The organism is Streptomyces sp. NPDC029138 (genome assembly GCF_055564375.1).
Map to the genome: position 1 here is coordinate 223,395 of NZ_JBVHWM010000001.1, position 57,671 is coordinate 281,065.

Consider the following 57,671-nt stretch of genomic DNA (forward strand, 5'->3'; position numbering starts at 1 on the left):
TCCGCGAGGCCCTCAAGGAGCGCGGCCTGCTGCTGGAGCGCCTCGCCCCGCACCTGGTCAAGCCGGTCCCGTTCCTCTACCCGCTCCAGCACAAGGGCTGGGAGCGGCTGTACGCGGGCTCGGGCGTCGCGCTGTACGACGCGATGTCCATGGCCCGCGGCCACGGCCGGGGCCTGCCCATACACCGCCACCTCACCCGCCGTCACGCCCTGCGCGTCGCCCCCTGCCTGAAGAAGGAGGCCCTGGTCGGCGCCCTCCAGTACTACGACGCCCAGATGGACGACGCCCGCTTCGTCGCCACCCTGGTGCGCACGGCCGCGTCCTACGGCGCGAAGGTGGCCAACCGCGCGCGCGTGACCGGGTTCCTGCGCGAGGGCGAGCGGGTCGTCGGCGCCCGGGTGCAGGACGTGGAGGCCGGCGGGGAGTACGACATCCGCGCCAAGCAGGTCGTCAACGCCACCGGCGTGTGGACCGACGACACGCAGGCCATGGTCGGCGAGCGCGGCCGGTTCCACGTCCGCGCCTCCAAGGGCATCCACCTGGTCGTGCCCAAGGACCGCGTCCACTCCACCACCGGTCTGATCCTGCGCACCGAGAAGTCCGTCCTCTTCGTCATCCCCTGGGGCCGGCACTGGATCATCGGCACCACCGACACCGACTGGGACCTCGACAAGGCCCACCCGGCCGCGTCCAGCGCCGACATCGACTACCTGCTGGAACACGTCAACTCGGTACTGGCCGTGCCGCTCAGCCGCGACGACGTGCAGGGGGTGTACGCCGGGCTGCGCCCGCTGCTGGCCGGCGAGTCCGACGCCACCAGCAAGCTGTCCCGCGAGCACACGGTCGCCCACCCGGTACCGGGTCTGGTGGTCGTGGCGGGCGGCAAGTACACGACGTACCGGGTGATGGCCAAGGACGCCGTCGACGAGGCCATACACGGGCTCGACATGCGCGTGGCCGACTGTGTCACGGAGGAGACCCCGCTGCTCGGCGCGGAGGGGTACCAAGCCCTGTGGAACGCGCGAGCGCGGATCGCCGCGCGCACCGGACTGCACGTGGTCCGCGTGGAACACCTGCTGAACCGGTACGGCTCCCTGGCCGAGGAGGTCCTGGACCTCGTCGCCGCCGACCCCGCGCTCGGCGAGCCGCTGCACGCCGCCGACGACTACCTGCGCGCCGAGGTGGTGTACGCCGCCTCGCACGAGGGCGCCCGGCACCTGGACGACGTCCTCACCCGCCGCACCCGCATCTCCATCGAGACCTTCGACCGGGGCACCCGCAGCGCCCGCGAGGCGGCCGGGCTGATGGCACCCGTCCTCGGCTGGGACGAGGACCAGATCGCCCGCGAGGTCGAGCACTACGAGAAGCGGGTGGAGGCCGAGCGGGAGTCCCAGCTCCAGCCGGACGACCAGACGGCGGACGCGGCGAGGCTCGGGGCACCGGACATCGTGCCGCTCTAGCGGCAGCTGACGTTCACTCGAACGAGTGGCCGCTTTCGGGATCTCCGCTCGAACCCCGGCCGTTCTACCAGGTGCGAGGGCAGAACTCGGCGGCGAGCAACGCGGGTTCGAGGTGCGGGTCTGCGATCGCGTCGGTGTTCACCCGGAAGGTGAGGACCCGGCGGCCGTCGGCGGTGGCTGCGCTGCGCACGTAGCTCCCGGATATCCGGCCGTTGTGCCCCCACACCGTGGTGCCGCACGCCAGCTTCACCGGAAACAGCCCCATGCCGTACGAGCCGTGTGCGGCACGGGTGTCGAGCATCTCGCGCAGCCAGTGCGAGGGCAGCAGCCGGCCGCCGAGCAGGGCCGCGTAGAAGCGGTCCAGGTCGGCCAGTGTGGTCACCAGCTCACCCGCCGCGCCGGCCACGCGTGGGTCGAGCGCGGTGACGTCGGAGCCGTCGGCGGCGTAGGCCCGGCCGTGCGGTGAGGGCAGTGACCTGTCGGACCCGGGAAAGGAGGTACCCGTCAGACCCAGCGGAGCGATGACGCGGCGCTCGGCCTCGGCGGCGTAGGAGTGACCGGTGACCTGGCGGACGACCAGGCCGAGCACGACGTAGTTGGTGCTGGAGTAGGCGTAGCGGCCCGGGCGGGCCGGGGGGAGGGAGAGAGCGATGCGTACGGCCTGATGCGGAGTCAGCGCCACGGCCCCTCGGGTGGCTTCGGTGAAGTCGGCCAGCCCGCTGGTGTGGGTGAGCAGCGCCCGCAGGGTGACGCGCCGGCCGTCGGTGCCGCGCCCGCGGAGCAGTCCCGGCAGGTGCCGCTCCACGGTGTCGGACAGGGAGAGCCGGTGCTCCGCGGCCAGCTGGAGCACGACCGTCGCGATGAGGGTCTTGGTGATGCTCCCGGCCCGGAAATGGTCGGCGCGGGCGATGCCCCGGCCGGCGGCCGAGTAGCGGAAGCGGGTCCCGTCCGCGTCGGTGTCCAGGGCCAGCAGGGCCGCGGCGGGTGCCCTGCCGTCGCTGACGAGCAGCGGCAGGACCGCCTCCGTGGCCGCCGCCGGGGAGACGTCCCGGGAGGTGTCCTGGACGGCGGCCGGGGCGAGCAGCAGCGCGAGGGACACCGGTATGGACAGGACTGTCCGAAGCGTCGGCATACCGGTTCCTCCCTTCTTACGACCCATCATCCCGGTAAGCGGAACGCCTGCTTCAGGGGGGCTTCCGGGGCGGCGGGGGCGGGCTTTGGCCAGGGGCACCCTGGGCGTCGGCCACTTGTCGGGTGAGAGACAATGGAGGCTCTGTCAGGGCGGGTTGTATGAGGGGACGCATGTCGGAGGCGGAGCGGGCGGGTACATCTCGTCAGGAGACTCGTCAGGACAAGAACGAGCGGCGTCTCCTCGCGGGGCGGTACCGGCTGGGAGACGTGCTGGGCCGTGGCGGTATGGGCACGGTCTGGCGCGCCGAGGACGAGACCCTGGGCCGGACGGTCGCCGTCAAGGAGTTGCGGTTCCCGTCGAACATCGACGAGGAGGAGAAGCGGCGCCTGATCACGCGCACCCTGCGCGAGGCCAAGGCGATCGCCCGGATCCGCAACAACAGCGCGGTGACGGTCTTCGACGTGGTCGACGAGGACGACCGGCCCTGGATCGTGATGGAGTTGGTCGAGGGCAAGTCCCTCGCCGAGGTCATCCGCGAGGACGGCGTGCTGGAGCCGAGGCGCGCCGCCGAGGTGGGCCTCGCCATCCTCGACGTGCTGCGCTCCGCGCACCGGGAGGGCATCCTGCACCGGGACGTGAAGCCGTCCAACGTGCTCATCGCCGAGGACGGCCGGGTCGTGCTCACGGACTTCGGTATCGCGCAGGTCGAGGGCGACCCGTCCATCACCTCCACCGGCATGCTCGTCGGCGCCCCCTCCTACATCTCCCCGGAGCGGGCCCGTGGCCACAAGCCGGGACCGGCGGCCGACCTCTGGTCGCTCGGCGGCCTGCTGTACGCGGCGGTCGAAGGCACCCCGCCCTACGACAAGGGTTCGGCGATCGCCACGCTCACCGCGGTGATGACCGAGCCGCTGGAGGAGCCGAAGAACGCGGGACCGCTGCGGGACGTCATCTACGGCCTGCTGACCAAGGATCCGGCCCAGCGGCTGGACGACGCCGGAGCCCGGGCCATGCTCAACGCGGTGATCCGCGCGCCGGAGCCGAAGCCGCTGGACGCCACGCAGGTGGTTCCGCTGCCGGTGCAGTCCGGTGGGCCGGAGGGCAAGAGGGGCGAGGAGGCCGGGGAGAAGCTGCGCGGCGCGCTGCGGTCCGTCCGCAAGGCGGCGGGAGCGGCCACGGCGGCGACCGCGCGCACGAAGAGCGGGAGCGAGCCGACCGCGCCGGGTACGGGCGGCGCGGTGGGCGCCGGCGGTGTCGGGGGCGCGGTTTCCGGTGGGGCGCGGCCCGGCACGTCCGGCGGGGTGCGTCCCGGGTCCTCCGGTGGGCCGGGGGCGGGAGCCGGCGCGCGGCCGGGCGGTCCGGCGCCGGGTGCCACTGGTGTGCCGAACTCCAGCGCGAACAAGCAGAGTTCCGGCTGGCCCGTGGTGCCGCCGCCGGACCTGGACCTGCCGACGCGGCCGGTGCCGAGGGCGCCGCTGACCGATGTGGTGCCCAGGCGCACGCTGGTGGTCATCGCCGTGGTGGTCGTGCTCGCGGTGCTCGGGACCGTGCTGGCCTTCGCCCTGAGCGGCGACGACGGCAAGGACGACAAGAGCGGCGGGGCCAAGGCCGTTGCCGGCGCCAGTGCGTCCGCCAAGCGGGACAAGGGCACGGGCGGCGGTACGGACACCGGGAACCGGACGGACGGCACCAGTTCGGCCTCCGCGACCACCGGGGCGACACCGGACGCGGAGGCGAGCCGGTCCGCCGGCACCGACTCCGACTCCGCCGAGGGCTCGGGCTCCTCCGGCTCGAAGGACGGCGGGAGCGCTCCGGTGGTCTCCACCCGCAAGGGCGGCCAGGGGTACTCGATCGGGCTGCCCAAGGGGTGGAAGTACCAGTCCAGCGGGGCCGCCGGTGACCGCTACACCGGGCCCGACGGGCAGAAGCTGCTCATCGCCTGGACCGGCACGCCCAAGGACGACCCGGTCGCGGACTGGAAGAACCAGGAGCGCTACATGGTGCGCTCCCAGTACCACAGGATCCGCATCGAGAAGGTGGGCTACCGCGGCTGGAACACCGCCGACTGGGAGTTCACCTACGTCGAGGGCGGCACCGAGTACCGCACGATCGACCGGGGTTTCGTGGTGAACGACCACCTCGGTTACGCGCTGATGTACACCGCGCGGGACGCCGACTGGCACGGCGACCTGCGCGAGGACACCTGGAAGACGTTGACGAAGTCCTTCGAACCCAAGTCGTAGGCGTCGCGCGCCGGTTTGGTGCGGTGAGAATCCGTCATCCTCTCAATGCGGGTTGCCTCCGGCACGTATCGTGAAGGGTCGCGGACCGTACGCAGCCGCATGCGTGTGCGAAACGGGTCGTGAGGCGATCGGATGTGACCAACCGGGCGGCCGGGGGAGGCAAAGTGGACGACTACGCGGGTCGGGTGCTCGCCGACCGCTACCGCCTGCCACTGCCGCCGTCCGACGAGTACGAACTCACCGAGGCCCGCGCCTTCGACACCTACAGCGGTCAGGAAGTCCTCGTCCGGCAGGTGCCGTTGCCGGAGGTGGTCGAGGCCGAGGTGCTCGACGCGGAGGGGCTGCCCGACGGGTTCACCGCACGGGAGCGCGCGTCCCGCCGGGCGCCGGAGGCCAGGACCGCCACTCGGCAGCCCGCCGATCCGGCCGTGCGGCGCGCCGTCGAGGCCGCGCAGGCGGCGGCCGGCATCCCCGACCATCCCCGGCTGGACCAGGTCTTCGACGTGTTCGCCGAGGGCGGTTCCCTGTGGATCGTCAGCGAGCTGGTGAACGCCCGTCCGCTGGCCGCCCTGCTCACCGAGAGGCCGCTGACGCCGTACCGGGCGGCCGAGGTCGCCTCCGACGTGCTCATGGCGCTCCGGGTGCTGCACGCCCATGGCTGGGTGCACCGGAACATCACCGTCCGCACGGTCCTGGTCTGCGACGACGGCCGCGTGATGCTGACCGGCCTCGCGGCCGGCGCGGCGGAGGAGGCGCTCTGCGGGTACGACCCGGTGCCGGCTCCCGAGGGCCAGGACGAGGACCCGGGGGAGGTGCTCGGCACCGAGCCGGGTTCCGTCGGCGGCGGAACCGCGGGCTTCGGTCCCGGCGCGGGAGTCACCGACGTCTCCGCGGGTTCCGGGGGCCGTACGGGCGGGACGGCCGGCGGGCCGGCCGCGGACGTCGATCCCGAGGCCGCGCGGCGGGCCGCCATCCAGGCGCGGGCGGCCGGAGGGCTGCCGGCGCCGGGCGCGAACGGCGTCTCCGGTGCGGCGGGTCAGCCGGCGCTGGAGAGCGGCGCCGACGTCCGGGCCGCCCGGGCCGGGGCCATCGCCGCGTACCGGGCGGGCGCCCGAGCCGCCGCCCGGGTGCACGAGGCCCAGCAGGGCGGACGCCCCGCCCTGCCCGGCGCCCGGACCCCCGCCGACGGCGACACCGACACCGGCGCGGCACCGGCGTACTCCTCCGACGAGGGCACCGGCACCACGGCGCCGCCCGGCCGGACAGCCGACCCCTACGGGGTGCGCGGCGCCCCATGGCACGGCGCCGCACCCCGCCCCGGGTCGAGCGGCACGCCCCCGACCTCGGACAGCGATGCCCAGCGACCGGGGCTGCCGCCGGCGGAGTCGCGTACGGGGCAGGCGTCCGTGCCGGGTCAGGGGTACGGGCCGGGGCGGCAGGCGTCGGGGTCGGGGTCGGGCGAGGGGTACGGTCCGGAGCAGGGGACGGCGGAATCGCGTACCGGGCAGGGGTACGGGCCGGGGCACGCGTCTGTGCCGGGTCAGGGGTACGGTCCTGGCCCGGGGTACGGCCCAACGCACGCGTCCGCGCCAGGTGGTGAGCGGAGTCGGCCGGCGTGGTCCGGGCCCGGGGCCGGCCGCACCGGCGGCACCACGGCGCACTCCGAACTCACGCCCGCCCCCGCATCCGGCACCGGCCCCGGACCTGCCCCCGGATCTGTCTCCGCCGGGCTTTCCGTGCCGTCGCCGTCCGGTGGGGGTTGGGATCAGCCCGGGGGTGTGCGGCGAGGGCCCGGGACGGCGCTTGCCGCCGAGCGGGCGCGGCAGGTGCGGATGACCGTGGTGGGGCCGGTGACCGAGCGCTGGGCGCCGGAGCAGGCCGGGCCCGTGCACGAGAACTGGCAACTGGCGGCGCCGATCGGCCCGGCCACCGACCTGTGGGCGCTGGGCGCGCTGCTGTTCCGGGCCGTGCAGGGGCACGCGCCGTACCCGGAGGAGTCCACGGCCGAGCTGGTGCAGCTGGTGTGCGCCGAGCCGCCCGCCTTCGCGGAGGAGTGCGGGCCGCTGCGACCGGTCGTGGAGTCGTTGCTGCGCCAGGACCCCACCGAGCGGCCGGACGTGGAGGAGCTGAGCGGCTGGCTGCGGTCGCTGGTGCGGTCCGCGCCCGAGCCGGACGCCGGCACCCATGTCGTCCCCACGCCGCCCGCCGACCCGAGCCGGCTGCCGATCGTCCGGCGCCGTGGCGAGCTGGTGCGCCGGCGGCGCGCCGGACTGCCCGCGGCCCATCCGCACGGCCGGCACAAGCGGGCCCGGGAAGGCGCGCGTTCGCCGCGCAGCCTCGGCCGGACCCTGCTCCTGCTGATACTGCTCCTGCTGGCCGGCGCGATCGCGTACGCGATGTTCTTCATGCCGAAACAGGGCGAGAGCGGCGCGGCGGGCGGCGACCGTACCGGCAGCGCCGGGCAGACCGGCCCCGCCCCGTCACACACCCGGCAGCCCTCCACCGGGCAGAGCGCTCCGGGCGGTGGCGCCTCCGCGCCCGCGACCGAGACACAGACGGGCGGGGACCCGGCCGTCCCCGACGGGTTCACCCTGCGCAAGGACCCGGACGGCTTCCGGGTCGCCGTCGCCGAGGGCTGGGGGCGCACCCCGAAGAACGGCAGCGGCCAAGTGGTGTACGCGCACGGGAACTACGAGCTGATCGTCGTACCGGGGCGGGACGGCACGTCCGCGTACGGCAGCGATCCGATGGTCTATCAGCGGGACAAGGAGCGCGAACTCCAGCCGTACCGCGACTCCAGCTGGGCCACGGCGACCGGGCTGCGGACCATCGAGGTGGGCGGACGGACCATGGCCGAGGGGCAGTTCACCTGGACCGACGGACAGGGGAGGGACCTGTTCGTGCGGAACATGGCGCTGTTGCTGAACGGCCGCTATCACGTCGTCCAGGTGCGCGGTCCGGAGGCGGAGCGGGACGAGGTGACGCGGTTGTACGAGCAGGCTACCGCGACGTATCGCTACACCGGTTGAGCAGCGTGTGTCCGGCACCGGGCACTGCCGGTGCGGTTCCCTCTCTCGCGCGGAAATGACCATCGTCACAGTGCGGTTTCCTTGGCACCCCGCTGGTTCCCTGGGGGCAGGCCGGTCCTTAGTCTGACCCTGTCAAGAGCATTGCGGGGCAACGTGAATCAGATGCAGGGCCTGCTCATAGCGGGCCGCTACCGGCTCGCCGACTCCATCGGCAGCGGCGGCATGGGCCGGGTGTGGCGCGCCCACGACGAGGTGCTGCACCGGAAGGTCGCCGTCAAGGAGTTGACCGCCGCGCTCTACGTCTCCGACAGCGACCGGGCCGTGCTGCTCGCCCGTACCCGGGCCGAGGCCCGGGCCGCCGCGCGCATCAACCACTCCGCCGTCGTGACCGTGCACGACGTCCTGGAACACGACGGCCGCCCGTGGATCGTGATGGAGCTGGTCGAGGGCGCCTCGCTGGCCGACACGGTCAAGGAGCGGGGCCGCGTGGAACCGGCGGAAACAGCGCGGATCGGGCTGTGGGTGCTGCGGGCGCTGCGCGCCGCGCACTCCGCCGGGGTACTGCACCGGGACGTCAAGCCCGGCAACGTCCTCCTCGGCGCGGACGGCCGGGTCCTGCTCACCGACTTCGGCATCGCCCAGATCGAGGGCGACACCACCATCACCCGCACCGGAGAGGTCGTCGGCTCGGTCGACTATCTGGCCCCCGAGCGGGTGCGCGGCCACGACCCCGGCCCGGCCTCCGACCTGTGGGCGCTCGGCGCCACGCTGTACACGGCGGTCGAGGGGCGCTCGCCGTTCCGGCGGACCTCGCCGCTGAGCACCATGCAGGCGGTCGTCGAGGAGGAGGCGGACGAGCCGCGCCACGCCGGTCCGCTCACCCCGGTCATCGCCGCGCTCCTGCGCAAGGATCCGGCCCGGCGGCCGGGCGCGGAGGAGGCCGAGCAGATGCTCGCGGAAGCGGCGGAGGGCCGCCGACCGCGCACGGCCCAGGCCTTCGTCCCGACCCAGGGCTCGGGCATCCCCACGACCACCGACCGCCACCAGGCCCCGGGCCCGGGCACGCCCCCGCCCGGCCACGGCCACGGCGGCGGCACGGCGGGCGGCGGCTACGGTTCCGGGACGTCGGCCACGGGTTATGGCTCGGGCGCGTCCGGCGATGGCTACGGCTCCGGGACGTCGGCCACCGGCTACGGTTCGGGCGCGGCGGCCGATGGTTACGGCCCGAACTCCTCCGGCCAGAGGTACGGCCCCGGCGGCTCGACGGCCGCGCACGGTTCCGGATCTCCTGCCTCCGGCTACGAATCCGGAGCCTCCGCCCCCGCGTACGACCTGGGCTCCGTCGGCGCGTTCACGGTCCGTGGGCCGGCGCCCGCCCGGCCCCGTCGGCGGCTGCGCACCCTCGCGCTGGTCGTCGCCGTGGCCGCGGTGCTCGGCGGTGCCGGGGCGGTGGCGATCCAGCAGTGGGGCGGGCAGGACCCCGGGGCCGGCGGCGATGTGAGCCCGGCGCCCGCCGGCAGTGACACGGCCGGGGCCGACGGCGCGATCCCCGCCGGCTGGAGGACGTACCACGACCCGCTCGGCTTCAGCCTCTCCCTGCCCAAGGGCTGGAAGCGCAAGGTGTACGGCATCCAGGGCGACCTCAAGCAGATCGACTACACGCCCGACAACGGCAAGCACTTCGTCCGCGTCGCCATCGACGGCTCGCCGGACTTCGCCGACCCCCTCTCCCACCAGCGGGACCTGGAGCAGCAGCTCCAGCGGCTGGTCGACTACCGGCGCGTCACGATGAAGGAGAACATCTACCGCGACCGCGAGGGCGCCCGGTGGGAGTACACCTGGACCGCGCTGAAGAAGGACCCGCCGTACGTCCCCGGGCCGCGCCACGCGGTCGAGGAGACGTACTTCTCGCGCCAGGGCACCGAGTACGCCCTCTACATGTCCTCACCGGCCGAGGACTGGGCGACGACCAGCAAGCAGTTCACCTGGGTGCTGCGCGGCTGGCAGCAACCGGACGAGGGCTGAACCGGCCTCAGCGGTACCCGAGTCGGCCGAAAATGGCAGGCTGACCGGTGCGTCTTGGCCGGTCGGTGTCCCGGGGGGCACGGGCCCCGTGCGGCATGATGGGCGCATGGGGACCGAGGGAGCCGGCTTTCGGCTGATCGCGGGCCGTTACCGCCTGGAGGAACGCATCGGGCGCGGCGGCATGGGCGTCGTGTGGCGGGCGAGCGACCAGGTGCTGGGCCGTCAGGTGGCGGTCAAGGAGCTTCTGCCCGACGACGCGCTCCCGGACGACGACGCGCGCCGCCGCCGTGACCGCACGTTCCGTGAGGCGCGCGCGGTCTGCCAGTTACGGCACCCGCACATCATCGTCGTGCACGACGTGGTGGAGCAGGACGAACGGCCTTACCTCGTCATGGAGTTGATCGACGGCGGCTCGCTCGCCGACCGTATCGACCGGGACGGACCGGTCGACGCGGTCGAGGCCGCGCGGATCGGCATCGCCCTGCTGAGCGCGGTGCGCACCGCGCACGAGGCGGGGGTGCTGCACCGGGACATCAAGCCCGCGAACGTGCTGATCGAGTCCGGCACGGACCGGGTCGTCCTCACCGACTTCGGTATCGCGCAGGTCGAGGGCGCCACCACGCTCACCGAGACCGGTGCCTTCGTCGGCTCGCCCGAGTACACCGCGCCGGAGCGGATGTCCGGGCTGCGCACCGGGCCGGAGTCCGATCTGTGGTCGCTGGGCGCGCTGCTGTGCACGGTGCTCAGCGGCGAGTCGCCGTTCCGGCGCGACTCGCTCGGCGGCATCCTGCACGCCGTCGTCTCCGACGACATCCGCCCGCCGGCCGAGGCCGAGCCGCTGCTGCCCGTCGTCCTGGGCCTGCTGGAGCGCGACCCGGACCGGCGGCTGGGCGCGGCGGACGCCGAGCGGATGCTGTGGACGTATCTGGAGACGGGCCGGACGCCGGCCGCGCCGGGCGACCCGGGCCCCGCGGGAGCGCACGGCGGCGGCCTCATCCACCGGATCGGCGAGAGCCTCACGCAGAAGTCCCCGGCGCCGTACACGCCGACGCAGCGGGACCTGCCCCACGGCGGACCGCTGCCGGCCACCTCGGTCCGCCCGCCGCTCGAACCGCCCCCGGCGCGCTCGTCCCCACGCGGCCTCCTGGTCGCGGCGCTGCTCGTCGCCGCGCTGGCCGGGGCCGGCGTGTCGGCCGCGGCGCTGCTGCTGCACGGGAGCGGGGACGGGGACGGCGGCACCCCGGGCGGTACGGCGACGAGCCCGGCGACCGGGACCGGCACGGGAGGCACGGCGGTGTCCCCGTCACCGACCGGGACCGGCACGGGGGGTACGGCCGTCCCCCCGTCGCCGACCGGGACCGGGCCGGCACCGACCCTCACCCCCTCGCCCACCCGCGGCGCCGACTCGCGCACCGCGCCCTCCGGTTACCGCACGGCCCGGGACCCGGCCGGCTTCTCCCTCGCCGTACCGGAGGACTTCACCCGCAGCCCGCAGGGCAGGCGCGTCTTCTACCTGTCGCCGGGCGAGACCTTCCGCCTGGGCATCCGGGTCGGCGCGTCCCAGCCGGGCGGCCCCGAGGGGGCGATGAACCGCGCCGCCGCCGACGGCCCCTCCACCAACCCCGGCTACCACGACGGCCGGGTCGTCCGGACCACGCACCACGGACACCCGGCCGCGCTCTGGGAGTTCACCTGGGACGGCTTCAGCGCGGCGGAGGGCCCGCGCCACACCTACGACCTGTGCTGGGAGGAGAACGGCCGGCTGTACGACGTGTGGGTGTCGGCGCCGGTCGGGAAGGTGCGGGAGGCGCGGGAGTACTTCGACGTGGCGGTCGACACGTTCTCGGTCACGGGTGTGTGACCGGTTCGCCCTCCCGGTGGCTGCGGGCGGTGGGGGCGCGGTAGGGATGACGGCATGAGCAGTGACGGGGGAACCGGCCGCGCGGCCGACGACACGACGAGCTTTGTTCAACGAGAAGTTCAAGACCCAGGGCGACTACAGCCTGGGCATGAACGAGGCCACGAAGACGGTCCCGGACGCGGAGGCCACCTACCGCGGCCGGCAGGCCGCCCGGAACACCGTCACCTATCCGGGCGTCGACCAGTACAGACGCCCCCGCGAACTGCGGATCTTCTACTACCGCAGCACGTACGGGGACATGTACGAACTGGCCGTCGGCTATCCGGCCAAGGGCGACTTCACCGCCCGGGGCCGGGAGGTGGCGAAGGCGGCGATCGCCAACCTGGAGATCAGGAAGCCCTGAGCCCCCGGTACCTGCCCGGTGTGATCCCGAACTCCCGGCTGAACGCGTGCGAGAGGGCGTACGGGCTGCCGTACCCCGTCTCCCGTGCCACCGTCGCGAGCGGCGCGTCCGTCTCGCGCAGCCGGGTCGCCGCCAGGGTCAGCCGCCACCAGGTGAGGTACGCCATCGGCGGCCGGCCGACCAGCGCGGTGAAGCGGCGCGCCAGGGTGGCCCGGGAGACGCCCGCCTCGGCGGCCAGCCGGTCGGCAGTCCAGGGGGCCGCCGGATCGGAGTGCAGGGCGCGCAGGGCGGCCGTCGTGACCGGATCGTTCAGCACCGCAGGCCACGCGCCCGTCTCCGCCCCGGCCATCCACGCCCGGACCAGGTAGACCAGGAGCAGGTCCAGCAGGCTGGGCAGGGCCAGGCAGCCGCCCGGGCGGCGTTCCGCCAGCTCGCGCGCCAACAGGTCGACGGCCGCGCGCAGTTCCGGGTGCCCGCCCATCCGGTGGGGCAGATGCGCCACCTGCGGCAGCTCCGCCATCAGCGGGTGGGTACGGCTGCGGTCGAGACGGTACTTGCCGCACAGCAGCTCCACCTCGGGGCCGGGCCCGGTACGCCGTACGTCCGTGTCGCGCAGCTCCTCGAAGGGCACCGCCCGCCGTACCTCCGCCGGCTCGGCCGCCGCGTGTGCCAGCACGTGCCCGGCGCCGTGCGGCAGCAGCACCACGTCCCCCGGGCCCAGGGCGACCGGCGCGCCGCCCCCGTCCGGCAGGAGCAGGCAGGAGCCGCTCAGGACGACGTGGAAGCCCGCGCCCTCGTACGGCGCCAGCCGGACGCACCAGGCGCCGGCCACCCGCAGCCGGCTGGAGGAGGGGCTGCCCACCCGTACCGTCGCGATCGCATCGCTGACCACATCCATGAGACGACAGCGTATCCGTATGCGTCGATCACGCATTGGAATGCTCATCGCGGGCTCCTAGGGTCCTCGGTATGACCGATGACCGCGTACAGGGTTTCCTGATCGGAGACGTCGAGGTGCTCCGCATCGTCGAGTGGCAGGGGCCGTACGTGCCCGCCGCCGACCTGGTGCCGGGGTGCGGGCCGGAGGTGTGGCGGGACCATGCGGCGCAGCTCGTCCCCGATCACCGGGAGGCGGGCGGGGACCGGGCCGTGGTGACGCTCCAGACCTGGGTGCTGCGTACCGGCGGACGGACCGTGCTGGTCGACACCGGGGTCGGCAACGGCCGGGAACGCCCCGGCAATCCGCTCTTCCACCGGCGGCAGGGTGACTTCCCGGGCCGGCTGGAGCGGGCGGGCGTCCGGCCGGGCGACGTCGACGTCGTGATCAACACGCATCTGCACGCCGACCACGTCGGCTGGAACACCGTGGACGCGGGCGGCGAGTGGGTGCCGTCCTTTCCGGGCGCCCGTTATCTCCTCCCGGCCGCCGACGACCGCCACTTCGGCCCGGCGGGCGGCTACGCGGGCGGCGCGCGGCCCGTGGACCGGCTGGTCTACGAGGACAGTGTCGCGCCCGTGCACCGGGCCGGGCAGGCGGTGGTGTGGGAGGACACGTACCGGATCGACGAGCACCTGGTGCTGGAGGCCGCCCCCGGGCACACGCCGGGTTCCTCCGTTCTGCGGGTCGAGTCGCGCGGCGAACGGGCGGTGTTCGTCGGCGACCTGCTGCACAGCCCGGTGCAGATCCTGCGGCCCGAGTGCAGCAGCTGCTTCTGCCTCGACCCGGGGCAGGCGGCGCGGACCCGGCGGCGGGTACTGGAACGGGCGGCGGCCGAGAGGGCGTTGGTGGTGCCGGCGCACTTCGGCGGGGCCGGGGCGGTGGAAGTGAGGGAGACCGGACGGGGCTTCAGCCTGCACCGCTGGGCCGCGTGACCGGCCGCGCCCCCGTTTCCCGCCTCCCGCTTCGACAACGGCGTGGTGCGCACGGTACTCATGTGACATGACCGAAGACGGCGAACACCCGCCCGACGCACGTCTGATCGGCGGTCGCTACCGGCTGGCCGGACGCCTCGGCTCCGGGCCGTCCGGGACCGTGTGGCGCGCCCGGGACGAACAGGGGGAGGCGCTGGTCGCCGTCAAGGAGCCCCTGCTGCCCGGCGATCCGGAGACCGACGAGGACAGCCGGCGCATCGCGCACCGGCTCCACCACGAGGCCCGGGCCGCCACCCGGGTGCGGCACCCCTCGGCCGTGACCGTGTACGACGTCGTCACCGAGGACGGCATCCCCTGGATCGTCATGGAGCTGGTGGCCGGCGAGTCCCTGCGCGAGGTGCTGCGCCGTGGCCCGCTCCCCGCCGAAGAGGCCGCGCGCATCGGGCTCGCCGTGCTCGGCGCGCTGCGCGCCGCCCACGCCGTCGGGATCGTGCACCGGGACATCAAACCGGCCAACGTGCTGCTGGAGTCCGGCACCGGGCGGGTCGTCCTCACCGACTTCGGCATCGGCGACGGGCACGCGGAGGACGCGCCCGAGGGCTTCGTCGCTCCCGAGCGGGCGGCGGGGCCCGGCGCCGGCCCGGCCTCCGACCTGTGGTCCCTGGGCGCGCTGCTGCGCGCCACCCTGGGCGACGCGGAGCCCGGCCCGCTGGACCCGCTGCTGGACCGGCTGCATGCCGACGAGCCGGCGGCGCGGCCGGACGCGGCGGAGGTCGAGGCCGCACTCCGCGCCCACCTGGGGCTCACCGCCGTACCGGAACCGGCGCGGGAACCCCGCCCGCCGGCCGCCGGCCCGGCACCCGAGCCGGCACCGGCCCCCGCGCCCGCCTCCTCACCCGAGCCCGCGCCGGCGCCCCGCCGCACCCCCCTCACCGCCCTCGGTCTCCTCCTCGCCAGAAAAACCGAGGTCGACTGATCGTCCGGTGCTCCGCCCCAACGCCCTGATCAGCGCATTCACTGCCAGTGATCACTGGCAGTGTGTGAGCACTCCGTGAATCCCCGTTACCGACGGGTACACAAAGCCTCCGCCGCGGCATACCCTGCGCGTCATGACGGACACGCAGGCCCCGGACAACGCCGGTACCAACCCGCTCGCGCCCGCCCCCGAAGGCGCCCGCACCGCCGCCGACGTGGTCACCCCGGAGTTGGTGGCCCAGCTCACCAAGGGTGTCGTCGGCTCCGGCCGCACCGCGAACCACACCCCGTTCACCGGCGAGAAACTGGCCGACCTGCCCGAGTCCGCCCCGGAGGACGTCGCCAAGGCCTTCGAGGCGGCCCGCGCCGCCCAGGCCGTGTGGGCGAAGACCCCGGTACGGCAGCGCGCCGCCGTCCTGCTCCGCTTCCACGACCTGGTGCTGGAGCGGCAGGCCGAAGTCCTCGACCTGATCCAGCTGGAGACCGGCAAGGCCCGCCTGCACGCGCACGAGGAGGTGCAGGCCGTCGCCGTCGCGGCCCGCCACTACGGCCGCCGGGCCGCCGCGTATCTGAAGCCCAAGCGGCACGCGGGCGCCATGCCGACGCTGACGAAGGTCACCGAACTGCGCCACCCGCGCGGAGTGGTGGGCCAGATCGCCCCCTGGAACTACCCGCTGGAGCTGTCCGTCGGCGACGCCCTGCCCGCCTTCGCCGCCGGCAACGCCGTCGTGATGAAGCCGGACACGGAGACCTGCCTCACCGCGCTGTGGGCCCGTGACCTGCTCATCGAGGCCGGGCTGCCCGAGGGCGTCTTCCAGGTCGTCCTCGGCGAGGGCCCGGTCGTCGGCCCGGAGCTGGTCAAGCACGCCGACTACGTCTCCTTCACCGGCTCCACCCGCACCGGCCGCGAGGTCGCCGTCGGCGCCGCCTCCCGGCTGGTCGGCGTCTCCCTCGAACTCGGCGGCAAGAACGCCATGCTGGTGCTGGAGGACGCCGACATCGAGAAGGCCGCCGCCGGAGCCGTACGCGCCTGCTTCTCCTCCGCCGGTCAGCTGTGCATCTCCATCGAGCGGCTGTACGTCCACGAGTCGGTCGCCGACGCCTTCCTGGAGCGGTTCGCCGCCCGCACCAAGGCCATGAGGCTCGGCAACTCCCTCGCCTACGGCGCCGACATGGGCTCGCTGGTCGGCGAACGCCAGCTGAAGACCGTGCGGCGGCATGTGGAGGAGGCCGTCGCCAAGGGCGCCAAGGTGATCGCGGGCGGGGTGGCCCGCCCCGACATCGGCCCCTACTTCTTCGAGCCGACCATCCTCGACGGCGTCGAGACCTCCATGTCCGTGTGCGAGGAGGAGACCTTCGGCCCGGTCGTGTCGATCTACCGCTTCAAGAGCGACGACGAGGCCGTCGAACGCGCCAACGCCACGCCGTACGGGCTGAACTCCTCCGTGTGGACGGCGAACGCCCGCCGTGGCCGGGACGTCGCCGCCCGCCTGCGCACCGGCACGGTCAACGTCAACGAGGGCTACGCCCCGGCCTACGGCAGCGTCCAGTCCCCGATGGGCGGCATGAAGGACTCCGGCCTGGGCCGCCGCCACGGCTCCGAGGGCATCCTCAAGTACACGGAGGCCCAGACGGTGGCGCAGCAGCGGCTGCTGCCGATGGCGCCTTCGCTGGGGATGGACGACGAGTCCTACGCCCGCTTCATGAGCACGAGCCTGAAGCTGATGAAGGCCTTCCGGTTCCGCTGACCGACCCAGGGGCGCGGGGAACCGCGCGACCAGCCACGGACGACCCGCAGCCGAAACTCAACGAGGAGTACACGTGCCGCAAGACGCCTACGACTACGACGTCCTGATCGTCGGCTCCGGCTTCGGCGGCTCGGTGTCCGCCCTTCGGCTCACCGAGAAGGGATACAGGGTCGGGGTGCTGGAGGCCGGACGCCGCTTCACCCGCGCCACCCTCCCGAAGAACTCCTGGGACCTGAAGAACTACCTCTGGGCCCCGAGACTCGGCATGTTCGGCATCCAGCGCATCCACCTGCTGGGCAACGTGATGGTGCTGGCCGGGGCGGGTGTGGGCGGCGGCTCCCTCAACTACGCCAACACCCTCTACGTACCGCCGAAGCCCTTCTTCGAGGACCCCCAGTGGCGGCACATCACCGACTGGCAGGAGGAGCTGAAGCCGTACTACGACCAGGCCCGGCGCATGCTCGGCGTGCGGCTCAACCCCACCATGACCCCCTCCGACGTCCACCTGAAGGCGGCGGCCGAGCGGATGGGCGTCGGCGACACCTTCCATCTCGCCCCGGTCGGCGTGTTCTTCGGTGACGGCGAGGACGCCGACGGCAGGACGAAGGCCCGGCCCGGCGAGCAGGTGAACGACCCGTACTTCGGTGGGGCCGGCCCCGACCGGAAGGCCTGCACCGAGTGCGGCGAGTGCATGACCGGCTGCCGGCACGGCGCCAAGAACACCCTCAACGAGAACTACCTGTACCTCGCCGAGAAGGCCGGCGCGGTCGTCCACCCCCTGACCACGGTCGTGTCCGTCACCGACGACTCGCGGGGCGGCTACGCGGTGGCGACCCTGCCGACGGACCGGAAGAAGAAGGGCGAGGGCCGGATCTTCACCGCCCGCAAGGTGGTCCTCGCGGCCGGCACCTACGGCACGCAGACCCTGCTGCACCGCATGAAGGCCGGCGGCCAGCTGCCGTATCTGTCCGCCCGGCTCGGCGACCTGACCCGCACCAACTCCGAGGCCCTGGTCGGCGCGCAGACCGACAACCGCCGCTACCGCAGGGCGACCGGCGCGCCGCGGGCCGACTTCACACAGGGTGTCGCCATCACGTCCTCGATCCACCCCGACGAGAACACCCACATCGAGCCGGTCCGCTACGGCAAGGGCTCCAACTCGATGGGCGGCCTGTCGATCCTCCAGGTGCCGTACGCGGAGGGCTCCTCGCGGGTGCTCGCCTGGCTGGCGAACGCGGCCCGGCACCCGCTGCTGGTCGCCCGTTCGCTGTCCAACCGGCGCTGGTCGGAGCGGACCATCATCGGCCTGGTCATGCAGTCCCTGGACAACTCGCTGACCACGTATCTGAAGCCCGGCGGCGTCGGCAAGGGCCTGCTCACCGCCCGGCAGGGGCACGGCGCGCCGAACCCCAAGCAGATCAGGGCGGCGACCGAGGCCGCCTCCGCGCTCGCCGCCGAGATCAACGGCTTCGCCGGCAGCAACGTCGGCGAGCTGATGGGCACCCCGCTCACCGCGCACTTCCTCGGCGGCTGCCCCATCGGCGACTCCCCGGAAACGGGCGTGATCGACCCGTACCACCGGCTCTACGGCCACCCCGGCATCTCGGTCGTGGACGGAGCGGCGGTCTCGGCGAACCTGGGCGTGAACCCGTCGCTGACGATCACCGCGCAGGCCGAGCGGGCGATGTCGTTCTGGCCGAACAAGGGGGAGGAGGACCCGCGGCCGGCGCCCGGAGCGGCGTACGAGCGGCTGAAGCCGGTGGAGCCGCAGGCCCCGGCGGTCCCGGCGGACGCGTTCGGCGCGCTGCGGCTGCCGTTCCTGGGGATGCCGGCGGTACCGCCGAAGAAGTGAGAAGGGGTGACCGGGACGGCGCCCATCGGGTCGGCCATGGCAAAGAGGGACCTGCATCCCCCTCCGAAGGCAGGTCCCTCTCACCGTTTTCTTGATCCGCTGGTTTGATCAGCGAAAAGCGTGAAGGGTTGCTCCGGAGACGCGGGATTCCTGTGTGAGCTGAGTCACATAGTGGGGCGGGCGTGACGAAGAGCCCCGCGGGACGGAGAGGCCGCGGGGCCCTTCTTCCGGTCAGCACCGGCGTCAGGGCGGCGTCGGTGCCGGGGCACGGCGCCGGGGGGGGGTGCGCCGCTTGTTCCTGTGCCCTGTGACCTGTCTGTAGTTGTCGGTTTTCCGCCGGCCGGCCCCGGGCGTCCCCGGAGCCGGCCGTTCTCTTGGGTGACCGGGCTGCTGTCCCCTGCCGTCCGGTCACTTTCTGGAGCGAGGTCCCACGGAGTACGGCACGACCCGTACGCCTCATCGCTCCAGCGAGCCACGCGTGGTTCTTTCGGGCCCGCCCCTGGCTGGCACGGACACCCCCTCAACGAAGTGGTGCGCGGGCCGGTCACGCGCCGTACGGGTGAGACCGGGACCGAACTCAGATACGACCCCGGCTCAGCTCCAGCAGGGTCATGGCGAGGGCGGTCCCGGGCCTGCCGAGGGCGTCCCGGTAACGGGCGAGGATCTCCATCTCGCGGGACAGGTGCACCCGCCGCCCGCCGGAGGCGATACGGGTCTGCTGGACGACGGCGGAGACGGCCATCCGCTCCTGCACGAGACCGATGATCCGGTCGTCGAGCGCGTCGATGCGCTCACGGGCGTCGGCGATGATCGCGTCCGGTGTGGCGTCCGCCGCGGTGTCCGGTGCGGTGGTGGTCATGTCGGGCTCCTCGGTGGGATGAGTGCCCCGCAACGACACGGCCCGGAAAACGACAGGCGCCCCGGGCCTTGTCGGCCCGGGGCGCCTGGGAAGTCGCTTGGCGTCAGCTCAAGCAGCACGACCATGGCAGCCGGCGGGCCGGATGCCATAGGTAAAGACGAAGGTCGAGTGCTTGCGCATGCTGTCAGTATGCCACGGTGGCTTCCCTCGGAGGTCCTCCGGCCACCCCGTTAGAATCGGAAGCACAGACCCCCGCCCGACCACCAGAAGGCACCCCGTGTCATCAGCGACCCAGTCTGCCGCCACCCCCGACACCGTCCTGGTCGTCGACTTCGGCGCGCAGTACGCCCAGCTCATCGCCCGACGCGTCCGCGAGGCGCGGGTCTACAGCGAGATCGTGCCCAGCACCACGCCGGTCGCCGAGATGCTCGCCAGGAACCCCGCGGCGATCATCCTCTCCGGCGGCCCCTCGTCCGTGTACGAGGAGGGCGCCCCCACCCTCGAGCGCGAGATCTTCGAGGCCGGCGTCCCCGTCTTCGGCATGTGCTACGGCTTCCAGCTGATGGCGCAGGCCCTCGGCGGCACGGTCGACAACACCGGCGCCCGCGAGTACGGCCGTACCGACCTGCACGTCGCCAAGAACTCCTCCACCCTCTTCGAGGGCACCCCGGCCGAGCAGCACGTGTGGATGTCGCACGGCGACGCCTGCTCCGCCGCCCCCGAGGGCTTCACGGTCACCGCGTCCACGGACGTCGTCCCGGTCGCCGCGTTCGAGAACGACGAGAAGAAGCTCTACGGCGTCCAGTACCACCCCGAGGTCATGCACTCCACGCACGGCCAGCAGGTGCTGGAGCACTTCCTGTACCGCGGTGCCGGCCTGGAGCCGAACTGGACCACCGGCAACGTGATCGAGGAGCAGGTCGCGGCCATCCGCGAGCTGGTCGGTGACAAGCGCGCGATCTGCGGCCTGTCCGGCGGCGTGGACTCCGCCGTCGCCGCCGCCCTCGTCCAGAAGGCCATCGGCTCCCAGCTGACCTGCGTGTACGTCGACCACGGCCTGATGCGCAAGGGCGAGACCGAGCAGGTCGAGAAGGACTTCGTCGCGGCCACCGGCGTCCAGCTGAAGGTCGTCGACGCCGAGGAGCGCTTCCTCACGGCGCTCAAGGGGGTCAGCGACCCCGAGGAGAAGCGGAAGATCATCGGCCGCGAGTTCATCCGCGTCTTCGAGCAGGCGCAGGCCGAGATCATCGCCGACGAGGGCCCGGCCGTGGAGTTCCTGGTCCAGGGCACCCTCTACCCGGACGTGGTCGAGTCCGGCGGCGGCACCGGCACCGCGAACATCAAGTCGCACCACAACGTCGGCGGCCTGCCCGAGGACCTCGAGTTCAAGCTGATCGAGCCGCTGCGCAAGCTGTTCAAGGACGAGGTCCGCATGGTCGGCCAGGAGCTGGGCCTGCCGGACGAGATCGTCCAGCGCCAGCCCTTCCCCGGCCCCGGTCTGGGCATCCGGATCGTCGGCGAGGTCACCAAGGAGCGCCTGGACCTGCTGCGCGAGGCCGACGCCATCGCCCGCGAGGAGCTGACCGCGGCCGGCCTGGACCGCGACATCTGGCAGTGCCCGGTGGTCCTGCTCGCCGACGTCCGCAGCGTGGGCGTCCAGGGCGACGGCCGCACCTACGGCCACCCGATCGTGCTGCGCCCGGTCTCCTCCGAGGACGCCATGACCGCCGACTGGTCCCGGCTGCCGTACGACGTCCTCGCCCGCATCTCCACGCGGATCACCAACGAGGTCCGGGACGTCAACCGGGTCGTGCTCGACGTGACCTCCAAGCCGCCGGGGACGATCGAGTGGGAGTAGGCCCTAGGCGCGCTTGAGCGTGCGCAGGGGCTCACCGGGCTTCCAGACCTGGGTGACCAGATACGTGTCGTCCTCGACGTAGGTCCGTACGACCTCCGTCAGCTCGGTGCGGAAGAGGTGGAACGGCTGCGGCGGTTCCACCTCTTTCACGTACGCGGCCCTGGCCGTCCCCTCCTCGACCTCGTACGCCCGCCCGCCGATCCGGATGTCGCCGCCGCCCATGTCCGTTCCCTCGCCGGGGTTGGCCTGGAGGGTGAAGCGCGGGTCGCGGCGCAGGTCGAGGGCCTTACGGGAGTCCGGCATCATCCCGAGCCACAGCTCCCCGCCCAGGAAACGGACCTCGATCCCGGACGTCCGGGGTGAGCCGTCCCTGCGGAGGGTCGCGAGGACATGGTGCCGGTAGGCGCCGAAGCGCTTCTCGGTGATGTTCGCCAGTGCGGGTTCGGCGGTGCTGAAGGCTGCCCAGTTCATACGGGCCAGTCTCACCGGCAATCCCGACATCTTCTGTCGGGTATGCGCGGCGCACGGCATCTTTACAGCACGGCTCTGCCCTTTTACGCCGCTCGGCGGTACCTTCCGGCCCGTACCGCAATCCCCGTACGGGAGGATCTATGCACGGGCCCACCCCGCCCCTGCCGCTGCCCACCGACCAGCTGCGCTTCGCCATGCCGCCGATGCACGACTCGGTCGAGGACGAACGCCGGCACCGCAAGGAGCGGCTCGCGGGCGCCCTGCGGATCTTCGGGCGGGCGGGGTTCGAGGACGGCGTGTCGGGACACATCACGGCCCGGGACCCGGAGTTCACCGACTGCTTCTGGGTCAACCCCTTCGGGATGCCGTTCAGGCACGTCACCGTCGGCGATCTCGTCCTCGTCAACCAGGACGGGCAGGTCGTCGAGGGCCGCTACCACGTCAACCAGGCCGCGTTCACCGTGCACGCCCAGGTGCACGCCGCCCGCCCCGACGTCGTCGCCGTCGCCCACTGCCACTCCGTGCACGGCCGCGCCCTCGCCGCCCTCGGCGACCTCATCGACCCCATCACCCAGGAGAGCTGCGCCTTCTACGAGGACCTCGCCCTGTACGACGCCTACACCGGCGTCGCCGTGGACGCGGAGGAGGGCCGCCGGATCGCCACCGCGCTGGGCTCCCGCAAGGCCCTCGTGCTGCGCAACCACGGGCTGCTCACCGTCGGCGACTCGGTGGACGCGGCCGCCTGGTGGTTCGTGTCCCTGGACCGCTCCTGCCAGGTGCAGCTGCTGGCCAGGGCGGCGGGCCGGCCGGTGCTCATCGACCACAAGCTCGCCGTCGCCACCCGCGAACAGCTCGGCGGCGACCTCGTGGCCTGGATCAACTACCAGCCCCTGTGGCAGGACATCAGCCGCAGCGAACCGGACCTGCTCAGTTGACGTACCTGAACGGTGCGGTCCGGGGACGATCCGCCGCCGGGTCAACACGGCGGTTGCGGCTTCACCCCCGGTGACCCGGCCCGGCCACCCCGAAGGGCTCGACGTAGGGCACAATTCGCTGTCATCACAGGGGAGTTGCCCGGCCGTCGTGCGCACCGCGGGTGCCGGCGGCCACAACGGCAGGTCGTGGGGAAGGCGGGCGGCGGGCGTGGCGGTGCAGGAGGCGAGAGGGCACACGGATGCCGACGGCGTCCACGAGGGCGGCTGCACCTGCGGGGACTGCCCGCACGGGGCCCGTGAGGGACACCGGCGGGCCGTCGCCGCGTTCCTGCGCCGGCGCGACGAGTTCGCCGCCGGCCGGGGACTGCCGTCGGCCGTGGCGCACTCGGCCTCCGCGTCCCGCCAGTGGGTCTCCGAGGAACTGACCCAGCGGGCCGAGGCCGTCGCCGAACAGGGCCGGGCCGACGGCGCTGCCCGGCTCGCCCGGCTGTGGCTGCGGACGGTGTACGCGGTGTGGGGCGCGGTCACCGCGCTGCTGCTCGCCGAGGCACTCACCGCGATCGGCGCGGGCTGGACCGGCGCCCGCACCGCGGCCCTGCTCGCCGCGCTCGTCGTCGCCGCCGCGCTCACCGCCGCCTGCTTCTTCCACCGGGCGCGCGGCGGAGCGCTCGCACCGGTGATCGGCGAGGACAACCGCGTCTCCACCTCCCGTACCGTCGCCGCCTGCTGGGTCCTGTTCGTCGGGTACGCCGTCCTGCTGCTGGCCGCCCGCCTGGCCGCCGCCTCCGACCACGCCGAACGCGACGCGCTGCTCTCCGGCCTCGACCTGGCGCGCGGCGCCGGCGTGGTGACCGTCCTCGCCGTGGTGTGCGGAGTCGCCGTCCTGGTCCGCCGGGTGGTGGGCCTGCGCATCCTCGCCCAACGGCTCCAGAAGGTGCCCGCCCACCGCCCGCGCGCCGCCGACCTGCTCACCGACGACTCCGGCCGGGGCGCCTTCGCCGACATCCAGTACGTCGCCATCAGCGCCGTCGCCCTGCTGTTCGCCGCCGTACGGCTGGCCCGCCGCCCCGACCAGCTGCCCGACCTGCCCTGGGGCCTGGGCGTGATCGTGCTGATCTCGGCGGCGACCTACCTGGCCGGCAAGTACGCCGAGGGCGGCCGGCCGGTGATCCTCTCGGTGGTCCGCGCCCGCGAACCCGGCGACCTCGACGGCCCGATCCGCACCGGCGACGACATCGAGATCCGCGGCAGCGGCTTCGTCCCGCCCGGCGCCCAGAGTGCCGACCGGCTCTCCCGCGTGGTCGTCCGCATCGGCGCGGTCGACGTCCACGTCCCCCTGGTCCCGGTCACGGGCGGCTTCCGCAACCCCACGGACAACGCCCTGACCGTGCCCGTACCGGCCGAGGTGGAGCCCGGCGCGGTGGAGGTGCAGGTGGTGACCGCGGCCGGAGTGGCGACCAACCGGTGCATCGTCCAGGTGACGGAGTGAACGACCCGTCCCGGGACGGTTTTTCGTGGTTTCGCCCAGCTCCTGCCGTGATCCTGACTACAGTTGCCGCCAACCGCGGCCGACGACGTGGACGCGGTGGGGGGTACGGGGATGCGGGAACTGAGCGCGCCGATACGCGCTGTCATCCATGCGGCGATGTCCGAACCGGACGCGCTGAGGCTGTGGTCGCACGTCGCGCCGGAAGAAGTGCTGGCGTCGGAGACCCACCGCAACATCGCGGCGCACGTCTTCGACCACCGCGACCGGCTCACCCCGGCGCACGCCGCCGCGGACCCCGACGTCCTCGACGTCGTGTACCTGGCGGCCGCCTACTACCTGGAACGCTTGCAGCATCTGCCCGAACGCGGGGAGACCTGGGAGCGGCACGCGTGCGGCTTCCTCATGCGGATCGTGCACGCGGTGCGGCCCGCGGCCGTACCGCAGCCGCTGCGTGACGCCTTCGCCGAGCGTCCGCCGGAGGACGTGCCGCTGTACGAGACCGTGCACGCCGTGGGCAGGGCGCTGCTCGTCGCCGGCACCGGCGAGAAGGACCCGGACGCCGTCATGGTGGCCGGCGCGCTCCTGGGGCACGCCTGGGAAGAAGCCCGCGGCGGAGAGTCCGGGCCGCACCTCGCCTTCGGCTTCGGCACCGGCCTCCTCGCGATGTCCGACCTCGGCGTCGGACCGGAGGACGCCCGAGCGCGCGGGATCGGCCTCATGCGCCTGGCCCTCGCCGAGCTGCCCGCCGACGACCAGTTCCGTGACGGGATGCTGGTCGGCCTCGCGTCGGCACTGGCCAAGGCACCACCGAAGACGCCGGCCGAGGGAAGCCCGGCGGCCGAGGTGACCGCGTACATGCGGGACGGCGGCCTGGAACGCCTCGACGCGGCCATCGACCGGCTGCACACGGTTCTGGCCACGTCCACGGCCGGGGAACCGGACCGCAGTCTGCGCCGCGCCGAACTGGGGCAGGTGCTGCGGATGCGGTTCGAGATCACGGGCGAGCTGACCGACCTCGACGCCTCGGTCACCGAGCTGCGGGCCGCGCTCGCGAGCGAGGCGCTGGACGCCGAGAGCCGGGCGTCGGTCGCCTCCTTCCTGGGCCTCGCGCGGCTCGACCGGTACGTCCACTCCCAGGACCCCGCCGACCTCGACGCGGCCACGAGCGCCGTCCGGGACGGCTGCGACCCCGCCGTGGCCGCCTCGCCCGCCCACCCCCAGCGGCTGACCAACCTGGCCGCCGTCCTCACCGCGCGGTTCGACCGGTACGAGCGCGCGGCGGACCTCGACGAGGCCGTCGAGCACCTGACCTTCGCCGTGACCGCCACGCCGCCGACCCAGCACGACCACCCCGTGATGGCAATCAAGCTGGCCGTCGCGCTGCGCAGACTCGGCACGCACCGACGCCGGGCCGCGGACCTGCGCCGGGCCGAGGCGATCCTGCGCAAGATCGCGGACGGCTCCCCGGGCACCGGCCCCACCCGGCAGCTCGCGCGCATGGAGCTGGCCCACCTGCTGGCGGAACGGGGCAGGCTCTTCGGCGAAGAACGGGACATCGCCGACGCCATCGACCAGTACAGGGCCACCGCTCTCGCGCCCACCGAGGACATCCGCACCCGCCTGCGCTGCGCCTACGGGTGGGGCATCCACGCGGTCACGATCGGTGCCCTGGACCTCGCCCGCGAGGGCTTCCGCCTGGCGCTGACCGAACTGCTGCCCAAGCTGGCCGGTCTCGCGCTGGGCCGGGAGTCGCAGGAGACACGGCTGCGCGAGGTGTCCTCGCTGGCCACCGTCGCCGCGACCGCCTCGGTCATGGCCGGACGGCCCCAGGAAGCACTCGTCCGGCTGGAACAGGGACGCGGTGTCCTGCTCGCCCAGGCCCTGCGGCTGCGCGGTCGGCACGACGACCTCGCCGCCGCCTCGCCCGAACTCGCCGAACGGTTCGCGCGGGTCTGTGCCGAGCTGGTCGCGCGGCAGCGCGGCCCCGAGGAGCGCAAGGCGGCAGCGGCGGAGTTCGACCAGGTGGTCACGGCCATCCGCGCCCTGGAGACGTGGGAGGACTTCCACGAGCCGCCCGGCTGGGAGCGGCTGACCGAGGCCGCGGCAGACGGACCCGTCGCCGTGATCAACGTTTCCGCGTGGGGTTGCTTCGTGCTGCTCGTGACCCGGCCGCCCGGCGGACCCGGCCGCGTGGACATACTGCCGCTCGACGTCACCCAGGACGACATCGGCCGACGCGCCGATGCCTTCCGCACCGCCGTGACCCGGCTCCGCGAGGCGACGGGCCGCGAGCGGCTGCGGGCGGACAGGGAGCTGAAGGACACGCTGCGCTGGCTCGGGGCCCACATCGTGCGTCCCGTCCTCGCCCACCTGGACCTGGCAGGACCGGCGGACCCCGGCGCGCCCCTGACGCGGCTGTGGTGGTGCCCGACCGGGGTCCTGTCCGTCCTCCCGCTGCACGCCGCTGTGCTGGAGGAGGGGCCGGACGGGCCGGTCCACACCCATGACCGGGTCGTCTCCTCGTTCACCCCGACGCTGGGTGCCCTGCTGCACGCCCGTTCCCTGCCGGTCACCGGCGAGGATCCCGCCTCCCTCCTGGCCGTGGCCGTGGACGCCGGCGGTGCGCATCCCCCGCTGGCCGCCCTGGACGACGAACTGGCCGCCATCGCCGAACTGCCGGGCCGCCGGGACGTGCTGCGGGGCACCGAGGCCACGCCACAGGCGGTGCTGTCCGCGCTGCGCGCCCACACCCACGCCCACCTGGCCTGCCACGGCATACGGGACCCCGCGGACCCCGCGCGCAGCCGACTGCTCCTGCACGGCGGGGAACTGACCCTGCGGGAACTGGCGGGGGAGCGGCTGACGGACGCCCGGTTCGCCTACCTCTCCGCCTGCCACAGCGCCGCACCCGGCGAGGAACTGGCCGACGAGGTCATCTCGGTGGCCTCCGCCTTCCAGCTCTGCGGCTACCGGCAGGTGATCGGCAGCCTGTGGACCGTCGACGACGAGATGGGCCCCCTGCTCGCCGGCGAGGTGTACCGCCATCTCACCGCCCCCGGCACCCCGCCCGCCGCGGTCGCCCTGCACCGGGCCATCGGTGTGCTGCGAGAGCACCGCCGCTACCGCGATCCGCTGTTCTGGGGCTCGGTCATTCACCACGGACTGTGAGGAGGTGCCCGGTGGACGACGAACGCGGACTGCGCGCCGGCTTCTGCGCGGCGCTCGAATGGCTGCCCGAGGAGTACGAGGGAGCCGCACTGCGCGCCGCCGTGCGGTCCGTGCTCGACGGGTCGGCCACGGTGCGGCAGGCGATCGACGCCCTGGACGTGCCGGAACACGTCCTGACCGGCCCGGAGAGCGCGGTACGCGGATGGGAACCGGGCGACTCCGTCCTCCCCGGTGCCGTGCCCCGCGCCGGCGGCGAGGTCTACCGCTGCCCCGAAGGCTGGTGCGGCCTGAACGAGCCCCGGCGGCCCAGCGGCACGATCCCGGCCGGCGGGCGCTGCTGGTTGTACGACAGACCGCTGCGCGTCGTGGAGGCATGACCGGTGGCCCCGGTCCTCGACGGACTCGGCGAGAAACTGGCCGAGAAGTGGCTGACCGCGCTGGCGGCCCCCGGCCTGCTGTTCGTGGGAGCCACCGCCACCGCCGCCGTCCTCGGCCACGCCCACGCACTCGACTGGTCCCTCCTCCTGAGGCGCGTCGGCCACTGGACGACGACAGCGGGGCACTGGTCCGCCGGCGGACAGCTCGCCGCCGCGGCGGTGCTCATCCTCGCCGCCGTCGCCGTCGGCACGCTGGTACGGACGTGCGGCGACGGTGCCGTACGGATCTGGACGGGGGACTGGCCCGGCCCGCTCCGCCCGCTGGCCGACCGGCTGACCGCCCGCCGGGCACGGCACTGGGACGATCTCCAGAGGGACATCGACCGACTGCGCACCCCCCGTCCGGCCCGCGACCGGACGGCGGACGTCCGCCAGGAGATCGACGCGATCACCGTCCGCCGCGACCACATCGCGCTCGCACGGCCGGCACGACCCACGTACACCGGCGACCGGCTCGCGGCCACCGTCGTCCGCCTGGACACCCAGTACGGCATCGACCTCGCCGCCTGCTGGCCCCGGCTGTGGATGGTGCTGCCGGAGGACGTGCGGACCGAACTGCGCACCGTCCGGACCCGCTTCGACACCGCCGTGACCGGATCCGTATGGGCCGCCTGCTACGCCGTCCTCGGGTGCTTCTGGTGGCCGGCCGCCGTGGCTGCCGTCGTGACGGGGCTTCTGGCACGGCGGCGGGTGCCGCAGGCCGCGGCGGCACTCGCCGAGTACGTGGAGTCCGCGGTCGACGTCCACCTGCGACGACTGGCGGAGGAGATCGGGCTCGCCGGATCGGCCGACGGGCCGGCCGACCGCCGCCTGGGTCTCGCCCTGAACCGCATCGCCCGCAAGGCCACGTGAGACCCACGTGAGGCCCCCATGAAGCCCACCCCCCCCCCGCGCACGTCGACGCCCGAAATCCGGAAAATCCTTCAGGACAGGATTGAACGGGCTCCCTTCGTCATACGTATGGTCAAGTGAGGGGTGCTCGGCGGGCGAGAGGCGGCTGGCAGCGATGACCCACGGGATGCGGACGGACATGCACACCACACGGCTGGACGGCCACCGCACCTGGCGGGACACCGCCAGCCACTACGCCCTGCTGCCACTGCGCGTCTTCCTGGGCGTCACCTTCCTCTACGCCGGTCTGGACAAGCTCACCGACAGCGCGTTCATGAAGTCCGGCGGCGCCGGCTCCATCGGCGACACCATGCGCGCGGCCCGCGACTCCGCCGCCATCCCGGCCCTGGTCGACCTGGCCCTGAAGAGCCCGGTCGGCTTCGGCTACGCCGTCGCCCTCGGTGAACTGGCCGTCGGCATCGGCATCCTGCTCGGCCTGTTCGGCCGGCTGGCCGCACTCGGCGGCGCGCTGATCTCCCTCAGCCTCTGGCTGACCGTGAGCTGGGCGACCACCCCCTACTACTACGGCAACGACCTCGCCTATCTGATGGCCTGGCTCCCCCTGATCCTCGCCGGCACCCCCTATCTCTCCGTCGACGCGGCCTGGCGGGCCCGGCGTCGGATGACCGGCGGCTACCGCTGACCGCCCTCGGCGCCGCCCCGTCTGCGTATCCCCCGGGTCAGCGCCGCCGCGACGCCGGCCAGGCAGAGCCCGCCCACGACCAGGGGGACGACCGCGAACCACGGCGTCTCCCACAGACCGCCCGCGTCCCCCGCGAAGGCCACAGCGGTGGCGGTCAGGAAGAGCCCGGCGACCAGCTTCCCGGGCTGGAACTCATGACGCAGCACGGCTGACCTCCACCTGTCCCACTCCGACGCCGAGCGTCAGATCCAGCGTGCCGCCCTTCCCGGCACCCTTGGCCGGTGCCAGCGTCACCTCCCTGTGCCTGCCGGGCTGCACGTCCACGTCCTTTCCGCTGTCCCCGGGCAACCGGATGTCGCCCACGCCCACATCGATGCTCAGCCGCACCGCCGCGTCCGCCGGCACGATCACCTTCAGCTGTCCCGCGCCCACCCGGGCGTCCGTCGCGACCGTCCGCCCCTTGGCCGGGTGCACCCGGGTCAGATCCAAGGTGCCCCGCCCGGTGCCGAGGTCGTACCCGGACCGCACCTGGGCCGCCGCTACCGGCTTCCAGGACGTCTCCCGCCAGTCGGTGGTGATGTCCCGGGGCAGCGCCGCCGCCCCGGCGAGCAGGCCCGCCGTGACCAGCGCCAGGAACACCGTCCCGGCCCCGGTCCGGCCCAGGAACGCGCTGAGCGTGATGCCCAGGCCGAACACCGCCAGCGCGCACGCCAGTCCGGTCTGAAGGCTGGTGCCCAGCGGGTGCGTGTCCCAGCGGAGCCCGGTGCCCAGGCCGCCCGCCAGCAGGGCCAGCAGGAACACCCAGCCGCCGATCCAGCGCGGGCCGCGCGGTCTCGGGGGCGCGGCGTGCGGCGTCTGTATCGCCCCGGGGTGGATCCAGGGGTTGGGTATGCCGACGTCCACGACCGAGGTGAGATCGCGCTCGCGGGCGTCGCCGGGCCCCCACAGATAGCCCGTGCCGCCCACATGGGTGCCGTCCTTGACGATCGGGTCCCGCCACCAGGAGGGGTAGGTGGTGACGACCGGCGGAGCCTGGGCCTCCGGCGGGGCGTCGGCCGCGGCCTGCGCGGCCAGGGGGTCGGGGTCGGGGGCGCCACGGCGCCGCGACCAGTAACCCGCGCCCGCGAGCAACAACGAGAGCACCGTGGCGAACGCCAGCACCCCGCCGTTCCGCAGCATCGTCAGGAAGATCCCGCAGCCGACCAGCGCGAACAGCACGGCGGCCAGCGCCTGGCCGTCGACCCGGCCGGTGAAGAGCTTGCGCAGCTCGTTCTCCTCCTCGTCCTCGTACGGCACCAGGAGCCAGGCGAAGCCGTAGAAGATGAGGCCCAGACCGCCGGTCGCGGACAGCACGGCCAGCGTGATCCGGAAGATGACCGGGTCCATGTCGGTCTGGCGGCCGAGCCCCGCGCACACGCCCGCGATCATCTTGTGCCGGCGGTCGCGCCGGAACCGGTCGGGCACCTTGGTGCCCTCCTGCCGCTCCGGCTCGTGCCTGGGGGAGTGGGGGCCGGTGCCGGCCGCTCCCGTCTCTTCCGTCGCGGCGGGCGCGGCATCCGTCGGCCCGGTGCCCGGGGCCGGGCGCGGGCCGGGGCCGGGTCCCGGACCCGTCGCGGCGTGCTCGTGATCCGTCATGCGTCCATGGTGACGGCCCGGCCGCCGCGGCGGCAGTCGGGACGACCCTGGGCCAACCCTGAAATCGGCCCTGAGACGGGGCGGGGAAGCGTTCGAGCGGCACGGACCGCCGCGCAGCGCCCGCCGAACCGGCCACCCGGACCGGCCCGGCGGAAGATCAGGGGCGTCTCGGGGGCCGACCCTGATGCTCTGTCCCGCCGCTCGTGTGACCATCGTTGGCATGCCGGAAGCCGCAAGCCTGCCACTCGACGACCCGCGGCCACCGCGCAAGCTCTACCGCAGCAGCGACGGACGCTGGCTCGGCGGAGTGGCGCGGGGCCTCGCCGGGCATCTCGGGCTGCCCGTCGTGTGGGTGCGGCTCGTCTTCGTCGGCCTGTTCATGGCCGACGGACTCGGAGCGCTGCTGTACGCCGCGTTCTGGTTCTTCGTGCCGCTCGGCATCGGCGGCGTCGGCGACCAGAAGCCCTCGCTGGTGGGCACGGAGACCTCGCCGGACGGCCGCCGCAGACTGGTGGCCCGCAAGCCGGACCGGGGACAGATCGTCGCACTGCTCCTCATGGTCATCGTGTCCGTGGTCTTCGTGGGCAGCGTGAACCTGGGCAGCGCCACCAAGGCGTATCTGGTGCCCGCCGTGCTCGTCGCCGCCGGTGTCGCCCTGGTCTGGCGCCAGGCGGACAACGCCCGCCGGGCCCGCTGGGCCGAGGCCGGCCGCCGGCGCCGCACCCTCACCCTGCTGCGCGCGGCCGGTGGCGTCCTGCTCGTCACGGCCGGTGTCTCCGCCATCTTCGTCCTCCAGGGCTCCACCGCCCACCTCGGCGCCGTTCTGCAGGCCGCGCTCGCCGTCCTGGTCGGCATCACCCTGCTCGCCGGTCCCTACCTGGTCCGCATGACCCAGGACCTGTCCGAGGAACGCCTGATGCGCATCCGCGCCCAGGAGCGCGCCGAGGTCGCCGCCCACGTCCACGACTCCGTGCTGCACACCCTCACCCTGATCCAGCGCAACGCCGACAACGCGGGGGAGGTGCGTCGCCTCGCCCGGGCCCAGGAGCGCGACCTGCGCACCTGGCTGTACAAGCCGGAGGGCACCGGCAAGGACGAGGCCGACGAACCGGACACGGTCGCCGAGGCGGTGCGCCGCAACGCCGCCGAGGTGGAGGACAAGCACGGCGTGCCCATCGAGGTCGTGATCGTCGGCGACTGCCCGCTCGACGAGAGAACCGGTGCGCAGATGCAGGCCGCGCGCGAGGCGATGGTGAACGCCGCCAAGTACGGTGGCGAGGGCGGTGCCGTACAGGTGTACGCCGAAGTCGAGGGAAAGACGGTCTTCGTGTCCGTACGGGACCGCGGCCCCGGCTTCGACCTCGACGCGATACCCGCCGACCGCATGGGTGTCAGAGAATCGATCATCGGCCGCATGGAGCGCAACGGCGGCACGGCCCGGCTGCGGGCGGTGCCGGGCGGCGGAACCGAGGTCGAGCTGGAGATGGAGAGGGCGGAGAAGACGTCATGAGCGACGCGACCGAGGCGAACGGCACGGCTGGAGCGGCGGAGCCGGCCGAGTCCGGCCGGACCGGCGCCGGCGGGCGGCACGTACGGGTGGTGCTGGTGGACGACCACCGCATGTTCCGTACCGGCGTCCAGGCCGAGATCGGCCAGACCGCCGAGACCGGGGTCGAGGTGGTCGGCGAGGCCGCGGACGTCGACCAGGCGGTCGCGGTCGTCACCGCCACCCGGCCCGAGGTGGTCCTGCTCGACGTCCACCTGCCCGGCGGCGGCGGGGTCGAAGTGCTGCGCCGGTGCGCGGCGTTGATGGCGGACGCCGAGCAGCCGGTCCGCTTCCTCGCGCTGTCCGTGTCGGACGCGGCGGAGGACGTCATCGGGGTGATCCGCGGCGGCGCCCGCGGCTATGTCACGAAGACGATCACCGGCACCGACCTGGTCGACTCGATCTTCCGCGTCCAGGAGGGCGACGCCGTCTTCTCCCCGAGACTGGCCGGGTTCGTCCTGGACGCCTTCGCCTCGACCGACGCCCCGCCGGTGGACGAGGACCTGGACCGCCTCACCCAGCGGGAGCGGGAGGTGCTGCGCCTGATCGCCCGGGGCTACGCCTACAAGGAGATCGCCAAGCAGCTGTTCATCTCGGTGAAGACGGTCGAGTCCCATGTCTCGGCGGTCCTGCGCAAGCTCCAGCTGTCCAACCGGCACGAACTGACCCGCTGGGCGACCGCACGCCGGCTGGTCTGACCCCTGGGCCCACCCCGCAGCCGCCCCTCACTCCACCCTGGTCGCCCCCGCGAACGGCATCTGGTCGATCGGGGCGAGGCGGACCGGTGCCGAGGGGTTCGGGGCGTGGATCATCTGGCCGTTGCCCACATAGATGCCGACGTGACTGATCCCGGAGTAGAAGAACACCAGGTCACCCGGCTGGAGTTCGGAGCGGGAGACCCGCCGGCCCGCGTTGATCTGGGCGTAGGTGGTGCGGGGCAGGGAGATGCCGGCGGAGCGGTAGGCGGCCTGCACCAGGCCCGAGCAGTCGAAGGCGTTCGGGCCGGTGGCGCCCCACACATAGGGGCTGCCGAGCTTGTCGTAGGCATAGGCGACGGCCGCCGCCGCGCGGGAGGTCGGGGCGGGGGCCGACCCGGGCCGCTCCAGCGGCTGCCGCGCGTCGGTGGCCGACCGGGAGACGTGGGTGCCCGTGCCGCCGGCACCGGTGACCTCGGTCCGCCGCGGCGGGGCCAGCAGCGCCAGCAGCCGCCGGGCCTCGTCCAGCTTGCCGGTGACGGTCTTCTTCTGCCGTCTCAGCTCCGCCTGCCGTGACCGCAGCGACTTCACCTCGATGCGCGCGGCACCGCGCAACCGCTCGATCTCCCGCAGTTGTCGGCGCACCCCGGACACCGCGGCGGCCTGCCGGTCACCGGCCCGCTCCGCGAAGGCAGCGCCGTCCAGGTACCGGTCGGGGTCGCTGGAGAGGGCGAGTTGCCAGGCCGGGTCGATGCCGCCGTCCCGGTACTGCGCGGCAGCGATCGAACCCAGCGCCTCCCGGGCCGAGTTGAGCTTCGTCTGCTTGCGGGCGGTCTCGTCCTGGAGCGCGCTCAGCCGCCGCTGGGCCGCGTCCGCCTTCTCCTTCGTCCCGTTGTACTTCTCGGTGGCGGCCTCGGCCTCCCGGTACAAGGTCTCCACCTTGGCCTTCACCTGGGCCGGCGTCAGCTGCGGTTCGGCGTGCCCCGTCCCGTCGAAGGCGGTCGCGGTGGCCGCGCCCGCAAGGGCGAGAGTGGCGGCCGTCCGGGCCGTATGGCCGCTGAGCGGGCGTTGCGGGCGCTTGCGGTGCGCTGCCACCTGGACAGTCACGTCCTTCCGTACGACTCGTACGACCGAGCCGGTCAGTACGCCCCGCGGCGGCCCGCACAGGGGGAGCGGGCCGCCGCCGGGCCTTTCTCGGCGGTGGTGGCCGACCGCCGCCCCTGGCCCGGGCGGCGGTGGGGAGCCGGTCACCTGGGGGAGGACGGTAGGCCGGACGGTGACGAGTAGGTAACGCGGTGTACGGAACTGGCCCCGACAGACCGGGGCGTGACCGTATGTGACCGCGTGGGCGGGCTGGAGTCGTCGTCTTTACGGGGCGTGCTGACCGAAGAGCGGAAAGTGGGGCTGGCGGGGGTTGTGGGGTGCTATAGGGCGCATATATGCAAGGTCACTTGGGCCGGGCTGCCGGGTCGCCGGGTTCGTGGGTGGGTGTGGTGACGGAGGGTCGCCGTTGAGTCCGGTGACGGAGGGTTGCTGGGCCTGGTGGGGGAAGGGCCGCTGGGCCTGGTGGCTGGGAGGGGCGCTGCGCCTGGTGAGGGCAGGGTCGGAGGCCCGGTGACGGGAGGGTTGGAGGGCCGGTGACTGGAGGGGCGGAGGGGGCTGGTTAGGCTCCGGCTCCATGGACGTACTCATCCATCTCTTCGTCGGCCTGCACATCATCGGCATCGCCGCGCTGCTCGGCGGTTTCCTCACCCAGATGAAGGCGATGGGCCAGGGCACGGCCCGGTTCGTGCCCGGGATGCTGCACGGTGCGCTGACCATGCTGGTCACCGGCGTGGCCCTGGTCGGCCTCAACCAGGCCGACGATCAGCACGTCAACAACATCAAGATCGGCGTGAAGCTCGCGCTGCTGATCGTGATCCTCGGCCTGGTCTATGTGAAGCGCGACGAGGAGCGGATCGACAAGGGTCTTTTCGGGCTGGTCGGCCTGCTGACCACGGCCAACATCTTCATCGCCGTCCTCTGGACCTGATCCTCGGCGCGCTGCGGGGTCAGCCCGGCCGCACCACGCTGTGGACGGCCGCCTCGGCGCCGGTGACCGGTTCCTCGCGGACGTACGCGCCCGGCCTGGGGGCGTGGATCATCATGCCGTCGCCCGTGCAGAGGCCGACGTGGCCGGCGTCGTCATGGAAGAAGACGAGGTCGCCGGGGCGTGCGTCGGCGGGTGCGACCGGGGTGCCGGCGTCGGCCTGCTCGCGCGCGGTGCGGGGGAGGGTGACGCCGGCGGACTTCCAGGCGGCCTGGGTGAGGCCGGCGCAGTCATAGGAGCCGGGGCCTGCGGCGCCCCACACGCACGGCTTCCCGAGCTGGGCCCGGGCGAAGGCGATGGCCTTCTTGGCCTTGGTCGCGTAGGTGCCGGGTGGTGTGGTGGCGGCTGCTGGGGTTGTCGGGGTCGATGGGGTCGTGGCGGTGATAGGTGCGACGGGGGATGGCGCGGCGCTGGGCCCCGTGGCGGTGGGGCGAGCGGCAGTGGTCTGTGCCGCCCGCTGGGACAGCAGCACGCGCGCGTGGGCGAGTTTTTTCTGCACGGTCGCCTTGGCCGCCTTCGGGCCGCTGGCGGCTACCTCCGCCTGACGGTCCGCGGGCGGTGCGGTGAGGATGTCCGGCGCGAGCGGGGCGGCGGCCATGTCGGGGGTGGACGGGGCTGCCGGGGTGGCGACTGGGCCCGGAGCGGGCGCCGCGACACCTGTGTCCCGAATGAGCGCGGGAACGGCCGTATCCCCGACAGGCCGGGCGAGGGCCGCGTCCCCGGCGGGCGGCATCATCACAGTGTCCCCGGCGCCGACGGAGCCGTGCTGGGCCAGGATGGTGCCGCGTTGCGGCGGGATCGAGCCGCGCTGGGCGGGGAGCATGCTCCGGTGGGTCGGCACGCTGCCGTCCTGGCTCGGGATCACAGCCCGCTGTCCGGCGAGGCCGCGGTGCTGAGCACGGCGGGCGACCTCGTCCCGGAGCCGCTGGAGGCTGTCCGCGCGTCGCCGCGAGGCCTCGGCCGGCTCGCCCCGCTCGCCTCGGTCAGCCCCCTTGGACCGCCCGGCCCCCGCAGCCCGACCGACTCCTCCCCGGCTGGCCCACCCAGCGCCCGGTTCGGCCCGCCCGGTACCCAGGTCGGTGCGTTCGACCCCCCGATCAGCTGACCGAGCCCCCTGGTCCGCTCGACCAACCCCTCGGTCGGCACCCCAGGCCCCTCGGTCGCCTGGACCAGCACCCCGGTCGGCACCCCAGGCCCCTCGGTCGGCACCCCAGGCAGCCCGGTCGCCTCGCCCAGCCCCCCGGTCGCCCCGGCCCCCGTCCCTCTGCGCCTCCGCCGCCTCGGCCGCTGATTCCGCGCGGCGGTAAAAGTCGTCGATCTTGCGTTCGATCTCCTCCTGGCTCGGGCGGCCGGGAGTCGGCGAAGGCGTGGCCTCGGCCGTCTGGGAGAGGACGGCCACGGAGGTGAGGGCGGCGGTGGCGAGGGCGGGGGTGCGGGCGCCCGCTCCCTGGGTTCCGCCGGGGCGCGGCTTGCGGTGCGACGCCAAGGGAGGCGACTCCTTCCGTACTGCCGCCTACCGGGGTCAGCGGTGGGGGTACCCAGGCCTTCGTTCAGGGGCCTGGGGAGGGTTCGGGCGGGTGCTCGGAAGGGTTGCCCTACGGCGTCGTCCCGGGCGGGAGTCGGCCGATTCACCCCAGGATCGGTGGGTCCCCGGCTCCGGGCACCGTGCGGGGCGCGCCGGACTCGGCGGAGGCCGCGCGGCCCGGCGACGTTCGCCGGAGGGGGGTCGTGCGGCCTGACGGAAACCTAGCCAACTCGTGTGTCTTCTGTGAAGGTTGCTGCGAGGTATGTCCGATACATTTCCGTGACCTTTTTCCAGGGCGCGTACAGGTTCACGTACGCGTGACCAGGCGCTTCCGATGCGTGAGCGGTCGGCCCGCATGATCAGGGCGAAGATCAACTCGCGCCCGGGGCCGCCATGTTCCGGGGACGGCGACCGGTTGTCGGTGGGGCGCCCTAGACTCGTAGAGCGATGAGCAGCCTCTTTGACGACAGCTTCCTGGCGGACCTCCAGACCCCACGCGGGCACGAGGAGGAATCTCCGCCACCGCCCGAGGACGATCACGCTCCGGAGTCGCTTCCGGACGATCTGTTCGGCGGGAAGTTCGACGTGCCACCGGACCGGGACACCTACTACCGTGACGGCGCCCCGCGCCCCGCGCTCGACGCGGCGGCCCTGCTGGAGGGGCTGAACGAGAACCAGCGCGCCGCGGTCGCGCACGCCGGCTCCCCGCTGCTCATCGTCGCCGGCGCCGGCTCCGGCAAGACCCGCGTGCTGACCCACCGCATCGCCTACCTGCTCGCCGAGCGGAACGTCCACCCGGGCCAGATCCTCGCGATCACCTTCACCAACAAGGCCGCGGGCGAAATGAAGGAGCGCGTCGAGCAGCTCGTCGGCCCGCGCGCGAACGCGATGTGGGTGATGACCTTCCACAGCGCGTGCGTGCGCATCCTGCGGCGGGAGAGCAAGAAGCTCGGCTTCACCTCGTCGTTCTCGATCTACGACGCCGCCGACAGCAAGCGCCTGATGGCCCTCGTCTGCCGCGACCTGGACCTCGACCCCAAGCGCTTCCCGCCGAAGTCCTTCAGCGCCAAGATCAGCAACCTGAAGAACGAGCTGATCGACGAGGAGGACTTCGCCGCCCAGGCCACCGACGGCTTCGAGAAGACCCTGGCGCAGGCCTACGCCCTGTACCAGTCGCGGCTGCGCGAGGCGAACGCGCTGGACTTCGACGACCTGATCATGACGACGGTCAACCTGCTGCGCGCCTTCCCGGACGTCGCCGAGCACTACCGCCGCCGCTTCCGGCACGTTCTGGTGGACGAGTACCAGGACACCAACCACGCCCAGTACGCGCTCGTACGTGAACTCGTCGGCACCGGCGAACACGATGAGGACGCCCCGCCCAGCGAGTACGACATCCCGCCCGCCGAACTCTGCGTCGTGGGTGACGCGGACCAGTCGATCTACGCCTTCCGGGGCGCGACGATCCGCAACATCCTCCAGTTCGAGGAGGACTACCCGAACGCGACGACGATCCTGCTGGAGCAGAACTACCGCTCCACGCAGACCATCCTGTCCGCCGCCAACGCGGTCATCGAGCGCAACGAGTCCCGCCGCCCGAAGAACCTGTGGACCAACGCCGGCCAGGGCGCCCGGATCGTCGGGTACGTCGCCGACACCGAGCACGACGAGGCCCAGTTCGTCGCCGAAGAGATAGACCGCCTGGTCGACGCGGGCCACGCACGCGCGGGAGACGTCGCCGTCTTCTACCGCACGAACGCCCAGTCCCGTGTCTTCGAAGAGGTCTTCATCCGCGTCGGCCTGCCCTACAAGGTCGTCGGCGGGGTCCGCTTCTACGAGCGCAAGGAGGTCCGGGACGTCCTCGCCTACCTGCGCGTCCTCGCCAACCCCGAGGACTCGGTGCCGCTGCGCCGCATCCTCAACGTGCCCAAGCGGGGCATCGGCGAGCGCGCGGAGGCGATGATCGACGCCCTCGCCCAGCGCGAGAAGATCGGCTTCCCGCAGGCCCTGAAGCGCGTGGACGAGGCCTACGGCATGGCCGCGCGCTCCACCAACGCGGTCAAGCGGTTCAACACGCTGATGGAGGACCTGCGGACGATCGTCGAGTCCGGCGCCGGACCGGCCACCGTGCTGGAGGCCGTCCTCGAACGCACCGGTTATCTGGCCGAGTTGCAGGCCTCCACCGACCCGCAGGACGAGACCCGGATCGAGAACCTCCAGGAACTCGCGGCCGTGGCCCTGGAGTTCGAGCAGGAGCGGGGTGAGGGCGAGCAGGGGACCCTGGCCGACTTCCTGGAGCAGGTCGCCCTGGTCGCCGACTCCGACCAGATCCCGGACGAGGAGGACGGCGACGGCGTCATCACGCTGATGACCCTGCACACCGCCAAGGGCCTGGAGTTCCCGGTCGTGTTCCTGACCGGCATGGAGGACGGCGTCTTCCCGCACATGCGCGCCCTCGGCGAGACCAAGGAACTGGAGGAGGAGCGGCGCCTGGCGTACGTCGGCATCACACGCGCGCGGGAGCGGCTGTACCTCACGCGGTCGGCGATGCGCAGCGCCTGGGGCCAGCCGTCGTACAACCCGCCCTCCCGCTTCCTGGAGGAGATCCCGCCCACCCATGTGGAGTGGAAGCGGACCGGGGCGGCGGCGCCCATGGCCTCCGGGCCGGCGTCCGGGATCGCCGCCTCGCTGTCCTCGACCCGCTCGCGTTCCTCGGCGTCGGGCGCGTCCGGGTTCGCCACGCGGCGCACGGCGGAGAAGCCGGTGGTCGCGCTGGCCGTCGGGGACCGGGTCACCCACGACCAGTTCGGGCTCGGCACGGTCGTCGGGGTGAAGGGCACGGGCGGGAACGCGGAGGCGACGATCGACTTCGGCGACGCCAAGCCGAAGCGGCTGCTGCTGCGGTACGCGCCGGTGGAGAAGCTGTAGCAGACAGCAGAAAGGGCCCCGCTGAAGAGCGGGGCCCGGAACCGGTGTCTACGTGGGATCCAGAGTGTCTACGTAAGATCGAGGGTGTTTACGTGGGATCCAGTCCGTGGCTCCGCAGCCACGGCAGCGGGTCTATGGCCGCCCCGCCCGCCGGCCGCACCTCGAAATGCAGGTGCGGGCCGGTGGAGTTGCCGGAGTTGCCGGAGTAGGCGATCGGCTGGCCGGCCTTGACGGTCGTACCGGAGGCGACGCGGTAGCTGGAGAGGTGGCAGTACCAGGTCTCCGTGCCGTCCTTCGCCGTCACGATCATCATGTTGCCGTAGGCGCTGTTCCACTTGGTGGTGACGGTGCCGTCGGTCGCGGCCATCACCGTGGTGCCGTAGGAGACCGGGAAGTCGATGCCGGTGTGCACCGACATCCAGTTGATGCCCGCCTGGCCGAAGTAGGCGCTGAGCCCGTGCTGCGCGACCGGCACGGCGAACTTGGGCCGCAACCGCTCCTTGAGCGCGGCCTCCGCGGCCGCCTTCTTCTTCTCCAGCTCCTGCTGGGCCTTGAGGTCGATCCGCTCCTGGGTGCGGCTCGCCCGGTCGGCGAAGTCGTCGGCGCCGGCGGACAGCGTCTTGAGCTGGCTGTCCAGCTTGCTGTTGGCGACGGACGGCTTGACCGGCTGCGCGTCCGCGGCGGTGGTGGAGGTGTCCTTGGAGTCGTCGGTGAGCGCGCCGACCGAGGCGGCGGCGATCCCGGCCACCCCCATCACACAGGCCGACGGCACGGCGACGGTCAGCAGCGCGGAGCGCTTGGCGGGTGTACGGCGCCGGGAGCGCGCCCCGCTGCGCGAGCCCGCGCGGGTCGTCGGCGCGGGGGTGACCTCTTCCTGGTCGTCCAGCAGGCCGGTCACGGCGGGCAGTTCGCCGGTGGAGTCCAACTCGCCCTCAGCGACGGGCTGTTCGTCGAAGGCGGTGTCCTCGTACGACACCTGCTCGAAGGCCGCGGTCGCCTGCGGGTCGCCCGCCTGCTCGAACGCGGACTGCGCGTCGCCGACCGCCTCGAACGTGGCGGTGGCCTGCTGATCGAACGGTTCGCCACCTTGCTCGGACTGCGCCGGCACGTTCTGCCCCGCGGAGTTCCACTGCGTGGCGTCGTACGCGCCCGTGTCGAGGGTCTGAGTGCCCCACTCCCACTGCTGGGTGGGGTCGGCGGCGCCGGACGGGTCGGGATGCAGCCAGGCGTTCGCGTCCCACTGGCCGCTGACGTCGTTCCCGGTGGGCTGCGCGGGGACGGTCCAGGCGGTGCTGTCGTAGACACCGGAGTCGTAGGCGGCGTACTGCTGCGCCGCGTACGGGTCGTAGGCCGGCGTCTGGCCGGTGCCGGTCTGCCAGTGCGTGGTGTCGTAGGCGCCGGTGGTCTGCTCACTGCCCGGGAGGCTGCCGAAGAGCGGGTCGGTGTGGAAGGCCGTGGTGTTGCCGGAGCCACCGGTGAAAGCGGTGGCGTCATAGCCGCCGTACGTGGTGAGGTCGTCGTAGGGAGCTTCCTGTGCCCCGTACGGCGCGTAGTGCGCGGTGGAGGCGTCGGAAGCCGGGGCCGGGGTGGTCATGCTCCCCGACGGGTGACGGTCGTTCACCAACTTCTCTTTCGCCTCGACAACAGGGGCTGCCAGAGCAGTGCGGCGACTGTACCCGGCGGTACGTGGGCGCGACAATCTTCGGCCTGTTTCGCGTGGGCCGGAAAGGGGCATTCGGCCGTGTTTCGGGGCCTCGGGACGCGACCTTGGCCTTGCGTTCGAAGAATGTTCGATGTCGAGTGGCGGTGTGCCGGCTGTGCGTCGGTGATGCGTCGGCTGTGCGGGCTGTGCCGTGTCGGTTGTGCGGGGGCTCTGTCGTGTCGGCTGTGCGCCGGTTTCCCGGCCCGGTTGCGGTGGGCCTCAGGCCACGGTCGGACTCACGCCACTGTCAGGCCGCCCGCGGCCCGCTCATCGAGGTCCGGGGCGTCGAGGGCCTCGCGTATCCCCGCCGCTACAGCGGGATGCACGGGCAGCGCGAGATGGCCGATGCCGGTCACCCGGACGTTCTGCGCGTCCAGGTCGGGGTGCTCCAGGCAGGCCGACTCCAGCGGGTCCATCAGCGAGTCCAGGTCGCTCCAGAAGCTCACGAAGCGGGTCCGGCAGCCGGGCGCGGGCCGGGCCAGCTCCTCGATCACCGCAGAGCCGGGCCGCATCTGCCGCACGATCGGATGCGCGTCCGCCAGCGGCGCCACCCGGGTGCCCGAGTGCGGGGTGCCGAGGGTGACCAGCGTGCGTACCCGCAGGTCACCGCCCAGGCACTGCGCGTAGTAGCGCGCTATCAGACCCCCGAGGCTGTGCCCGACGATGTCGACCCGGGCACTGCCGGTGCGCTCGCAGATCTCCTCGATGTGCCGGCCGAGCAACTCGGCCGCGATGCGAATGTCGCAGGTCAGCGGCGAGTAATTGAGTGACTCCACCCGGTGCCTGCCGTGCTGGGCGAGGGTGCGGCGGAGCAGGACGAACACCGAACGGTTGTCGATGAAGCCGTGCAGCAGGACGACCGGTGGTGCGGGGCGGACCGGCAGCCGGGTGGCGCCGTCCCCGGCGGGCAGGGCCCCGGAGCGGCGCTCCTGGATCAGGCCGGTCGGATACAGCAGGAGGTGACCCGCCAGAATCGCCGCCTCCAGGGCCGTCGCCCTGAGCAGTGTCATGGAGAGTCCGGCCAGTCTGCCGGGCCACAGGCGGCGGCAGAGCGGGAGGAAGAGCGGCAAAACCCCGGTGACCTTCATGGGCCGACCTCCTGTCGGCACACCGGAGGACGGCTCGACCCCCGTGTGCCCTCATGTCCCACCATGTGATTTCCCCCTCGCCGCGCCCCGTAAAACTGCCGGTTGCGGGATGCTGGAGATAACGTTCGTTCACTTCGCGACGGTGGCGGAACGCGCCAAAAGTGCGGTACTTGTCGATACGGACGGAAGCGATCGCTTCCGTGGTCGCTTGATGGAGGCAGTGATGGGTGTGGCAGCCGGTCCGATCCGCGTGGTGGTCGCCAAGCCGGGGCTCGACGGCCACGATCGCGGGGCCAAGGTCATCGCGCGGGCCCTGCGCGACGCCGGTATGGAGGTCATCTACACCGGGCTCCACCAGACGCCGGAACAGATCGTCGACACCGCCATTCAGGAGGACGCCGACGCGATCGGCCTCTCCATCCTCTCCGGAGCCCACAACACGCTGTTCGCCGCGGTCATCGACCTGCTCAAGGAGCGGGAGGCCGAGGACATCCTCGTCTTCGGCGGCGGCATCATCCCGGACGAGGACATCCCGCCGCTGAAGGAGAAGGGCGTCGCGGAGATCTTCACCCCCGGGGCGACGACCGCGTCGATCGTGGAGTGGGTCCGGGCGAACGTCCGCCAGCCGGCGGCGTCCGGGGGCTGAGCGGCTGCCTTCCGCGGTTGCGGGAACTGCCTCCGGCGGTTATACGGCTGCTTCCGGCGGTTGTGCGCTTTCCTTTCGCGGGTCATGCGGTGGCTTCCGGCGGTTGTGCGGCTCCGTTTCGTGGGTCATGCGGTGGCTTCCGGCGGTTGTGCGGCTCCGTTTCGTGGGTCATGCGGCTGCTTGCGGTGGCTGGGCGGCTGGCTTGGTGGGTTACGCGGCTGCCTCCGGTGGTTGCGCGGGTGTTTTCGGTGGTTGCGTGGTCGGCATGGGCGGGGTCAGCTCCCGGGTCATCGCCGCCCGCAGCCGCAGGGTCGTGACCAGCCGCTGGAACGCCTCCGCCCAGTACCCGCCGGCCCCGGGCGCGGCGTCCTCCCGTTCGTCGGGTATCGCCAGCAGCGCCTCCAGCCGTACGGCCTCCGCCGGGTCCAGGCAGCGCTCCGCCAGGCCCATCACCCCGCTGAAGCTCCACGGGTAACTGCCCGCGTCCCGGGCTATGTTCAAGGCGTCCACGACCGCCTGGCCGAGCGGGGGAGCCCAGGGGACCGCGCACACCCCGAGCAGCTGGAACGCCTCCGACAGGCCGTGCGTGGCGATGAACCCGGCGACCCACGCGGCCCGTTCCGCCGGGTCCAGCGCGGCCAGCAGCTTCGCCCGCTCCGCCAGGGACACCGCCCCCGGGCCGCCCGCCTCCGGCGCCGACGGTGAGCCGAGCAGTGCCCGCGACCACGCGGCGTCCCGCTGCCGTACCGCCGCCCGGCACCAGGCCGCGTGCAGCTCACCCTGCCAGCCGTCCGCCACCGGCAGCGCCACGATCTCCTCAGGCGTCCGCCCGCCCAGCCGCCGCGACCAGGTGCCGAGCGGGGCGGCCTCCACCAACTGGCCCAGCCACCACGACCGTTCGCCCCGGCCCGCGGGCGGTGCGGCCACGACCCCGTCCCGCTCCATGCCCGCGTCGCATTCGTGCGGCGCCTCCACCGCGATGGCCGGCCCGCTCCCCGTACGGTCCAGGGCCACACACGCCGAGGCCCGTACGGCCATCCGCGCGGCGAGCGCCGAGTTCGGCAGCGCCGACAGCAGTTCCGCCGCCGTCGCCCGGACATTGCGGCTGCGGTCGCCCAACGCCTGTTCCAGGAACGGCTCGTCCGCGTCCGACAGGCCCGTGCGCAGCGAGTCGAGGAACATCAGCCGGTCCTCCGCCCGCTCCGACGCCCACGTCGACGCCAGCAGCTCGCGGCCCAGCGCGGGCGTGTGGGCGCGCAGGGCACCCAGCAGTGCCGCCCGTTCGGCGAACAGGCCCTCCTGCCACAGTCGGCGCACCGCCCCGGCGTCCTCCGGATCGGGCAGCGCCGCGCCGCCGCCGGGGGCCGCGCGCAGGGCGAACCGCCAGTCCGGGTTCAGCCGGGCCAGCCACAGCGCGCGCGGGCCCGCGAACGCCAGCGCCGCCGGGCGCAGGTCCGTACGGCCCCGGGCCGCGTCCAGCAGCGCGGGCAGCACCTGCGGGGGCGCCGCGTACCCGTGCGCGTTGGCCGTCGCGAGCCACTGCGGGAGCAGCTCCATGAGGTCCGGCGAGCTGCCCCGCCGGCCGCCGGCCCCGCCACCGGACCGGTCGGCCAGCAGGGTGGTGAGCCTGCGGGCCGCCGGTGCGGGCAGGGGCGGACGCGGATCGGCGGGCGCCGGCCCGAGCCGCCGCGCCGCCCGCGCGGCCCGCAGCCCGGCCCGCCGCCGTACGGTCGCCACGGCCGCCGCGTCGAGCAGCGCCACCGGGGCCGGGCGCCCCGGCACGACGTGCGCCGGGGCACGCCTGTCGGTACCGAGAAGCGCGGTGGTGACCAGGTCTTCCCAGGAGGCGGTCAGGGCCGGCGGGGAGGTTTCCGGGACTCGTGGAGGGGTGGTCTTGTTCTGCGGGGAGTTCGTTGAGTCCTGCGGGGAGGTCGCCGAGTCCTGCGGGGGGTGCGCTGAGTCCTGTGAGGGGTCCGCCGGGCCCTGTGGGGGATTCGCCGGGCCCTGTGAGGGGTTCAGCGGGCCGTCCGTGGAATTCGCCGGGGGTTGTGAGGAGTTGGCCGAGTACTTCGGGGAGTTCGCCGCGCCGTTCGAGGAGCCAACCGGCTCCTCTGCGGTATTCACCGTGCTCTCTGCGGCGTTCATCGTGCCCTCTGCGGCGTTCATCGTGCCCTCTGCGGCGTTCATCGTGCCCTCCGCGGCATTCGCCAGGCCCTTCAAGGAGTTGGCCGGGCTCCCCGAGGAGTTGTCCGGGCTCTCAGGGGAGCTGGTCGGGCCCTCGCAGGACTTCGGCGGAGTGCCCGCGTCCCCTTCGGCCCGTGTCCCGCTGCTGGGCGGTGCCCCGTTCATCGCGTTCCCTTCCCCTCTTTCTTTCCTTCCGTCTTCTTCCCTTCCGCGTTCGCCCGCCCGGGTCAGCACAGCGGCACCGCCTCACCAACGCCCTCCGGCCACGCCGTGAGAGGCGTGAAGCCGCGGTGGCCGCATTCGCCGAAGACCGTGACGGGGGCGCCACCGGACAGGGCGACCAGTCGCCACAGGCCGGGACGGGAGCGGGCGGCCCGGGTCAGCGGCAGGGCCGTGTCCGTGTCGGCGTCGGCCAGTTGCCATCCGTCGTCGTCCGGGACCGGTATCACCCGGTCCAGGGTCACCGGGACCGCGTCCAGCCACGGGTCGTCGCGCAGGGCCTCGCCGTACCGGGCCGCCGCCTCGGCCGTCGTCACGCCCGGCGGGTGGAAAGCGGCCGGGGTGGGCGGGGAGAACAGCTCGCCCAGGGCGGCCCGGGACCGGCCGGAGCCCGGGTACGCCGTCAGCTCCGCTTCCAGGGCGAGGCCCACCGGCAGGGACAGCTCGGGCGCCCGGCCCGCCGCGCCGTAGGACAGCAGCAGCCGGGTCCCGCCGGACTCGGCGCCGTGCAGCCATATCCGGCGCGTCGTCAGTTTCGGGTCCACCGTGTCGCACTGGGCGAGGACCAGCCAGCGGTCGCGCACCGGCGGGCCGTCCGGCGTGGCCGGCAGACCGAGCCGGGAGCGGACCGTGGCCGCGAGGGCGTCCGGCAGCCGGTCCCGGTGCAGCCAGCCCTGGTCGAGCAGGTGCAGCAGCGCGCACTCCTCCAGCAGCCGCGCCGGCCAGCCCGCGCCGGACGCCGGGATCGCCCCCAACTCCCGGACGCGCGCGGCCAGCCCCGGCGCCTGGGCGTCGACCATGCGGGCCGCCGTCTCGTCCCACAGGCCGTACCCCGCCTGTTCGGCCGCGGCCAGGCCGCCGCGCAGCAGGTCGGCCAGGCGCTGCTCCAGCTCGCTCGCGCCCGCCGTGACCCGCTCGGCCCGGCGCTCGGCCCGCCGCCGCGCCGCTTCCGGATCGGTAGGCCCGGCGGCCGAACCGCCCTCGGGCCGCGTCCGCTTGGCCTCGGCGCGTCCGCGCCGGACCGCGAGCCACCGCCCGGCCCACTCCGGCGGCTGCTCGGCGGCCGGCACCGCGACGCCGTCGTCACCCGCCCACAGCAGGAGCAGCCCGAGCGCGTGCTTGCACGGGAACTTACGGCTCGGACAACTGCACTTGTACGCCGGACCGGCCGCGTCGGCCAGGTCCACCACCGTCTGGTACGGCCTGCTGCCACTGCCCTTGCACAGTCCCCACACCGTCCCCTCTCCGCTCCCCGTCCCGGACCACGGACCGGCCGTGCCGAGCTTGCTCCCCGCCTTGCGCGACGCGGCGTCAGGCGCCAGTGCCAGCACCTGTTCCGCGGTCCAGCGCACCCCCTGCTCAGTCATGTCTCCGACGGTAGGTCCCGCCACTGACAATCGGCCCGGCGAGCGCGTTTGCGCTGGTCAGAGCGATTGTCAGTGGCGTGGTGCACGGTGGATGCCAGATCCGAACCGGCCGAGCTGGAGGGGGCCTCAGCCATGTCTGTGTCCGTGGAACCGACGACCGCCGCACCCGACCGCGACGAGACCGCGCAGGCGTTGCGACCGCACGCCGAGCACGCCTTCGCGGCCGAACTCGCCGCGCTCGCCGCGCAGGACGACCGACCGCGCCCGGCCCGCTGGAAGCTGTCGCCGTGGGCGGTGGCGACGTACCTGCTCGGCGGCACCCTGCCGGACGGCACGGTGATCACACCCAAGTACGTGGGCCCGCGCCGCATCGTCGAGGTCGCCGTCACCACGCTCGCCACCGACCGCGCCCTGCTCCTGCTCGGTGTGCCCGGCACCGCCAAGACCTGGGTGTCGGAGCATCTGGCCGCCGCCGTCAGCGGTGACTCGACGCTGCTGGTGCAGGGCACGGCCGGCACCCCGGAGGAGGCGATCCGGTACGGCTGGAACTACGCGCGGCTCCTCGCCCACGGCCCGAGCCGCGACGCCCTCGTGCCCAGCCCCGTCATGCGCGCCATGGCCGAGGGCATGACGGCCCGGGTGGAGGAGCTGACCCGCATCCCGGCCGACGTGCAGGACACACTGATCACGATCCTGTCCGAGAAGACCCTGCCCATCCCCGAGTTGGGGGAAGAGGTCCAGGCCGTCCGCGGCTTCAACCTCATCGCCACCGCCAACGACCGCGACCGGGGGGTCAACGACCTCTCCAGCGCTCTGCGCCGCCGCTTCAACACCGTGGTGCTGCCGCTGCCGGAGAGCGCCGACGCCGAGGTCGACATCGTCACCCGCCGGGTCGAGCAGCTCGGCCGCTCCCTCGACCTGCCGGCCGCGCCCGACGGCATCGAGGAGATCCGCCGCGTCGTCACCGTCTTCCGCGAGCTGCGCGACGGGATCACCGCCGACGGCCGGACGAAGCTGAAGTCGCCCAGCGGCACGCTGTCCACGGCGGAGGTGATCTCCGTCGTCACCAACGGCCTCGCGCTCGCCACCCACTTCGGCGACGGGGTGCTGCGGCCGGGAGACGTCGCCGCCGGCATCCTCGGCGCGGTCGTCCGCGACCCGGCGGCCGACCGGGTCGTCTGGCAGGAGTACCTGGAGACGGTCGTCCGTGAGCGCGAGGGCTGGACCGACTTCTACCGCGCCTGCCGGGAGGTGAGCGCATGACCGGCACCGGCCGGAGCACGGCCCACGCCTCCGGGCCGCTGCTGCTCGGGGTGCGGCACCACGGACCCGGCTCCGCGCGCGCGGTGCGGGCCGCGCTGGACGCCGCGCGCCCGGCCGTCGTGCTGATCGAGGGGCCGCCCGAGGCCGACGCGCTGATCCCGCTGGCCGCCGACCCGGGCCTGCGGCCCCCGGTCGCCCTGCTCGCCCACGCCGTGGACGAGCCCGGCCGCTGGGCCTTCTGGCCGTTCGCCGAGTTCAGCCCCGAGTGGGTGGCCCTCCGGTGGGCCCTGGAGCAGGGCGTCCCGGCCCGCTTCATCGACCTGCCGGCCACGCACACGCTGGCGTGGCAGAAGGAAGAGGGCGAGTCCGGTCACCACGACGGGCCCGGCGCCGGTGAGCCCGGGCCCGGGCCCGGACCCGACCCCGGACACGGTGACGGTGACCAGATCCGCGTCGACCCCCTCGCCGTCCTCGCCGAGACCGCCGGGTACGACGACCCCGAGCGCTGGTGGGAGGACGTCGTCGAGCACCGGGGGCCGGGCGCCCGTGACCCCTTCGCGCCGTTCGCGGCGGTGGCGGAGGCCATGGGCGCGCTGCGCGAGCGGTACGGCGCCGGCGGGCGGCCCCGGGACCTCGTCCGTGAGGCGCACATGCGGCTCCGGCTGCGGGACGCGCGCAAGGAGTTCGGGGACGCCGTGGCCGTGGTCTGCGGGGCCTGGCACGTGCCCGCGCTGCGCGAGAGGACCACCGTCACCGCCGACCGGGCGCTGCTCAAGGGCCTGCCCAGGACCAGGACCGACCTGACCTGGGTGCCGTGGACGCACCGCAGGCTGGCCCGGGCCGGCGGCTACGGCGCGGGCATCGACTCGCCCGGTTGGTACGGGCATCTGTTCCACGCCCCCGACCGACCGGTCGAGCGGTGGCTGACCAAAGTGGCCCGGTTGCTGCGCGAGGAGGACCGGATCGTGTCCTCCGCGCACGTCATCGAGGCCGTACGGCTCGCGGAGACCCTGGCCGCGCTGCGGGGCCGCCCCCTGCCCGGCCTGGGCGAGACCACCGACGCGGTGCGGGCGGTGCTGTGCGACGGCTCGGACGTGCCGCTGGCGCTGGTGCACGACCGGCTGGTGGTGGGGGACGTCCTGGGCGAGGTCCCGGAGGCGGCGCCCGCGGTGCCGTTGCAGCGCGACCTGGCCCGACAGCAGCGGTCGCTCCGGCTGAAACCCGAGGCGCTGGAGCGCGAGCTGGAGCTGGATCTGCGGGGGGACACCGACGCCGGCCGCAGCAGATTGCTGCACCGGCTGCGACTGCTCGGCGTCGGCTGGGGCGAGCCGGCCCGGTCCCGGGGGAGCACGGGCACGTTCCGGGAGACCTGGCGGCTGGGCTGGGAGCCCGAGCTGTCGGTGCGGGTCGCGGAGGCGGGCGTGTGGGGCACGACCGTCCACGCGGCGGCACGGGCCAAGGCGGAGGCGGACGCGACGGCGGCGCGTGCCCTCGCCGACGTCACCGCGCTCGCCGAGCAGTGTCTGCTGGCCGGGCTGGCGGACGCCCTGCCCGTGGTCATGCGGGTGCTCGCCGACCGGGCGGCCCTGGACACCGACGTCGGCCACCTCGCCCAGGCCCTGCCCGCCCTGGTCCGCTCCCTGCGCTACGGCGATGTGCGCGGCACCGACACCGGCGCGCTGGCCGAGGTCGCGGCGGGCCTCGCCGAGCGCATCTTCGTCGGCCTGCCCCCGGCCTGCGTCGCCCTCGACACCGACGCGGCGGAGGAAATGCGCGGCCATGTGGACGCCGTCCACACGGCGGTGGGACTCCTGACGGAGAGCCTGGCCGGGGTGCCCGCGGGGGCGGCGGGCGAGGGCGGCGCTGTGCCTGCGGGCGTGGACGGTGAGGGCGGCGCTGTGCCTGCGGGCGTGGACGGTGAGGGTGCCGGTGTGTCTGCGGGCGGGGGTGGCGCGGGTGCGTCTTCGGGAGGCGGCGGGGAGAGGGCCGGTGCGTCTGCGGGTGTGGACGGTGAGGGTGCCGGTGCCGGCGCGGGAGGAGGGGAAGGCAACGGTGCGTCTGCGGGGGCGGCTGATCGTGGCGCTGGTGCGTCCGCGGGCGGGGGCGGGGATGGCGCCGGAGCCTCTGTGGGCGTCGATGAGGACCTCGCCGGTGCGTCTGGGGCAGTGGTCGGCGGGGGCGCCGCTGCCTCTGCGGGATGCGGCGGGGATGGCACCGGTGCGTCTGCGGTGGGTGGCGAGAGCGCCGTTGCCTCTGTCGGAGGCGGTGGGCTGCGGGAGCGTTGGCGGGCCGTGTTGCGGGTGCTGTCGCTGCGGGACACCGCGCCCGGTGTCATCCGGGGCCGGGCCGTGCGGCTGTTGCTGGACGACGGGGCGCTGGAGCCCGAGGAGGCGGCCCGGCTGATGGGGCTCGCGCTGTCGCCGGGCACGCCTCCCGCCGCTGCCGCCGCCTGGGTGGAGGGTTTCGCCGGCGGCGGGGGCGGACTGCTGCTGGTGCACGACGAGCGACTGCTCGCCCTGCTGGACACCTGGCTGACCGGGGTTCCGGCGGACTCCTTCACGGACGTACTGCCCCTCCTGCGGCGCACCTTCGCGGCGTACGAACCGGGGGTGCGCAGAACCCTCGGCGAACTGGTCCGGCGCGGCCCCGGAGGCCGGCCCGGCGGGGCCACCGCCCAGGGAGCCACGATCCCCGGCTTCGCGGCCGAACCGGACACCGGCCGCGCCGACGCCGTGCTCCCGGTACTGCGGCTGCTGCTCGGCCTGGACGCCCACCACGACACGGTGTCCGACGCGGCGCACAGCTCGCCGCACGGCGCGAGAACGGCGCGCGGGGCGACGGACACCCGGTTTCACGGCGCGCGGCACAGCAGGGCGAACAGCACGACGTCCGACGTGGCGGACGCCTCGCGACGCGGCGAGACGCACACCCCTCCACCCGGCGCGACGCGCGAAGCGGTACACGAGACGGCACCCGATTCCACGCACGACGACTGCCTCGCGGGGGTGGGCACATGATGGACAGGACGACCACGACGGACAGCTCGACCACGACGGCCACGACCACCACGACCGCCACGACTGCCAAGACTGCTGCGACAGACAGCTTGGCCACGACCGCCACGACGGCTAAGACGGACAGCTCGACCACGCCCGCCACGACTGCCAAGACTGCTGCGACAGACAGCTTGGCCACGACCGCCACGACGGCTATGACGGACAGCTCGACCACGACCGCCACGACTGCCAAAACTGCTGCGACAGACAGCTCGGCCACGCCCGCCACGACCGTCGCCACAACTGTCCCCACGGCCCAGCCGCCGGCGGCCGGGGCCGTGGATCCCGCGCGGGAGCGGCTGCGGCGGTGGCGGCTGGTGCTCGGCGGGGACCAGGCCGACGGCACCGGGTACGCGCTGTCGGGGCGGGACGCGGCGATGGACGGCACGCTGGCCGCCCTCTACGGCAGGGGCGACAAGCCGCAGGCGGGCCGGGACCGGTCGGCGGGGCTCGGTGCCTCGGCGCCGTCCGTGGCGCGCTGGCTCGGGGACATCCGCCGCTACTTCCCGTCCTCCGTCGTCCAGATCATGCAGCGCGACGCCATCGACCGCCTCGGCCTCGCCTCCCTGCTGCTGGAGCCGGAGATGCTGGAGGCGGTGGAGGCCGACGTGCACCTGGTCGGCACGCTGCTCTCGCTGCACAAGGCGATGCCGGAGACGACCCGGGAGACGGCCCGCGCGGTCGTCCGCAAGGTGGTGGAGGACCTGGAGAAGCGGCTCGCCACCCGCACCCGGGCCACCCTCACCGGCGCCCTGGACCGCAGTGCCCGTGTCACCCGCCCGCGCCACCACGACATCGACTGGAACCGCACCGTCGCGGCCAACCTCAAGCACTATCTCCCCGAGTACCGCACGGTCGTACCGGAGCGGCTGATCGGCTACGGGCGGGCCGCGCAGTCGGTGAAGAAGGAGGTCGTGCTCTGCATCGACCAGTCCGGGTCGATGGCGGCGTCCGTGGTGTACGCGTCGGTGTTCGGCGCGGTCCTCGCCTCCATGCGGTCGCTCAGCACCCGGCTGGTCGTCTTCGACACGGCGGTCGTCGATCTCACCGACCAGCTGGACGACCCGGTCGACGTGCTCTTCGGCACCCAGCTCGGCGGCGGTACGGACATCAACCGGGCGCTCGCCTACTGTCAGGCGCAGATCACCCGGCCGGCCGAGACCGTCGTCGTGCTGATCAGCGACCTCTTCGAGGGCGGCATCCGCCAGGAGATGCTCAAACGGGTCGCGGCGATGAAGGCGTCCGGGACGCAGTTCGTGGCGCTGCTGGCGCTGTCGGACGAGGGGGCGCCCGCGTACGACCGCGACCACGCGGCGGCGCTCGCCGCGCTCGGCGCACCGGCCTTCGCCTGCACGCCCGACCTGTTTCCCGAGGTGATGGCCGCCGCGCTGGAGAAACGGCCCCTGCCGATACCGGAGACGGCGTGACACCGGGCCGGAAGGGGCACCCGATATGCGGAGTGGGTGGCGCGCACAGCCCCGCGGGGTGGCCGGCCCGGGCGGTCGAAAACCGTCGGCCCGTCCGGGCGGAGCCCCGCGGACTGGGGTGCGTGGTCCCCATTGGGGTGGGGATCAAGCGCCCCGGCCCCGGGGCGACCCGGGGCCGCCAGGGGGTCTCACCGGGTCTACCCCAGCCCGGTGAGGCCTCGCACAATGCCCGTACCGCACACAGAGACGGCACGCTGTGCCAGGTAAACCGGCATCATGTGACAGGTATCACCGCTCAGGTGTGACCCGCGATTTAGAGGCCCCCCGCAAGCAGCGATAACCTGCGAGACGGACATGCCGCGCGCTCGGACACCGTGTGCGCTTCCCTAGTGACAGCGGACGTCACGTTGCCCTTCGCGGCACGCCCACGCATCCAACGAACCGCGAGATCACTGATAGGGACGGAAGCGCGTGGACCTGTTCGAGTACCAGGCGAGGGACCTCTTCGCCAAGCACGATGTACCGGTGCTGGCCGGTGAAGTCATCGACACGCCTGAGGCGGCGCGCGAGATCACCGAGCGGCTCGGCGGCAAGTCCGTCGTCAAGGCGCAGGTGAAGGTCGGTGGTCGCGGCAAGGCCGGCGGCGTCAAGCTGGCCGCCTCCCCGGACGAGGCCGTCGCCCGCGCGACGGACATCCTCGGCATGGACATCAAGGGCCACACGGTCCACAAGGTCATGATCGCCGAGACCGCTCCGGAGATCCTCGAGGAGTACTACGTCTCCTTCCTCCTCGACCGTGCCAACCGCACCTTCCTGTCCATCGCCTCCGTCGAGGGCGGCATGGAGATCGAGGAGGTGGCGGCCACCCGCCCGGAGGCCGTCGCCAAGACCCCGATCGACCCGATCGACGGTGTGGACGAGGCCAAGGCCCGCGAGATCGTGGAGGCCGCCAAGTTCCCGGCCGAGGTCGCGGACAAGGTCGTCAACGTCCTGATCAAGCTGTGGGACACCTTCCTCAAGTCGGACGCCCTCCTGGTCGAGGTCAACCCGCTCGCGAAGGTCGCCTCCGGTGAGGTCATCGCGCTCGACGGCAAGGTGTCGCTCGACGACAACGCCGAGTTCCGTCACCCCGAGTACGAGGCGCTCCACGACAAGGCCGCGGCCAACCCGCTGGAGGCCGCCGCCAAGGAGAAGAACCTCAACTACGTCAAGCTCGACGGTGAGGTCGGCATCATCGGCAACGGCGCCGGTCTCGTCATGAGCACCCTGGACGTCGTGGCGTACGCGGGTGAGAAGCACGGTGGCGTCAAGCCCGCCAACTTCCTGGACATCGGCGGCGGCGCCTCCGCCCAGGTGATGGCGAACGGCCTGGAGATCATCCTGGGCGACCCGGACGTCAAGTCCGTCTTCGTGAACGTCTTCGGTGGCATCACCGCCTGCGACGAGGTCGCCAACGGCATCGTGCAGGCCCTGAAGCTCCTGGAGGACCGCGGCGAGAAGGTCGAGAAGCCGCTCGTCGTCCGCCTCGACGGCAACAACGCCGAGCTGGGCCGGAAGATCCTCACGGACGCCAACCACCCGCTGGTGCAGCGCGTCGACACCATGGACGGCGCGGCCGACAAGGCCGCCGAGCTGGCCGCCGCCAAGTAAGCACGAGGACGAGGACTCAAACCACCATGGCTATCTGGCTCAACAAGGACAGCAAGGTCATCGTCCAGGGCATGACCGGCGCCACCGGCATGAAGCACACCAAGCTCATGCTCGGTGACGGCACGAACGTCGTGGGCGGCGTGAACCCGCGCAAGGCGGGTCAGACCGTGGACTTCGACGGCACCGAGGTACCCGTCTTCGGCACCGTCAAGGAGGCCATCGAGAAGACCGGCGCCAACGTCTCCGTCATCTTCGTGCCGGAGAAGTTCACCAAGGACGCGGTCGTCGAGGCCATCGACGCCGAGATCCCGCTGGCCGTCGTGATCACCGAGGGCATCGCCGTGCACGACACGGCCGCCTTCTGGGCGTACGCCGGCAAGAAGGGCAACAAGACCCGGATCATCGGCCCGAACTGCCCCGGCATCATCACCCCGGGCCAGTCGAACGTCGGCATCATCCCGGGCGACATCACCAAGCCGGGCCGCATCGGTCTGGTGTCGAAGTCCGGCACGCTGACGTACCAGATGATGTACGAGCTGCGTGACATCGGCTTCTCCACCGCTGTCGGCATCGGTGGCGACCCGATCATCGGCACCACGCACATCGACGCGCTGGCCGCGTTCCAGGACGACCCCGACACCGACCTGATCGTGATGATCGGTGAGATCGGTGGCGACGCCGAGGAGCGCGCGGCCGCGTTCATCAAGGAGAACGTGACCAAGCCGGTCGTCGGTTACGTCGCGGGCTTCACCGCGCCCGAGGGCAAGACCATGGGCCACGCCGGCGCCATCGTCTCCGGCTCGTCCGGCACCGCCCAGGCGAAGAAGGAGGCCCTGGAGGCCGCGGGCGTCAAGGTCGGCAAGACCCCGACCGAGACGGCGAAGCTGGCCCGGGAGATCCTGAGCGCCTGAGCTTCCTGACCACAGGTCGGCAGGCCCGTTCCCTGGACAGGGACGGGCCTGCCGGCGTTTCCCGGACTGTCACCGCTCACCTCGGCTCCGGTGCCAGTCTCTCCGGGCCGCTCGCCTCCGACCGGTGGAGCTTCGTCCGCAGTTTCTGCTCGTGCCGGGACAGCGGGCCCAGGCCGGCCGGTGGGGGGACTCCCTGGACCGCCTGGGCGGGGGCGACCGGAGCCTCGTAGCGGGTCGGCGCGGTGCGGAGCGTGAGCGTGGTCGCGCCGATGATCGTCACGGTGAAGGCGATGGCAGCCCGGGTCCAGAAGACGTTCCGGCGTTCGCAACCGGTCCGTACCGTCGTCGACTTCCCCGCGCGGACCCGTTCCCTGGAGGCCAGTTCGAGCAGGCGCTGGTGCAGCGTGTCCGGATCGGCCAGTTCCGGCAGCAGCGCGGCCACCGCCTCGCGGGCGTGGATCAGCCGGTTCGCGGCGGCCGGCGTGCTCGCCTCCGTCTCCGCCGCCGTCTCCGGCAGGTCGAGGCCCACACCGTCGTACAGGACGAGCGTGCGCCGGTACGACGCCGGGAGCCTGAGCAGCGCGTTCAGCAGGGCCTGGTCGGCCGGGTCGGCCGGCGGGGGTTCGGGGGAGCGGTAGCGGGGGCGGAAGCGGTGCCAGGGGGAGAGCGCGCAGTCGTACGCGACCGCCCGCACCCAGCCGGCGGGGTCCCGGTCCCGGGCCACCTCCGGCCAGCGCTGCCAGGCCAGCTGGAAGGCCCGCTCCACGGACTCGCGGGCCAGCTCGCGGCGCCCGGTGAGCAGATAGGTCTGGCGTACGAGGGCGGGGGCGCAGAAGGCGTACAGCGCGTCGAAGGCCTGAGCGGGTGTCAGCGAAGGCGACTGTTCCGCCGTCAGACACGCCTCTTGGGACTGTTTCTGAGGGCCCGTCGGCTCGGGGCTCTGTGTCGTCACCATGCACCCTTCCGTACGAAAAAGAACATAAACATATATTGGGCGACACTTCGGAGCTTCGCCTGTTACGACGGGAAAGCGCGTGTCGTTGGGAGCATGGCGGGCGTGATCCAGACGACCGCTCGCCGCCCCTCGCTGTCGCCCATGGCCAACCGGATGCGCGACCGCTCACCCGGACTCGCCGCGAGCCTGCTGGGCGGTGCCGTCGCGGCCGGACTGGGCCTCGGCTCGTTCGCCGTGCTCGTGATGATGCTGTGGGTCAGTTCGCCCTACCCGGACAGCGGGCCGGACGGCGCGCTGCACATCGCCGCCGCCCTGTGGCTGCTGGCGCACGGCGTGGAACTGATCCGCACCGACACGCTCTCCGGCACGCCCATGCCCGTCGGCGTCACCCCGCTGCTGCTGGTCGCGCTGCCGCTGTGGCTGGTGTACCGGGCGGCGCGGGACGCCACCGACGCGTCCGCCGAACCGGACGGCCCGCCACCGGTACGGGCGCGTACGGCGTGGACGGGCGTGGTCCTCGGCTATCTGGGTGTCGGCGCCGCGGCGGCGCTGTACTGCTCCAATGGTGAACTGCGCCCCCAGTGGGGCTGGGTGACGGCCTGTCTGCCGCTTGTCGCGGCGGGCGCGGCCGGCGCCGGGGTGTGGTCGGCGTACGGCCGCCCGCGCGAACCGGTGCTGAGCGTGCTGGTGGTGGTGCCGGGACCGGTGCGGCGGCTGGTGTTCGGCACGGACGAGCGGGCCCGGCTGGGCGCGGCCGTACGCGCCGCCGGTGCCGCGACGACGGTGCTGTTCGGGGGCGGCGCGCTGCTGGTCGGGGTGTCACTGGTGTGGCACGGCCAGCCGGCGCGGGCCTCCTTCCTCCAGCTGACGGAGGGCTGGACGGGACGGTTCGCCGTGCTGCTGCTCGGCGTCGCGCTGATCCCCAACGCGGCGGTCTGGGCCGCCTCCTACGCGCTCGGTCCCGGCTTCCTCCTCGGCGCCGGACACATGGTGCACCCGCTCGCCTCCGACCCCGCCCCGCTCTTGCCGCCGTTCCCGCTGCTGGCCGCGGTGCCGGGGCCGGGCGCCGGTACGCCGGAGAACTGGGCGGCGGGGCTGGTTCCGGCGGTGGCCGGAATGACGGCGGGGTGGTTCGTGGCGCGGGCGGCCGTGCGCCGGCCGGAGGCCGGGGCACCGGCGCGGGCCCGCTGGTCGGCCGGCCGTACCGCCGGGGTGGTGCTGCTGACGGCACTGGTCTGCGCGGCGGCGCTCGCCCTGCTCGCCGCGCTGGCGGGCGGCCCTCTCGGCGTGGCCGCGCTGTCCCGCCTCGGCCCGCTGTGGTGGCAGACCGGGGGCGCGGCCGGGGCCTGGACGCTGGTGTTCGCGCTACCGGTGGCCCTGACCGCCCGGGCCTGGCGCCTGCGCACCTGGCTGCGACGCCGAGGCGGCACCCCG

The 57,671-nt window shown here is 73.4% G+C and carries 41 protein-coding genes and 1 pseudogene (2 of these 42 cut by a window edge); 28 read left to right on the forward strand and 14 right to left on the reverse strand.

What is annotated here, in order from left to right; translation table 11 throughout:
* Positions 1-1,460: the 3' portion of a glycerol-3-phosphate dehydrogenase/oxidase gene (locus tag ACZ4WH_RS01190; RefSeq protein WP_468174982.1), read on the forward strand. Its footprint begins 247 nt before the window's first position; 1,460 of the gene's 1,707 nt are visible here — the last part of the coding sequence; its start codon lies beyond the left edge, outside the window; the stop codon is at positions 1,458-1,460.
* 64 nt (positions 1,461-1,524) lie between these two features.
* Here ACZ4WH_RS01190 and ACZ4WH_RS01195 read toward each other — a convergent pair whose 3' ends face one another.
* Positions 1,525-2,592 (reverse strand): serine hydrolase domain-containing protein, encoded by a 1,068-nt coding sequence (locus ACZ4WH_RS01195; RefSeq protein WP_468174985.1) that lies wholly within the window; start codon positions 2,590-2,592, stop codon positions 1,525-1,527.
* Between the two features lie 170 nt (positions 2,593-2,762).
* Here ACZ4WH_RS01195 and ACZ4WH_RS01200 point away from each other — a divergent pair, with 170 nt between their 5' ends.
* The 5 genes from ACZ4WH_RS01200 (at position 2,763) to ACZ4WH_RS01220 (ending at position 12,153) form a co-directional block, all read left to right on the forward strand.
* The gene (locus tag ACZ4WH_RS01200; protein WP_468174988.1) at positions 2,763-4,835 is read left to right on the forward strand and encodes a serine/threonine-protein kinase; all 2,073 of its coding nucleotides are present in this window, start codon (positions 2,763-2,765) and stop codon (positions 4,833-4,835) included.
* 164 nt (positions 4,836-4,999) lie between these two features.
* The gene (locus ACZ4WH_RS01205) at positions 5,000-7,864 is read left to right on the forward strand and encodes a protein kinase (RefSeq protein WP_468174990.1); all 2,865 of its coding nucleotides are present in this window, start codon (positions 5,000-5,002) and stop codon (positions 7,862-7,864) included.
* 162 nt (positions 7,865-8,026) lie between these two features.
* Entirely contained in the window at positions 8,027-9,889 is a 1,863-nt protein-coding gene (locus tag ACZ4WH_RS01210) for a serine/threonine-protein kinase (RefSeq protein WP_468175543.1), read from the forward strand.
* A 106-nt stretch (positions 9,890-9,995) separates the two neighbouring features.
* A complete protein-coding gene (locus ACZ4WH_RS01215; RefSeq protein ID WP_468174993.1) occupies positions 9,996-11,750 on the forward strand; it encodes a protein kinase domain-containing protein in 1,755 nt (584 codons plus the stop codon).
* A 103-nt stretch (positions 11,751-11,853) separates the two neighbouring features.
* Positions 11,854-12,153 (forward strand): hypothetical protein, encoded by a 300-nt coding sequence (locus ACZ4WH_RS01220; RefSeq protein ID WP_468174996.1) that lies wholly within the window; start codon positions 11,854-11,856, stop codon positions 12,151-12,153.
* On the opposite strand, the gene ACZ4WH_RS01225 is transcribed toward ACZ4WH_RS01220, so the two are convergent.
* Entirely contained in the window at positions 12,140-13,051 is a 912-nt protein-coding gene (locus tag ACZ4WH_RS01225; protein ID WP_468174999.1) for an AraC family transcriptional regulator, read from the reverse strand. The two genes, ACZ4WH_RS01220 and ACZ4WH_RS01225, sit on opposite strands and share 14 nt — an antisense overlap.
* Before the next feature lie 71 nt (positions 13,052-13,122).
* Here ACZ4WH_RS01225 and ACZ4WH_RS01230 point away from each other — a divergent pair, with 71 nt between their 5' ends.
* From ACZ4WH_RS01230 to ACZ4WH_RS01245, 4 genes are all read left to right on the forward strand, one after another.
* Positions 13,123-14,025 carry an MBL fold metallo-hydrolase gene (locus ACZ4WH_RS01230; protein ID WP_468175002.1) on the forward strand — a complete coding sequence of 301 codons (903 nt, stop codon included), beginning with the start codon at positions 13,123-13,125 and terminating at the stop codon, positions 14,023-14,025.
* Positions 14,026-14,092: 67 nt separating this feature from the next.
* Positions 14,093-15,001: a serine/threonine-protein kinase gene (locus ACZ4WH_RS01235; protein WP_468175005.1), complete on the forward strand. Its 909-nt coding sequence runs from the start codon at positions 14,093-14,095 to the stop codon at positions 14,999-15,001.
* A gap of 133 nt (positions 15,002-15,134) precedes the next feature.
* Positions 15,135-16,748 carry a succinic semialdehyde dehydrogenase gene (locus ACZ4WH_RS01240; protein ID WP_468175008.1) on the forward strand — a complete coding sequence of 538 codons (1,614 nt, stop codon included), beginning with the start codon at positions 15,135-15,137 and terminating at the stop codon, positions 16,746-16,748.
* A gap of 73 nt (positions 16,749-16,821) precedes the next feature.
* Positions 16,822-18,600, forward strand: coding sequence for a GMC family oxidoreductase N-terminal domain-containing protein (locus ACZ4WH_RS01245; RefSeq protein ID WP_468175011.1), 1,779 nt, complete (start codon positions 16,822-16,824; stop codon positions 18,598-18,600).
* Positions 18,601-19,177: 577 nt separating this feature from the next.
* Here the strand turns inward: ACZ4WH_RS01245 and ACZ4WH_RS01250 are convergent.
* Positions 19,178-19,459, reverse strand: a complete 282-nt coding sequence (locus tag ACZ4WH_RS01250) for a chorismate mutase (protein WP_468175014.1) — start codon at positions 19,457-19,459, stop codon at positions 19,178-19,180.
* 277 nt (positions 19,460-19,736) lie between these two features.
* On the opposite strand from ACZ4WH_RS01250, the gene guaA reads away from it, so the two are divergent.
* Positions 19,737-21,317, forward strand: a complete 1,581-nt coding sequence (gene guaA, locus ACZ4WH_RS01255; protein WP_468175017.1) for a glutamine-hydrolyzing GMP synthase — start codon at positions 19,737-19,739, stop codon at positions 21,315-21,317.
* Between the two features lie 3 nt (positions 21,318-21,320).
* Here the strand turns inward: guaA and ACZ4WH_RS01260 are convergent, their stop codons facing one another.
* Positions 21,321-21,788, reverse strand: a complete 468-nt coding sequence (locus ACZ4WH_RS01260; RefSeq protein ID WP_468175020.1) for a pyridoxamine 5'-phosphate oxidase family protein — start codon at positions 21,786-21,788, stop codon at positions 21,321-21,323.
* 140 nt (positions 21,789-21,928) lie between these two features.
* On the opposite strand from ACZ4WH_RS01260, the gene ACZ4WH_RS01265 reads away from it, so the two are divergent.
* From ACZ4WH_RS01265 to ACZ4WH_RS01290, 6 genes are all read left to right on the forward strand, one after another.
* A complete protein-coding gene (locus ACZ4WH_RS01265; protein WP_468175023.1) occupies positions 21,929-22,723 on the forward strand; it encodes a class II aldolase/adducin family protein in 795 nt (264 codons plus the stop codon).
* A gap of 208 nt (positions 22,724-22,931) precedes the next feature.
* Entirely contained in the window at positions 22,932-24,212 is a 1,281-nt protein-coding gene (locus ACZ4WH_RS01270; RefSeq protein WP_468175026.1) for a hypothetical protein, read from the forward strand.
* Between the two features lie 156 nt (positions 24,213-24,368).
* Positions 24,369-27,380 (forward strand): CHAT domain-containing protein, encoded by a 3,012-nt coding sequence (locus tag ACZ4WH_RS01275; RefSeq protein WP_468175029.1) that lies wholly within the window; start codon positions 24,369-24,371, stop codon positions 27,378-27,380.
* Positions 27,381-27,391: 11 nt separating this feature from the next.
* Positions 27,392-27,757, forward strand: a complete 366-nt coding sequence (locus tag ACZ4WH_RS01280; protein ID WP_468175032.1) for a hypothetical protein — start codon at positions 27,392-27,394, stop codon at positions 27,755-27,757.
* Between the two features lie 3 nt (positions 27,758-27,760).
* Positions 27,761-28,669, forward strand: a complete 909-nt coding sequence (locus ACZ4WH_RS01285; RefSeq protein WP_468175035.1) for a hypothetical protein — start codon at positions 27,761-27,763, stop codon at positions 28,667-28,669.
* Positions 28,670-28,823: 154 nt separating this feature from the next.
* The gene (locus ACZ4WH_RS01290; protein ID WP_468175038.1) at positions 28,824-29,351 is read left to right on the forward strand and encodes a DoxX family protein; all 528 of its coding nucleotides are present in this window, start codon (positions 28,824-28,826) and stop codon (positions 29,349-29,351) included.
* Here ACZ4WH_RS01290 and ACZ4WH_RS01295 read toward each other — a convergent pair.
* Complete coding sequence (locus ACZ4WH_RS01295) at positions 29,342-29,557, reverse strand: hypothetical protein (RefSeq protein WP_468175041.1); 216 nt, start codon at positions 29,555-29,557, stop codon at positions 29,342-29,344. The genes ACZ4WH_RS01290 and ACZ4WH_RS01295 overlap by 10 nt on opposite strands.
* The gene (locus ACZ4WH_RS01300) at positions 29,544-30,986 is read right to left on the reverse strand and encodes a PspC domain-containing protein (protein WP_468175044.1); all 1,443 of its coding nucleotides are present in this window, start codon (positions 30,984-30,986) and stop codon (positions 29,544-29,546) included. Before ACZ4WH_RS01300 ends, ACZ4WH_RS01295 begins: the two co-directional genes overlap by 14 nt.
* Positions 30,987-31,206: 220 nt before the next feature.
* On the opposite strand from ACZ4WH_RS01300, the gene ACZ4WH_RS01305 reads away from it, so the two are divergent.
* Together ACZ4WH_RS01305 and ACZ4WH_RS01310 are read left to right on the forward strand one after the other, a co-directional pair.
* Positions 31,207-32,496, forward strand: coding sequence for an ATP-binding protein (locus tag ACZ4WH_RS01305; RefSeq protein ID WP_468175047.1), 1,290 nt, complete (start codon positions 31,207-31,209; stop codon positions 32,494-32,496).
* On the forward strand, positions 32,493-33,230 hold the full coding sequence (locus ACZ4WH_RS01310) for a LuxR C-terminal-related transcriptional regulator (protein ID WP_468175050.1): 738 nt from the start codon (positions 32,493-32,495) through the stop codon (positions 33,228-33,230). The genes ACZ4WH_RS01305 and ACZ4WH_RS01310 overlap by 4 nt, the downstream gene beginning before the upstream one ends.
* Positions 33,231-33,257: 27 nt before the next feature.
* Here the strand turns inward: ACZ4WH_RS01310 and ACZ4WH_RS01315 are convergent, their stop codons facing one another.
* Positions 33,258-34,322, reverse strand: coding sequence for a C40 family peptidase (locus ACZ4WH_RS01315; protein ID WP_468175053.1), 1,065 nt, complete (start codon positions 34,320-34,322; stop codon positions 33,258-33,260).
* Positions 34,323-34,905: 583 nt separating this feature from the next.
* Between ACZ4WH_RS01315 and ACZ4WH_RS01320 the strand changes: the two genes are divergently transcribed.
* Positions 34,906-35,259, forward strand: coding sequence for a hypothetical protein (locus tag ACZ4WH_RS01320; protein ID WP_468175056.1), 354 nt, complete (start codon positions 34,906-34,908; stop codon positions 35,257-35,259).
* A gap of 19 nt (positions 35,260-35,278) precedes the next feature.
* On the opposite strand, the gene ACZ4WH_RS01325 is transcribed toward ACZ4WH_RS01320, so the two are convergent.
* The gene (locus ACZ4WH_RS01325; RefSeq protein WP_468175546.1) at positions 35,279-36,157 is read right to left on the reverse strand and encodes a C40 family peptidase; all 879 of its coding nucleotides are present in this window, start codon (positions 36,155-36,157) and stop codon (positions 35,279-35,281) included.
* Between the two features lie 417 nt (positions 36,158-36,574).
* Positions 36,575-36,802: pseudogene (locus ACZ4WH_RS01330) on the reverse strand (glycoside hydrolase); the annotation flags it as partial.
* A 486-nt stretch (positions 36,803-37,288) separates the two neighbouring features.
* Here ACZ4WH_RS01330 and pcrA point away from each other — a divergent pair.
* On the forward strand, positions 37,289-39,769 hold the full coding sequence (gene pcrA / locus ACZ4WH_RS01335) for a DNA helicase PcrA (RefSeq protein ID WP_468175059.1): 2,481 nt from the start codon (positions 37,289-37,291) through the stop codon (positions 39,767-39,769).
* An 88-nt stretch (positions 39,770-39,857) separates the two neighbouring features.
* Here the strand turns inward: pcrA and ACZ4WH_RS01340 are convergent, their stop codons facing one another.
* Positions 39,858-41,390, reverse strand: a complete 1,533-nt coding sequence (locus tag ACZ4WH_RS01340; protein ID WP_468175062.1) for a M23 family metallopeptidase — start codon at positions 41,388-41,390, stop codon at positions 39,858-39,860.
* A gap of 317 nt (positions 41,391-41,707) precedes the next feature.
* Complete coding sequence (locus tag ACZ4WH_RS01345; protein WP_468175065.1) at positions 41,708-42,559, reverse strand: esterase/lipase family protein; 852 nt, start codon at positions 42,557-42,559, stop codon at positions 41,708-41,710.
* Between the two features lie 223 nt (positions 42,560-42,782).
* Here ACZ4WH_RS01345 and ACZ4WH_RS01350 point away from each other — a divergent pair, with 223 nt between their 5' ends.
* Positions 42,783-43,205, forward strand: a complete 423-nt coding sequence (locus ACZ4WH_RS01350; RefSeq protein ID WP_014674463.1) for a cobalamin B12-binding domain-containing protein — start codon at positions 42,783-42,785, stop codon at positions 43,203-43,205.
* A gap of 210 nt (positions 43,206-43,415) precedes the next feature.
* Here the strand turns inward: ACZ4WH_RS01350 and ACZ4WH_RS01355 are convergent, their stop codons facing one another.
* Together ACZ4WH_RS01355 and ACZ4WH_RS01360 are read right to left on the reverse strand one after the other, a co-directional pair.
* On the reverse strand, positions 43,416-45,392 hold the full coding sequence (locus ACZ4WH_RS01355; protein ID WP_468175068.1) for a DUF5691 domain-containing protein: 1,977 nt from the start codon (positions 45,390-45,392) through the stop codon (positions 43,416-43,418).
* A gap of 224 nt (positions 45,393-45,616) precedes the next feature.
* Positions 45,617-46,975, reverse strand: coding sequence for an SWIM zinc finger family protein (locus tag ACZ4WH_RS01360; protein ID WP_468175071.1), 1,359 nt, complete (start codon positions 46,973-46,975; stop codon positions 45,617-45,619).
* A 132-nt stretch (positions 46,976-47,107) separates the two neighbouring features.
* Between ACZ4WH_RS01360 and ACZ4WH_RS01365 the strand changes: the two genes are divergently transcribed.
* The 5 genes from ACZ4WH_RS01365 (at position 47,108) to sucD (ending at position 55,282) form a co-directional block, all read left to right on the forward strand.
* Entirely contained in the window at positions 47,108-48,238 is a 1,131-nt protein-coding gene (locus ACZ4WH_RS01365) for an ATP-binding protein (protein WP_468175074.1), read from the forward strand.
* Entirely contained in the window at positions 48,235-51,255 is a 3,021-nt protein-coding gene (locus ACZ4WH_RS01370; protein WP_468175077.1) for a DUF5682 family protein, read from the forward strand. Before ACZ4WH_RS01365 ends, ACZ4WH_RS01370 begins: the two co-directional genes overlap by 4 nt.
* Before the next feature lie 194 nt (positions 51,256-51,449).
* Positions 51,450-52,721, forward strand: a complete 1,272-nt coding sequence (locus ACZ4WH_RS01375) for a VWA domain-containing protein (RefSeq protein ID WP_468175080.1) — start codon at positions 51,450-51,452, stop codon at positions 52,719-52,721.
* Positions 52,722-53,192: 471 nt separating this feature from the next.
* Positions 53,193-54,371, forward strand: coding sequence for an ADP-forming succinate--CoA ligase subunit beta (gene sucC / locus ACZ4WH_RS01380; protein WP_468175083.1), 1,179 nt, complete (start codon positions 53,193-53,195; stop codon positions 54,369-54,371).
* Between the two features lie 26 nt (positions 54,372-54,397).
* The gene (gene sucD / locus ACZ4WH_RS01385) at positions 54,398-55,282 is read left to right on the forward strand and encodes a succinate--CoA ligase subunit alpha (protein ID WP_103817658.1); all 885 of its coding nucleotides are present in this window, start codon (positions 54,398-54,400) and stop codon (positions 55,280-55,282) included.
* Positions 55,283-55,358: 76 nt separating this feature from the next.
* On the opposite strand, the gene ACZ4WH_RS01390 is transcribed toward sucD, so the two are convergent.
* A complete protein-coding gene (locus ACZ4WH_RS01390; RefSeq protein WP_468175549.1) occupies positions 55,359-56,234 on the reverse strand; it encodes a SigE family RNA polymerase sigma factor in 876 nt (291 codons plus the stop codon).
* A 105-nt stretch (positions 56,235-56,339) separates the two neighbouring features.
* On the opposite strand from ACZ4WH_RS01390, the gene ACZ4WH_RS01395 reads away from it, so the two are divergent.
* Positions 56,340-57,671 carry the 5' portion of a cell division protein PerM gene (locus ACZ4WH_RS01395; RefSeq protein ID WP_468175087.1) on the forward strand. 894 nt of this gene lie beyond the right edge of the window, so only the first 1,332 of its 2,226 coding nucleotides appear in the window; it begins with the start codon at positions 56,340-56,342; its stop codon lies off the right edge, out of view.

Excerpts from the sequence above, each read along its gene's own strand:
- ACZ4WH_RS01210 (WP_468175543.1), top strand. The coding sequence starts at position 8,027 with ATGCAGGGCCTGCTCATAGCGGGCCGCTACCGGCTCGCCGACTCCATC.
- ACZ4WH_RS01300 (WP_468175044.1), bottom strand. The coding sequence starts at position 30,986 with ATGACGGATCACGAGCACGCCGCGACGGGTCCGGGACCCGGCCCCGGC.
- pcrA (WP_468175059.1), top strand. The coding sequence starts at position 37,289 with ATGAGCAGCCTCTTTGACGACAGCTTCCTGGCGGACCTCCAGACCCCA.
- ACZ4WH_RS01215 (WP_468174993.1), top strand. The coding sequence starts at position 9,996 with ATGGGGACCGAGGGAGCCGGCTTTCGGCTGATCGCGGGCCGTTACCGC.
- ACZ4WH_RS01250 (WP_468175014.1), bottom strand. The coding sequence starts at position 19,459 with ATGACCACCACCGCACCGGACACCGCGGCGGACGCCACACCGGACGCG.
- ACZ4WH_RS01240 (WP_468175008.1), top strand. The coding sequence starts at position 15,135 with ATGACGGACACGCAGGCCCCGGACAACGCCGGTACCAACCCGCTCGCG.
- ACZ4WH_RS01195 (WP_468174985.1), bottom strand. The coding sequence starts at position 2,592 with ATGCCGACGCTTCGGACAGTCCTGTCCATACCGGTGTCCCTCGCGCTG.
- ACZ4WH_RS01365 (WP_468175074.1), top strand. The coding sequence starts at position 47,108 with ATGTCTGTGTCCGTGGAACCGACGACCGCCGCACCCGACCGCGACGAG.
- ACZ4WH_RS01355 (WP_468175068.1), bottom strand. The coding sequence starts at position 45,392 with ATGAACGCCGCAGAGGGCACGATGAACGCCGCAGAGGGCACGATGAAC.
- ACZ4WH_RS01345 (WP_468175065.1), bottom strand. The coding sequence starts at position 42,559 with ATGAAGGTCACCGGGGTTTTGCCGCTCTTCCTCCCGCTCTGCCGCCGC.
- ACZ4WH_RS01375 (WP_468175080.1), top strand. The coding sequence starts at position 51,450 with ATGACGGACAGCTCGACCACGACCGCCACGACTGCCAAAACTGCTGCG.
- ACZ4WH_RS01230 (WP_468175002.1), top strand. The coding sequence starts at position 13,123 with ATGACCGATGACCGCGTACAGGGTTTCCTGATCGGAGACGTCGAGGTG.
- ACZ4WH_RS01235 (WP_468175005.1), top strand. The coding sequence starts at position 14,093 with ATGACCGAAGACGGCGAACACCCGCCCGACGCACGTCTGATCGGCGGT.
- ACZ4WH_RS01320 (WP_468175056.1), top strand. The coding sequence starts at position 34,906 with ATGGACGTACTCATCCATCTCTTCGTCGGCCTGCACATCATCGGCATC.
- ACZ4WH_RS01265 (WP_468175023.1), top strand. The coding sequence starts at position 21,929 with ATGCACGGGCCCACCCCGCCCCTGCCGCTGCCCACCGACCAGCTGCGC.
- ACZ4WH_RS01290 (WP_468175038.1), top strand. The coding sequence starts at position 28,824 with ATGACCCACGGGATGCGGACGGACATGCACACCACACGGCTGGACGGC.
- ACZ4WH_RS01275 (WP_468175029.1), top strand. The coding sequence starts at position 24,369 with ATGTCCGAACCGGACGCGCTGAGGCTGTGGTCGCACGTCGCGCCGGAA.
- ACZ4WH_RS01225 (WP_468174999.1), bottom strand. The coding sequence starts at position 13,051 with ATGGATGTGGTCAGCGATGCGATCGCGACGGTACGGGTGGGCAGCCCC.
- ACZ4WH_RS01360 (WP_468175071.1), bottom strand. The coding sequence starts at position 46,975 with ATGACTGAGCAGGGGGTGCGCTGGACCGCGGAACAGGTGCTGGCACTG.
- ACZ4WH_RS01310 (WP_468175050.1), top strand. The coding sequence starts at position 32,493 with ATGAGCGACGCGACCGAGGCGAACGGCACGGCTGGAGCGGCGGAGCCG.
- ACZ4WH_RS01305 (WP_468175047.1), top strand. The coding sequence starts at position 31,207 with ATGCCGGAAGCCGCAAGCCTGCCACTCGACGACCCGCGGCCACCGCGC.
- ACZ4WH_RS01350 (WP_014674463.1), top strand. The coding sequence starts at position 42,783 with ATGGGTGTGGCAGCCGGTCCGATCCGCGTGGTGGTCGCCAAGCCGGGG.
- sucD (WP_103817658.1), top strand. The coding sequence starts at position 54,398 with ATGGCTATCTGGCTCAACAAGGACAGCAAGGTCATCGTCCAGGGCATG.
- ACZ4WH_RS01260 (WP_468175020.1), bottom strand. The coding sequence starts at position 21,788 with ATGAACTGGGCAGCCTTCAGCACCGCCGAACCCGCACTGGCGAACATC.
- ACZ4WH_RS01200 (WP_468174988.1), top strand. The coding sequence starts at position 2,763 with ATGTCGGAGGCGGAGCGGGCGGGTACATCTCGTCAGGAGACTCGTCAG.
- ACZ4WH_RS01370 (WP_468175077.1), top strand. The coding sequence starts at position 48,235 with ATGACCGGCACCGGCCGGAGCACGGCCCACGCCTCCGGGCCGCTGCTG.